Source organism: Mycobacterium sp. ITM-2016-00316 (assembly GCF_002968335.2).
Lineage (GTDB): Bacteria > Actinomycetota > Actinomycetes > Mycobacteriales > Mycobacteriaceae > Mycobacterium.
Genome location: NZ_CP134398.1, coordinates 3,478,017 through 3,533,674, shown reverse-complemented (window position 1 = coordinate 3,533,674; position 55,658 = coordinate 3,478,017). Strand labels below are relative to the sequence as shown.

At 64.5% G+C, this 55,658-nt stretch carries 60 protein-coding genes and 3 tRNA genes (1 of these 63 only partly in view); 37 read left to right on the top strand and 26 right to left on the bottom strand.

The window, feature by feature from the left end:
* Positions 1-577: 577 nt before the first annotated feature.
* From C6A86_RS17065 to C6A86_RS17035, 7 genes are all read left to right on the top strand, one after another.
* On the top strand, positions 578-2,440 hold the full coding sequence (locus C6A86_RS17065; protein ID WP_199196338.1) for a hypothetical protein: 1,863 nt from the start codon (positions 578-580) through the stop codon (positions 2,438-2,440).
* Between the two features lie 216 nt (positions 2,441-2,656).
* A complete protein-coding gene (locus C6A86_RS17060) occupies positions 2,657-3,112 on the top strand; it encodes a hypothetical protein (RefSeq protein WP_233213155.1) in 456 nt (151 codons plus the stop codon).
* A gap of 26 nt (positions 3,113-3,138) precedes the next feature.
* Positions 3,139-3,747 carry a hypothetical protein gene (locus C6A86_RS17055; RefSeq protein WP_105365159.1) on the top strand — a complete coding sequence of 203 codons (609 nt, stop codon included), beginning with the start codon at positions 3,139-3,141 and terminating at the stop codon, positions 3,745-3,747.
* The gene (locus tag C6A86_RS17050) at positions 3,747-3,884 is read left to right on the top strand and encodes a hypothetical protein (RefSeq protein ID WP_199196339.1); all 138 of its coding nucleotides are present in this window, start codon (positions 3,747-3,749) and stop codon (positions 3,882-3,884) included. Before C6A86_RS17055 ends, C6A86_RS17050 begins: the two co-directional genes overlap by 1 nt.
* 64 nt (positions 3,885-3,948) lie before the next feature.
* Complete coding sequence (locus tag C6A86_RS17045; protein WP_142407048.1) at positions 3,949-4,269, top strand: hypothetical protein; 321 nt, start codon at positions 3,949-3,951, stop codon at positions 4,267-4,269.
* Between the two features lie 60 nt (positions 4,270-4,329).
* Positions 4,330-5,070, top strand: a complete 741-nt coding sequence (locus tag C6A86_RS17040) for a DUF4253 domain-containing protein (RefSeq protein ID WP_105365161.1) — start codon at positions 4,330-4,332, stop codon at positions 5,068-5,070.
* A 191-nt stretch (positions 5,071-5,261) separates the two neighbouring features.
* Positions 5,262-6,224, top strand: coding sequence for a hypothetical protein (locus tag C6A86_RS17035; protein ID WP_105365162.1), 963 nt, complete (start codon positions 5,262-5,264; stop codon positions 6,222-6,224).
* A gap of 108 nt (positions 6,225-6,332) precedes the next feature.
* Here C6A86_RS17035 and C6A86_RS29205 read toward each other — a convergent pair whose 3' ends face one another.
* A complete protein-coding gene (locus tag C6A86_RS29205; RefSeq protein WP_396835343.1) occupies positions 6,333-6,761 on the bottom strand; it encodes a hypothetical protein in 429 nt (142 codons plus the stop codon).
* 143 nt (positions 6,762-6,904) lie between these two features.
* On the opposite strand from C6A86_RS29205, the gene C6A86_RS17025 reads away from it, so the two are divergent.
* Entirely contained in the window at positions 6,905-7,339 is a 435-nt protein-coding gene (locus tag C6A86_RS17025) for a hypothetical protein (protein ID WP_105365163.1), read from the top strand.
* Between the two features lie 19 nt (positions 7,340-7,358).
* Here C6A86_RS17025 and C6A86_RS17020 read toward each other — a convergent pair whose 3' ends face one another.
* The 3 genes from C6A86_RS17020 to C6A86_RS17010 all read right to left on the bottom strand — a co-directional run bounded on the left by C6A86_RS17020 (position 7,359) and on the right by C6A86_RS17010 (position 9,920).
* A complete protein-coding gene (locus tag C6A86_RS17020; protein ID WP_311100800.1) occupies positions 7,359-8,183 on the bottom strand; it encodes a hypothetical protein in 825 nt (274 codons plus the stop codon).
* A 182-nt stretch (positions 8,184-8,365) separates the two neighbouring features.
* On the bottom strand, positions 8,366-8,965 hold the full coding sequence (locus C6A86_RS17015) for a recombinase family protein (protein WP_105365165.1): 600 nt from the start codon (positions 8,963-8,965) through the stop codon (positions 8,366-8,368).
* A 184-nt stretch (positions 8,966-9,149) separates the two neighbouring features.
* Positions 9,150-9,920, bottom strand: a complete 771-nt coding sequence (locus tag C6A86_RS17010) for an HNH endonuclease (RefSeq protein WP_158263308.1) — start codon at positions 9,918-9,920, stop codon at positions 9,150-9,152.
* A gap of 386 nt (positions 9,921-10,306) precedes the next feature.
* Here C6A86_RS17010 and C6A86_RS17005 point away from each other — a divergent pair, with 386 nt between their 5' ends.
* Positions 10,307-11,356 carry a hypothetical protein gene (locus C6A86_RS17005; RefSeq protein WP_142407050.1) on the top strand — a complete coding sequence of 350 codons (1,050 nt, stop codon included), beginning with the start codon at positions 10,307-10,309 and terminating at the stop codon, positions 11,354-11,356.
* Positions 11,357-11,492: 136 nt separating this feature from the next.
* On the opposite strand, the gene C6A86_RS17000 is transcribed toward C6A86_RS17005, so the two are convergent.
* The 3 genes from C6A86_RS17000 to C6A86_RS16990 form a co-directional block, all read right to left on the bottom strand.
* Positions 11,493-13,025 (bottom strand): serine/threonine-protein kinase, encoded by a 1,533-nt coding sequence (locus C6A86_RS17000; protein WP_105365168.1) that lies wholly within the window; start codon positions 13,023-13,025, stop codon positions 11,493-11,495.
* 193 nt (positions 13,026-13,218) lie between these two features.
* Positions 13,219-13,806, bottom strand: coding sequence for a DUF732 domain-containing protein (locus C6A86_RS16995; protein ID WP_158263309.1), 588 nt, complete (start codon positions 13,804-13,806; stop codon positions 13,219-13,221).
* A gap of 17 nt (positions 13,807-13,823) precedes the next feature.
* Positions 13,824-14,198: a DUF2510 domain-containing protein gene (locus C6A86_RS16990; protein ID WP_158263310.1), complete on the bottom strand. Its 375-nt coding sequence runs from the start codon at positions 14,196-14,198 to the stop codon at positions 13,824-13,826.
* Positions 14,199-14,501: 303 nt separating this feature from the next.
* Between C6A86_RS16990 and C6A86_RS16985 the strand changes: the two genes are divergently transcribed.
* Positions 14,502-14,726 (top strand): helix-turn-helix domain-containing protein, encoded by a 225-nt coding sequence (locus C6A86_RS16985; protein WP_105365171.1) that lies wholly within the window; start codon positions 14,502-14,504, stop codon positions 14,724-14,726.
* Positions 14,727-15,040: 314 nt separating this feature from the next.
* Here the strand turns inward: C6A86_RS16985 and C6A86_RS16980 are convergent, their stop codons facing one another.
* The 8 genes from C6A86_RS16980 to C6A86_RS16945 all read right to left on the bottom strand — a co-directional run bounded on the left by C6A86_RS16980 (position 15,041) and on the right by C6A86_RS16945 (position 21,578).
* Positions 15,041-15,235, bottom strand: coding sequence for a hypothetical protein (locus C6A86_RS16980; protein ID WP_105365172.1), 195 nt, complete (start codon positions 15,233-15,235; stop codon positions 15,041-15,043).
* A gap of 522 nt (positions 15,236-15,757) precedes the next feature.
* Positions 15,758-15,901 (bottom strand): hypothetical protein, encoded by a 144-nt coding sequence (locus tag C6A86_RS16975; protein WP_158263311.1) that lies wholly within the window; start codon positions 15,899-15,901, stop codon positions 15,758-15,760.
* Positions 15,902-16,135: 234 nt separating this feature from the next.
* Positions 16,136-18,478 (bottom strand): phage/plasmid primase, P4 family, encoded by a 2,343-nt coding sequence (locus C6A86_RS16970; RefSeq protein ID WP_158263312.1) that lies wholly within the window; start codon positions 18,476-18,478, stop codon positions 16,136-16,138.
* Positions 18,479-18,546: 68 nt separating this feature from the next.
* Positions 18,547-19,002 (bottom strand): hypothetical protein, encoded by a 456-nt coding sequence (locus C6A86_RS16965; RefSeq protein ID WP_105365174.1) that lies wholly within the window; start codon positions 19,000-19,002, stop codon positions 18,547-18,549.
* On the bottom strand, positions 18,999-19,619 hold the full coding sequence (locus C6A86_RS16960; RefSeq protein WP_142407051.1) for a hypothetical protein: 621 nt from the start codon (positions 19,617-19,619) through the stop codon (positions 18,999-19,001). The genes C6A86_RS16965 and C6A86_RS16960 overlap by 4 nt, the downstream gene beginning before the upstream one ends.
* The gene (locus tag C6A86_RS16955) at positions 19,616-19,831 is read right to left on the bottom strand and encodes an AlpA family transcriptional regulator (protein ID WP_105365176.1); all 216 of its coding nucleotides are present in this window, start codon (positions 19,829-19,831) and stop codon (positions 19,616-19,618) included. Before C6A86_RS16955 ends, C6A86_RS16960 begins: the two co-directional genes overlap by 4 nt.
* A gap of 225 nt (positions 19,832-20,056) precedes the next feature.
* Positions 20,057-21,409, bottom strand: a complete 1,353-nt coding sequence (locus C6A86_RS16950) for a site-specific integrase (RefSeq protein WP_105365177.1) — start codon at positions 21,407-21,409, stop codon at positions 20,057-20,059.
* 92 nt (positions 21,410-21,501) lie between these two features.
* A tRNA-Leu gene (locus C6A86_RS16945) sits at positions 21,502-21,578 on the bottom strand.
* Positions 21,579-21,678: 100 nt separating this feature from the next.
* Here C6A86_RS16945 and C6A86_RS16940 point away from each other — a divergent pair.
* The 6 genes from C6A86_RS16940 to C6A86_RS16915 all read left to right on the top strand — a co-directional run bounded on the left by C6A86_RS16940 (position 21,679) and on the right by C6A86_RS16915 (position 27,577).
* The gene (locus tag C6A86_RS16940) at positions 21,679-22,296 is read left to right on the top strand and encodes an ANTAR domain-containing response regulator (protein ID WP_264056987.1); all 618 of its coding nucleotides are present in this window, start codon (positions 21,679-21,681) and stop codon (positions 22,294-22,296) included.
* Positions 22,297-22,498: 202 nt separating this feature from the next.
* Positions 22,499-23,710 (top strand): branched-chain amino acid ABC transporter substrate-binding protein, encoded by a 1,212-nt coding sequence (locus tag C6A86_RS16935; RefSeq protein ID WP_105365179.1) that lies wholly within the window; start codon positions 22,499-22,501, stop codon positions 23,708-23,710.
* Between the two features lie 106 nt (positions 23,711-23,816).
* Positions 23,817-24,827 carry a branched-chain amino acid ABC transporter permease gene (locus C6A86_RS16930; RefSeq protein ID WP_311100799.1) on the top strand — a complete coding sequence of 337 codons (1,011 nt, stop codon included), beginning with the start codon at positions 23,817-23,819 and terminating at the stop codon, positions 24,825-24,827.
* Positions 24,824-25,999 (top strand): ABC transporter permease subunit, encoded by a 1,176-nt coding sequence (locus C6A86_RS16925; RefSeq protein ID WP_105361542.1) that lies wholly within the window; start codon positions 24,824-24,826, stop codon positions 25,997-25,999. The genes C6A86_RS16930 and C6A86_RS16925 overlap by 4 nt, the downstream gene beginning before the upstream one ends.
* The gene (locus C6A86_RS16920) at positions 25,996-26,844 is read left to right on the top strand and encodes an ABC transporter ATP-binding protein (RefSeq protein WP_105361541.1); all 849 of its coding nucleotides are present in this window, start codon (positions 25,996-25,998) and stop codon (positions 26,842-26,844) included. Before C6A86_RS16925 ends, C6A86_RS16920 begins: the two co-directional genes overlap by 4 nt.
* Positions 26,828-27,577, top strand: a complete 750-nt coding sequence (locus C6A86_RS16915) for an ABC transporter ATP-binding protein (RefSeq protein WP_105361540.1) — start codon at positions 26,828-26,830, stop codon at positions 27,575-27,577. The genes C6A86_RS16920 and C6A86_RS16915 overlap by 17 nt, the downstream gene beginning before the upstream one ends.
* Positions 27,578-27,655: 78 nt before the next feature.
* On the opposite strand, the gene C6A86_RS16910 is transcribed toward C6A86_RS16915, so the two are convergent.
* The 3 genes from C6A86_RS16910 to C6A86_RS16900 are packed head-to-tail and all read right to left on the bottom strand — an operon-like array spanning position 27,656 to position 29,546.
* Positions 27,656-27,883, bottom strand: a complete 228-nt coding sequence (locus tag C6A86_RS16910; RefSeq protein ID WP_105361539.1) for a DUF167 domain-containing protein — start codon at positions 27,881-27,883, stop codon at positions 27,656-27,658.
* Positions 27,884-27,909: 26 nt separating this feature from the next.
* Positions 27,910-29,109, bottom strand: a complete 1,200-nt coding sequence (locus C6A86_RS16905; RefSeq protein ID WP_311100798.1) for a lipid-transfer protein — start codon at positions 29,107-29,109, stop codon at positions 27,910-27,912.
* Positions 29,109-29,546 carry an OB-fold domain-containing protein gene (locus tag C6A86_RS16900; protein WP_311100797.1) on the bottom strand — a complete coding sequence of 146 codons (438 nt, stop codon included), beginning with the start codon at positions 29,544-29,546 and terminating at the stop codon, positions 29,109-29,111. The genes C6A86_RS16905 and C6A86_RS16900 overlap by 1 nt, the downstream gene beginning before the upstream one ends.
* Positions 29,547-29,825: 279 nt before the next feature.
* Here C6A86_RS16900 and polA point away from each other — a divergent pair, with 279 nt between their 5' ends.
* The 5 genes from polA to C6A86_RS16875 all read left to right on the top strand — a co-directional run bounded on the left by polA (position 29,826) and on the right by C6A86_RS16875 (position 35,740).
* On the top strand, positions 29,826-32,486 hold the full coding sequence (polA, locus tag C6A86_RS16895; protein WP_199196078.1) for a DNA polymerase I: 2,661 nt from the start codon (positions 29,826-29,828) through the stop codon (positions 32,484-32,486).
* A gap of 30 nt (positions 32,487-32,516) precedes the next feature.
* Positions 32,517-33,734, top strand: coding sequence for a threonine/serine exporter ThrE family protein (locus tag C6A86_RS16890; protein WP_105362072.1), 1,218 nt, complete (start codon positions 32,517-32,519; stop codon positions 33,732-33,734).
* A 103-nt stretch (positions 33,735-33,837) separates the two neighbouring features.
* Positions 33,838-34,305 carry a nuclear transport factor 2 family protein gene (locus tag C6A86_RS16885; protein ID WP_105362071.1) on the top strand — a complete coding sequence of 156 codons (468 nt, stop codon included), beginning with the start codon at positions 33,838-33,840 and terminating at the stop codon, positions 34,303-34,305.
* A gap of 47 nt (positions 34,306-34,352) precedes the next feature.
* Entirely contained in the window at positions 34,353-35,150 is a 798-nt protein-coding gene (locus C6A86_RS16880; RefSeq protein WP_233212895.1) for an ergot alkaloid biosynthesis protein, read from the top strand.
* Positions 35,147-35,740 carry a TetR/AcrR family transcriptional regulator gene (locus tag C6A86_RS16875; protein WP_105362069.1) on the top strand — a complete coding sequence of 198 codons (594 nt, stop codon included), beginning with the start codon at positions 35,147-35,149 and terminating at the stop codon, positions 35,738-35,740. Before C6A86_RS16880 ends, C6A86_RS16875 begins: the two co-directional genes overlap by 4 nt.
* On the opposite strand, the gene C6A86_RS16870 is transcribed toward C6A86_RS16875, so the two are convergent.
* Positions 35,722-36,882: a PrsW family intramembrane metalloprotease gene (locus tag C6A86_RS16870; protein ID WP_311100796.1), complete on the bottom strand. Its 1,161-nt coding sequence runs from the start codon at positions 36,880-36,882 to the stop codon at positions 35,722-35,724. The genes C6A86_RS16875 and C6A86_RS16870 overlap by 19 nt on opposite strands.
* A gap of 211 nt (positions 36,883-37,093) precedes the next feature.
* On the opposite strand from C6A86_RS16870, the gene rpsA reads away from it, so the two are divergent.
* Together rpsA and coaE are read left to right on the top strand one after the other, a co-directional pair.
* Positions 37,094-38,539, top strand: a complete 1,446-nt coding sequence (rpsA, locus tag C6A86_RS16865; protein WP_105362067.1) for a 30S ribosomal protein S1 — start codon at positions 37,094-37,096, stop codon at positions 38,537-38,539.
* A gap of 87 nt (positions 38,540-38,626) precedes the next feature.
* On the top strand, positions 38,627-39,790 hold the full coding sequence (gene coaE, locus C6A86_RS16860; protein WP_105362066.1) for a dephospho-CoA kinase: 1,164 nt from the start codon (positions 38,627-38,629) through the stop codon (positions 39,788-39,790).
* A 10-nt stretch (positions 39,791-39,800) separates the two neighbouring features.
* Here the strand turns inward: coaE and C6A86_RS16855 are convergent, their stop codons facing one another.
* Genes C6A86_RS16855 through C6A86_RS16845 form a run of 3 tightly spaced genes read right to left on the bottom strand, consistent with a single transcriptional unit; the run spans position 39,801 to position 41,165 of the window.
* Positions 39,801-40,355 carry a hypothetical protein gene (locus C6A86_RS16855; protein WP_105362065.1) on the bottom strand — a complete coding sequence of 185 codons (555 nt, stop codon included), beginning with the start codon at positions 40,353-40,355 and terminating at the stop codon, positions 39,801-39,803.
* Positions 40,352-40,870, bottom strand: coding sequence for a DUF402 domain-containing protein (locus tag C6A86_RS16850; protein WP_105362773.1), 519 nt, complete (start codon positions 40,868-40,870; stop codon positions 40,352-40,354). The genes C6A86_RS16855 and C6A86_RS16850 overlap by 4 nt, the downstream gene beginning before the upstream one ends.
* A gap of 1 nt (position 40,871) precedes the next feature.
* Positions 40,872-41,165, bottom strand: coding sequence for a hypothetical protein (locus tag C6A86_RS16845; RefSeq protein WP_105362772.1), 294 nt, complete (start codon positions 41,163-41,165; stop codon positions 40,872-40,874).
* Between the two features lie 72 nt (positions 41,166-41,237).
* Between C6A86_RS16845 and uvrB the strand changes: the two genes are divergently transcribed.
* The 8 genes from uvrB to C6A86_RS16805 all read left to right on the top strand — a co-directional run bounded on the left by uvrB (position 41,238) and on the right by C6A86_RS16805 (position 50,492).
* Entirely contained in the window at positions 41,238-43,412 is a 2,175-nt protein-coding gene (uvrB, locus tag C6A86_RS16840; protein ID WP_199196139.1) for an excinuclease ABC subunit UvrB, read from the top strand.
* A 40-nt stretch (positions 43,413-43,452) separates the two neighbouring features.
* Complete coding sequence (locus C6A86_RS16835; RefSeq protein ID WP_105362770.1) at positions 43,453-44,856, top strand: MFS transporter; 1,404 nt, start codon at positions 43,453-43,455, stop codon at positions 44,854-44,856.
* Positions 44,857-44,917: 61 nt separating this feature from the next.
* Positions 44,918-45,670 carry a DUF899 domain-containing protein gene (locus tag C6A86_RS16830; protein ID WP_105362769.1) on the top strand — a complete coding sequence of 251 codons (753 nt, stop codon included), beginning with the start codon at positions 44,918-44,920 and terminating at the stop codon, positions 45,668-45,670.
* A gap of 343 nt (positions 45,671-46,013) precedes the next feature.
* Positions 46,014-48,119, top strand: coding sequence for a cellulase family glycosylhydrolase (locus C6A86_RS16825; protein ID WP_311100795.1), 2,106 nt, complete (start codon positions 46,014-46,016; stop codon positions 48,117-48,119).
* An 83-nt stretch (positions 48,120-48,202) separates the two neighbouring features.
* On the top strand, positions 48,203-49,303 hold the full coding sequence (locus tag C6A86_RS16820) for a ferritin-like domain-containing protein (protein ID WP_105362767.1): 1,101 nt from the start codon (positions 48,203-48,205) through the stop codon (positions 49,301-49,303).
* 76 nt (positions 49,304-49,379) lie between these two features.
* A tRNA-Cys gene (locus tag C6A86_RS16815) sits at positions 49,380-49,453 on the top strand.
* A 164-nt stretch (positions 49,454-49,617) separates the two neighbouring features.
* A complete protein-coding gene (locus C6A86_RS16810; protein ID WP_311100794.1) occupies positions 49,618-49,863 on the top strand; it encodes a hypothetical protein in 246 nt (81 codons plus the stop codon).
* Complete coding sequence (locus tag C6A86_RS16805) at positions 49,860-50,492, top strand: hypothetical protein (RefSeq protein WP_311100793.1); 633 nt, start codon at positions 49,860-49,862, stop codon at positions 50,490-50,492. The genes C6A86_RS16810 and C6A86_RS16805 overlap by 4 nt, the downstream gene beginning before the upstream one ends.
* 24 nt (positions 50,493-50,516) lie before the next feature.
* Here C6A86_RS16805 and C6A86_RS16800 read toward each other — a convergent pair whose 3' ends face one another.
* Both C6A86_RS16800 and C6A86_RS16795 read right to left on the bottom strand, forming a co-directional pair.
* Entirely contained in the window at positions 50,517-50,918 is a 402-nt protein-coding gene (locus C6A86_RS16800; RefSeq protein WP_158263251.1) for a tyrosine-type recombinase/integrase, read from the bottom strand.
* A 193-nt stretch (positions 50,919-51,111) separates the two neighbouring features.
* A complete protein-coding gene (locus C6A86_RS16795; protein WP_142406944.1) occupies positions 51,112-52,092 on the bottom strand; it encodes a DUF6602 domain-containing protein in 981 nt (326 codons plus the stop codon).
* Positions 52,093-52,295: 203 nt separating this feature from the next.
* On the opposite strand from C6A86_RS16795, the gene C6A86_RS16790 reads away from it, so the two are divergent.
* A tRNA-OTHER gene (locus C6A86_RS16790) sits at positions 52,296-52,401 on the top strand.
* Positions 52,402-52,409: 8 nt separating this feature from the next.
* Here the strand turns inward: C6A86_RS16790 and C6A86_RS16785 are convergent.
* Entirely contained in the window at positions 52,410-52,922 is a 513-nt protein-coding gene (locus tag C6A86_RS16785) for a hypothetical protein (RefSeq protein WP_105362763.1), read from the bottom strand.
* 50 nt (positions 52,923-52,972) lie between these two features.
* Positions 52,973-53,518 carry an RNA polymerase sigma factor gene (locus tag C6A86_RS16780; protein WP_105362762.1) on the bottom strand — a complete coding sequence of 182 codons (546 nt, stop codon included), beginning with the start codon at positions 53,516-53,518 and terminating at the stop codon, positions 52,973-52,975.
* A gap of 143 nt (positions 53,519-53,661) precedes the next feature.
* Between C6A86_RS16780 and C6A86_RS16775 the strand changes: the two genes are divergently transcribed.
* The 5 genes in view from C6A86_RS16775 to C6A86_RS16755 are tightly spaced (at most 1 nt apart) and all read left to right on the top strand, a layout consistent with a single transcriptional unit that may run on beyond the window.
* Positions 53,662-54,138: an Asp23/Gls24 family envelope stress response protein gene (locus C6A86_RS16775; protein WP_105362761.1), complete on the top strand. Its 477-nt coding sequence runs from the start codon at positions 53,662-53,664 to the stop codon at positions 54,136-54,138.
* Positions 54,135-54,464, top strand: a complete 330-nt coding sequence (locus tag C6A86_RS16770; RefSeq protein ID WP_105362760.1) for a hypothetical protein — start codon at positions 54,135-54,137, stop codon at positions 54,462-54,464. Before C6A86_RS16775 ends, C6A86_RS16770 begins: the two co-directional genes overlap by 4 nt.
* On the top strand, positions 54,461-54,643 hold the full coding sequence (locus C6A86_RS16765) for a DUF2273 domain-containing protein (RefSeq protein ID WP_105362759.1): 183 nt from the start codon (positions 54,461-54,463) through the stop codon (positions 54,641-54,643). The genes C6A86_RS16770 and C6A86_RS16765 overlap by 4 nt, the downstream gene beginning before the upstream one ends.
* 1 nt (position 54,644) lies before the next feature.
* Positions 54,645-55,394, top strand: coding sequence for a hypothetical protein (locus C6A86_RS16760; RefSeq protein WP_105362758.1), 750 nt, complete (start codon positions 54,645-54,647; stop codon positions 55,392-55,394).
* Positions 55,391-55,658 carry the start of a hypothetical protein gene (locus C6A86_RS16755; protein WP_105362757.1) on the top strand. The gene runs 290 nt beyond the window's last position, so the window shows 268 of its 558 coding nt (coding positions 1-268); it begins with the start codon at positions 55,391-55,393; its stop codon lies beyond the right edge, outside the window. The genes C6A86_RS16760 and C6A86_RS16755 overlap by 4 nt, the downstream gene beginning before the upstream one ends.

Here is a 55,658-nt window from a genome sequence, read left to right as displayed (position 1 = left end):
GGTCCGACTCGAGTACTTCGCGGACGTACGCATGAGCCTTGTCTTGTGCCGCGGCACTGTGTTTGGTGTAGCTCACGGTGATTCCTCCTTTAGGTTGGGAGCCCGACCGCTACGTGACCCCGGCGACACACATCCCCGTCGCATATCACCCACGCGCTCGGCGGTGGTGTGTCGGCGCCGGCCCGCACCGCTGGCCGTACTGATCCTGCTCCGAACCCGTCCGCCACCTGAAACTCCCGTCGGGACCCTCGAAATCCTGCGTTAGGCTCACAAATGGGGTGTTGCGCCGAGTGGGGGATGGCATGGCAGACGAACTAGAGGTTGACACGGCTGGGCTGCGGACGGCCGCTGCGAACAGCGAGGCCACAGCTACGGGCCTGACCGGCGCGGGGTTCAGCGGCGCGACGTCAGCGCAGCCCAGCGGCGGTGGTGTGGCAGCTGTGAACGCCGCGCTCACGTCCCTGCGCACACGCCAGTCCGCACGCATCACCGGCCAGGCAGGCGACCTGTCCACGGCTAGTGCCCGCTACGACACGACAGACGAAGGCGGGGCCGGAGCGATCACTGCGGTGTCTGTGTGACCGCTCCGGCGCCCACAGTCGTTCCAACCCGTTCCGCGATCGAGGGCTGGAGCACCGCCCACCTCGCCGACGCCGCGACAAGCTGGCGGACCGCGGCTGGCGCTTCGGAGGATGCGTTCGATCAGCATCGGCAGAACATCTCCGCGCCCGGCGGCACGAGCTGGGAAGGAGACGCGAAAGACGCCGCCCTCAACCGCGTGACGGCCGACATCGGCGTCGTCGACAGGCAGAGCGCTGCGCTGCGTGAGGCCGCGGGAATCGCCGAAGATGCTGTCACCGACATCAACTCGGCCAAACGTGAAGTACTCGCGGCGATCAGGGCCGCGGAGGACGACGGGTTCAGCGTCGGCGAAGACCTGTCGGTGACCGACACCCGTGCCTACGACGAAGCCACAGCCGCGGCGCGTGTCACCGCGGCTGTGGAACACGCTGAAGACATCCGCTGGACAGCCGAGCGCCTGGCCCAGGCCGATGCGCACGTCGGGCAGCGCCTGCAGACCGCCTCCACAGAGCTGGAGGGGATCCGGTTCGACGGCGAAGGCGAGACCGGCGGTGACCCGACAATCCAACTGGTCGACAGCAAGACCGAGGCCGCTGGTCCGGACGGCGACGAGTCCCGTCCTCCCGCGGAGCAGGCCACAGGTCAGATCGGCCCCTTCCCAGTGCCTAAGTCCGTCGAAGACGCTGCGAAAGACGCGGAGGGGAAGCCGGGCGGTGAGCCGCCCGCCGAGAGCGACGCCAATGGAGACCTCGGAGACCTACTCGGCGTCCCCGAAGAAACCTCGGAGGGTGAGCCGGCCGATGCCGGTGAAGCCCAGCCCGCGGGCCTGCCGCCCGCACTCAGCCAGGTTCCACCGCCGCCCGACCGCGCGGCCATAGACCGACAAGCAGCGAAAGTCGATGTCGCGCGCCAAAACCTCAACGCGGCCCAAGCGAAGCTGGACGCTGCAGCGGGGGAGGCGTACACGCAAGGCGCCGGAGCCGGCCCGGGCCGCGACGTCACCAACCCGCTGAGCCAGTCGGTGTTCGACGCCCGAGCTGAGCTGACCGAACAGACCAGGGTCCTGAACGAGCTCAACTACGCGTCGGCGGCGTCCGGGGGAGAGACTGCGCCCGTCGCGCCGCTCCCGCCGAACGCCGATGTGCAGGCGTTCCCGCCGCCGCCCAGCTTCGGCGAACAAGCCGCGGAAGGGCTCACCGACGCCAGCCACGACATCAATAAGGCGACCTTCGGCCTGGTGCCCGACGTCGCTCACGACGCCCAGGTCTTCAGCAACTGGGGCGAGTACTCCGGAGCCGAACAGGCCGGGGCCGTCGCGGACCTCGCCGGCTCGGTGCCGGTGCCGGGTGCCAAACCCCTCGCCGAAGCGTTCCAGCATGGATTCGATGCCCTGGCCGGTTCCCGCCATCTCGATGACATACCTACCCCGAATCTCGATCCGCCCGCGCCGATCGACGCTCCATCGATACCGATCGATTACAGCCCGGTGGGCGACATGCCCCACGTCGACATCAACATGAAGGACGGCTGGTCGGAGTTCCAGCAGTCGCAGATGCAGCAGAAGATCGAGGCATTCAACAACTCGGTCGGCGATCAGGGGTTCAACCAGGTGCCGCCCGTTCCGCGAGATCCGGCGATCCGGCAGGAGTTCCTCAACTCCCTTGGCCTGGATCGCGTTCCGCCCGGATTCCACGTCGATCACACCCGCGACCTGCAGGCAGGCGGCCTCGACGCCCTGGAGAACATGGGACTACTCGACGGCAGCGTGAATTCGAGCTTCGGATCGCAGCTCAACAAGGGGATGAACCAGTTCCCGCCAGGCACCACGTTCGGCGGTGTCCGCCTGCCGGACCCCTGACATAGGCTGTGAAGTGACGTTATCCGCAACGACAACAGGAACGCAGGAATGGAATTCTCATTCGATCCGCCGACACGGTCAGGGGCTCAGTGGCGGCCCGGCTTGGTCGGTGGCGTGTTCGCTGACCGCGGGATGTGCGGGCGTTCCATGAATCGCGGACTGCTGCGATTCCACGACGCGGCCTCCGCCCCAGCGGCACAGGGGACTGTCGATGCGATGTTCCGCACGCGGGGGCTCGACGCCGAGGTGTTCGCGTTCGACTGGCTGGCCCGACAGTTCGCGGTGACGACTCGGCTCACGGTCGAGGGGGCGCCCGACGCCAGCGGGGAGTTGCACACCGTGGTGGTTCTCGATCCGTTCGACGGATCGGTCACACCCTGGGTGGACGTTCAGTCATTCGAGGGTGCGCTGAGTGTGCCGCTTGCGCAGGACTTCTTGCTGCCTGACTTGTTCTCGGGCTGGATGAACGCCGCCGATATCGACCAACTGGAGTTCGACGCCTGCGCAGGCGCCAGCGTGCCAGGCTTCTACGGCGGCAAGCGCGAGATCGGCAACCTCACCCTCGACTCCACCGAGGTGTATTTGGCGTTCGTTCGGCAGCTCTGGGAACACGGACAGAAGAACGGGCCGGGTTCACCCCCGCCGCACCTGGCAACGGCCAAGGGGCAGTAGACATCACACAGTTCTCAACGGACCAGATGGTCGAGCTGAACGGTGCGATAAAACCGCGCCTCTCAGCGCTGTACGACCAATGCGCACCTCTGCTCAGCAAGCGCGGACAGCAGATCGTCGACCGGGCGATGAAGAAGGGCACCGTCGGCGGAGACGTCGGCATGCAGCTGCTCTTCGAGCCGGCGATGCTCCTGAGCCTCGTCGCGGGCAGCGACGTCCTGTACGAGCTGGCGGCCGTGGCCAAGGACATTCCGTTCATCGGGAACCACAACCAGTGGCTGCCCGCGGGCGCCACCATCGCCGCCGCGTACCGCGCGCTTTCCCTCGCCGGTGACCCGCGCGCCCCCGATGTCGAGCTGTGGCTGTCACTGCCAGAGAACGAGAGCGCGCCGGGGCCGCCGGTTATCCATGACGCGATGAGGAATCGGCTCAATGGCGTCCTCGTGGAACAGATTCGGTCCGATACGTACGTGGCGCCGTTGAAGCTGCCGCAGTTCTCCTACGTGATAGGGAAGTTGCGGGAGCTGTCGGTCATGTGGGCGTTCGGTGGCTCTGAGAAGTGGCCCCGGGAACGGATCGACGAGGAGATCGCCGCTGTGAGGAATCAGGTCGCCGACTTCCTTCCTCCTCGGTGATGGCCTATATGGCGGGACATCTCGTCTTCTTTGCGGTCGTCGCAGCGCTGATCGCTGGCGTGGTGTGGGCGGTGATTGTGATCGGCAAGCCGCGCCCGCCGGTAGGGGATGACGACGACGATGACGACGAGTGGTGACGCGGTTCTCCTCGGCACCGTCACGAGGCGAGACGTGTACCTGGACTGACGGATAGGGGGACGGGTGATGGTCGTGTACGTGCTCGCACAAGGGGACGGCGCGCAGTGGGTAGGCCCCGCGATCCGCGCAGTACTGTTCACCGCCGCGGGTGTGGCGCTGCTCGTCGTCGGTGTCCGTCGCCGTGTGGCCCGTGCCCGCTGGGACCGTGAAGACGACCGTCGCCTGCTGCATTCGGACGGGTCGGCAGCAGCCGATGAACATCGGCCCTCGATACCGTCGCCGGGCGGAACCTGGCTCATCGCTGCCGGTGCGGTGCTGGTGCTCCTCGGGATCCTGCACATCCTCGACCTCGTCGCGACCCTCCATGTGTCGGGAGTGATCTGACCAAGAGGATCTGCGGCCGGACGACATGCCATCCCTATTGAATTGCCAAGGAGCCCGACAATGTTCCGTGCCACGCCAGGGCTGCTGCCCGAGGCCGACACTCGCGACTTCGCAGGGGTCGTCCTGCCTCCGGGCCGCATCGTGACCGGCGAGGAGGGCCGCGGCTCGCCCGTCGCCTGGATCAGCAGCGAGATGCTCTCTGAGGACCGGTTGACCGAGCTGGTCCGTTCGCTCGCCGAGGTGTTCCCGCAGACCGGTCTCTGGCCATTGCAGGCGTTAGGGCTCGACAGCGGGAACATCGAACGGCCTTGGGGCAGCGGTGAAATGGACGGCCCCAAGGGCGGGATTCCCGACGCGCAGGCTGTGCTCACCCGCGAACGTTTCGAGAACCCCACCGTGCCGGCCGTCAACGCGTTGGCACCCGCGAGTCCCGGACCGGACTTGCGACCCGATCAGCTCGAAGTCGAGGCCGGCGGACTGCTCCTGGTGCCCGTCGCCCGTCCCGCGGACGTGCCCGCGGCGTTGGGTTGGTGGGGCGGCACGAACTACAGTATGTCGGGAGCTGACTTCTCCGCAGTGCTGCGGTCGTGGGAGGACCGTTTCGGCACGATCCTGGTGAGCATCGGGTTCGACACGATGACGGTGCAGGTGGGCCGCCGCCCTGCGTCGGAGGATCGGGTCGAAGCCCTTCTGCGCGAGCATTACGCTTTCTGCCCAGACAACATCGACCAGGGCATGCAACCGGATGCGTTCCGCCTCGGCCTGCCGCAGTGGCCCTACTGGAACTTCTGGTGGGACTGACCCCTCAGCTCAACCGCAAGGCGGAGTCGACCGTCTGACTCTGACTGCTGCTGCCTCCTGCGGGACCGCGCCTTCACCGCCTCGGCGGTGGGCAGCGATCGCTCGTGCCGCGGGTGGCGGACTGACACCCGCACACATTCGCAACACGACACGGTCGACACTCGTCGAGTAAGATCCTGACACTGTTCGCAGTGCCGGGGGAAGGCCAAGCTTTGGAGAAGTTCTTCTTATTCTGCCTGGTAATCATTGCAAGCTTCTCTGGTTACGGCATCAACTGGCTATTCATCGGAGATCACGACGCGAGTTTCTGGGATTTCGTCACAGGAGTCGTATTCTTTATCGCCATTTCGGCAGTCTACGTCGGTTTTGCTTATCAGAAAGACAAGAAGGAAAAGGCTGAGGCGGAGCGCATTGCGGCGGCGAAGGCGAAAAAAGAACGATTGGCGCAACTTAAATCAGAGCAAGCGAGAATCGCGCAACGGTTACAAACCACTAATCAAGCTGCTGTTGATGCGTTCGACAAATTACCTGGCCACCTAGAAAACGCTCATCAGTACTTGGATTCAGCCATAGAGGAGTTCGATGAGTCGGCATACATACCGTTCTGGACCGCGATTGAGAACGCGGCTACAGAACTTGCATCGTTCATAGAACTCGTAGACAGGATCAACGTGTACTCGATCGAGTACACGAGTCTGGCCGGCAAATACAAAGGTGAAGTCGATCCCTTCGCGGTTTCGCTGGCGGCGGCATCAAAACTGCGGGTCAGCGAAGGTGTCTCCCACCGGATTGCCCAAGTGATACGGCCTGCACACAAGGATCCGCACTTTGCACAGATATTTCTGCAGATGCGGACCAATGCAATATTGGTCGCTGGATTCGAAAATCTCGCCGACGCTCTCGGTCGGATGACCGTCGTCCTTTCCAACGCGATATCTAAGGTGAATTCATCCATTGACGAGGTCGGTTCCAAGTTGAACCGGATCGATAGTGGAATAAATTCACTGAACGTCTCTACCCAATCACTGAATGGCGCCGTCACCCAAAGCTCAAACCAACTGAGCTCGCACTACAGAGGACTGGAACGTCAACAGGCCCGCTCGGTACATATGCTGGACAACATCCAGCATCATCGTCGCCCGCTCCTCGGGTAACTCGATCAGGGATCTGACCTATTGATGGTCCGCGTACGTCTACCCGACTGCGCTAGCCGGCCGCGGAGCGCTGTGGTTCGTGCGGCTCGGGGAAGGTCTCCTAAAGGGTCACCACTCGGCTCGGTTGGATCCCGAACCGTTGTAGACCTCAGCAACTGATCGCCTTGGGCATGGGTCATGCGGCCGTTGCTTTAGCGGCGTCGCAGTGTCTGGCGAGGATCCGCGTGACGGTGGCCGACTGCCACCGACCGCCTCGCTTCGTCGGTCGGTTCTCGGCCGTGAGGATCGCCGCGATCTGCCGCGAACACTTCCCTTCCGGGACAACTCCAGCATCCGGGCCAGCGTCTCCTGCTCCGCCGGCACTTCGACCAACTTCCCGTTCGGGTTGTCGCGACCTCGCTCGTTCTTCTTCTCGCTGCGGTATCCGTACGGGGTTCGGCCGGCGGCCCATCCGCCCTTCGCGGCCTTGGCCTTTCGGCCGTCCCGCAACCGCTTCGCGATCATCCGCCGCTCCAGACCGGAGAACACGGCGGTCATCTCGCGGTAGGCGGTGCGCATCGGGTCGTCGGGATCGTCGCGCGGCACCTGGCCGGTCGACGTGCGATACGCCTGGAGCGTCGTGCATATGTCCTACCGTGCTAAGTGGAGACAGTCACTCAACCGAAAGGCCCCACACCCCGATGGCTCAACCCCAGGAAAACGAACAAAATACGTCATGGCTGGAGGAGCCGATTCGCGTCATCATGGTGCGATTGCTCCAGGAGTCGCGCAAGACGTGGCGCGTTCTCAACAATGGAAATCCAGATCTGTACCCGGTGAAACTCGGACTGAGCCGCCCGCTAAACCAATACGAGTTGTTGGAGCTTGCAGACTTTGAGATAGAGCAGGATGACAAGAACAGCATGTTCGTGGTCGTACGGGACAAAACGCTGGAGCACATCCGCGACAACATCGATGAGTATCACGCGACCTTCGACTCAGCTGCGGCGAAAGCCCGCGTGACCCGAGCGCAGGCCGAGGCCGAAGACGAACACATCGCCAACCTGTGCAAGGAATTGACCTGGCAGCTCCGGCGCGCACATGGCCTCGACGCGCCGCCGGAGAAGGGGGCGTAAACAACACGTAGGTGACAGATCAGTCGTCCCAGGGAGTCAGCTTCTCGCACAACCACAACAGATTGTTTTCGTCGATGGCCGCGACCAATCCCCGGTGGCACCGATTGACGGGCACATCGCCGCGCAGATCGCCGCAAGGCTCAGGCAGGTAGTCGACGGGCCGGTTGAAGACGACCGCTGAGAGACACCAGCCGAGTGAGTTCTTGATGTACCCGATCCCGGACTCAGTCTCTCGCACCGTGGCCTCATCAGGCCAGTACGGCTGCCCGTTGTCGCTGAGGTAGATGTCGACCTGCGTGACACGGCCCTCGGTGGGCACGGGGGCAATCCCTTTCATGGTCGCCTTCTTCTTCGGCCAGTCCGATCCGCCCGCTGCAGGTGCTCCAGGCAGAAAGGTATCCGCTCCGGTGCTGAACCGCGTGATCAACTTGACGTGGTCGTTGATCGGCTGGCCAGTGAAGTGGTGCGGCAACAGGCTGGCGTCGGACAGCCACCGTCCACCGTCGCGGCGTGAACGTTCGACTGCACGCTGGTCGACTTCCATATCGGCGGTCCTGATGACGTCGAACCGGAAATGATCCATGCCAGGGTGCCGGTCGTCGGGTCCGTGGATGCTGACCTTCATGGCCTGTAAGGCCCGGTTCATCGACTTGAGATAGAAGGACGTCGTGGAGAACTCGATCAGCCAGTGCCAGCTATCGATTGCGGTGCCATCGTTGGTCGCCATGAACCATTCAATGGCTGTCTGCTGATCCATCCCCGGATAGTGGTAGGCACCCGTATTTGGTACGGCGTCAGGCATTTGGTAGACCCCCGGTCTGCTCTGTACGACCGAGGATCGCATTAGAGGCGGTCTCTGTCACGGGAGAAACGGCGGAACCCTGACGGTGCAGGGTTACGGATGGCGTGACGGCCACAGCATGCAGGTGCACGTGGGGTCGGTGCAGTCGACGAACTTGCCGGTGCTCCAATGCCGTTGCTGCCACCCACGAAGATCACCTCACGCCGACCCAGTACGTCTACCAGCTACCCGACATCGACCAAGTCGACTGACCCCAAGTATCGATAGAGCGTCGCCCGGCTCACCCCTAGGTACTTCGCGATGTCCTTGGCGGTGTGTCCGTCGGCCTTCATCCGCCGGGCGGTGGCGATGTGCTCGGCGTCGTCAACCTTGCGGGGCCGTCCGAACTTGGTGCCGTTGGTCCGAGACACCGCGCGCTTAAGTGCGGTCCGCTCCTTGATCAGTTCGCGCTCGTACTCGGCAAGGGAACCGAGGACGCCGATCATCATCCGGCCAGCCGGGGTTGAGGAGTCGATGCCGTCGGTGACCGAGACCAGGGTGATGCCTCGTGCGGTCAGCTCACGGACGGTCTGCAGGATGTGCAGCATGTTGCGCCCGAGTCGGTCGAGCTTCCAGACGACAACCGTGTCGCCGTGGCGCACATAGGCCATCAGATCAGCCAGGCCGGGCCGGTCGTCACGAGCACCGGACATCACGTCCGAGAAAACCTTCGAGACTCCGGCGGCGTGGAGTGCCTCGTTCTGTTGATCGAGAGTCTGGGCGACGGTCGAGACACGGGTGTAGCCGATGCGGGTTCCGGTAGTCGTGGTGGGGGCTGTCACCATCCAAGTGTCTCATAAATGCTCTAATCGCTACTATTGAAACACTCGATTTCGAGACGAACTTTCGAGACATGGCGACCTGCCCGATCTACGCGCCGATGAGATCGTCGCGAGGCGTCTCAGATGTGATCAATTGTGAGACGCTCACTATCAACCCTATGAGAACGGCTGTTCGCTATAGGGGCAACTAGTTAGCGCGTTTGGACCGCCGGCCTTCCGCATTGTCGGCGACTAATCCGCGATAGTGCTGAACCCCCGCACGAAAATCGTCGCCTATGCCCTCGAATACCGATGGATGGATGATGCCGTCGGGGACCTTTTCAAGAAGGCGGATCTCGAAGTGCGGATCCAGCCCTGTGTGGCACGTACTGCACAGCGTCAGTAAATTACTCCGCTCGGTCATGCCGCCTTGGCCCCATGGGAGTACATGGTGAACGTGAAGTTCGATATCGACGTAGTTATCTGGGCTTCGGCCGCACGCTCGGCAGCGGAAGTTGTCGCGCCGTAAAACATCCATCCGCAGCTTTTTTGTTGGCGCATGCTTCACCATCGCGTGGCCCTCGACAGACTCTCGGCTACGCACGCCTTCTCCGACTCGGCTCGGAACGCACTCCTCAGGCTCCATCAGCCGGCCGAACCAGTTGCTGAAGATAGATTTCTCGATGATTGCGTTACCGCCGATGCGCAAGAACACCGCCAACGACGCTTCCGAATTAACGACCACGGCGCTTTCGCCCATGTCGTGCCACAAGCCGAGCATGTTTCGAGCATCAACTTCGGATGCGCGCCGCATCTCCCACATGGGCTTTGAGCCCGGTCCGGCGAACTCTGTCTGCGTCGTCATCCGAAGCTCGCCGGTCGGCGTCGCTGTCAACGTCAGTGCGAAGTAACTGAAAGTGGGGTCGATGCGAGACAGCTCGGCCGCGAGTTCGTTCAAGGGGCCGGCGTTCCCAGTCACCCGCCCATTATGTAGCAATCTAGCGGCGCCGATCATGCGTCCCAATAGCGCAAGGTCTGATCTACCACCAGCCGCGGCCTCTGTGCCGAACCCAGTGATCGCCCTGTCGCACGAGGGAACATTGTTTTCGAGACGATGGCGTCGATTTGTTCGGCATGGTTACATCACGGCAATGATGTGGGCCGGTTGGGAGGTAACTGTTGCCACGCACCGATGAAACCCAATACCGCCTGTTGGCGTGGTCTTCCGACTCGGCTGCGGCAGAACGGCTCGCCGTGCAGGTTCTACTCGCCTGCGGGTTTCAAGACGCTGATCCGTCGCACCCGCTCGGCGGCCCGGACGGAGGACGCGACGCTACTCTCACAAGAGGCGGTGAGTTATGGCTGATGGCAGTGTATTTCCCGCGCCACAAGCACCCGTTCTCCGAAATTAGGGCGAAGTTCAGGTCCGATCTCGAAAGTGCCGAACGGCACATGCCGAGGGGGTTCGCCTTCGTCACCAACCAAGAGGTCACGCTCAGCGAGCGCAAAGAACTCAGTGAACTCGCGTCGGGGATCGAGGTGGAGATTTTTCACATGGAACGAATCGCTGCGGTTCTTGATCAGCCGTTGATGGCGGAGCTTCGTCAGCAGTTCCTCGGTATCGACCCCGGCCTCGTACCGCTGAACATCAGAATGGAAGTCCTTGGCAGCGGGAGGCGCTTCACGGGCGGCACGGAACTGCGTGAGGCATTGTTGGAAGGCGAGGATGGAGACCTGCGAGAGAGAGCGGAGCGCCAGCGCAAACTGTCGTCCACGGAGCGCGAACAGCACGCGCTTATGGCGAAGGTACTGCACCAGGAAGCGCCCGCCGAACCGCCCACTGTCGAAGAGGTTGAGGCGTTTATAGACGGGCGCAAAACACGTGTAGAACGGGACTGGACTCGGATTGAAGACTACGTGGCAGGGATGGCATGGCCGGGGTTGCGCTTCGCCGTAACAAACATCGCTCCGTCCTTCTTGTACGACGTGAAGCTCGTCGTTACTTTCAACGGTGCCTACGGCGTTCAAAAGGACTACCCGTTCAACTTCGAGGACGAGAAGCTGCTCGACCCCGACTACGAAAAGCCCTGGGACCCGTTTGGTATCCATCTGCCTACCGTGGATCTCGCACCAGCTGCAGACTATCCAGTCGACTGGAAGAACGTTGGCTCTGCACTGGAGGTGAGGATCTCCCTCGCGGAACTCCCGCCAGGAGAAGCTTTTCGCTGGGCCAGCGAAGAGGACGGAGATGTCGTTCTTGTCGCTCATCCTGCGACTCGGTCCGTGTGCGCCTCGTGGGTGGCTGTGGCCCGTGGGCACGGCACAATCTTCACTGGCCCAGAAATCGAACTTGAGGTCGAGCAAGTCGTTCTTGCGGATGCCGTCTCCGAAATTGTTCGCGTGCGAGAAGAATGACTCTCGCCGAGCGTCCCAGAAGTCCTCGGCCACGGCCTGTTCGCGTGCACCGGCGCTCTCGGTCGAAGAAGCAGCAGAGCAGAGCGCTCGATGAAGCGATCGGCCTGTCCAAGAAACCCTCCCATCGGGTTGCGTACTAGATCTGGCCCGTCTTATCGCTGTGCTGAGGGCACAACCTATGGGTGGCGTATCCGATCACGATCGCACCGTAGTAATCGAACATGTCCACCGAGTGATCGTTGAATGGTTCCAGGACTCGTTGCCGAGCAGCGGAGGAATCCAGGCCGTCGTCCAGTGCGGCGCACAACTGATATCCGCGCTGCACCAGGGCGTGGTCCTGCTGATCCTTGCTCGCAGCGCCACCGCCGATAGCGCGGAGGTACGTCGGTGCGCTGGTGTACCCGTTAGCCGCGTTAAGCGAGGCGACGGCGTTTAGGAACTCCTGTTCGCTTGCCGAAAACCCAACATCCGCTGGCGTCGTCGGCCTTGCTGTAACGGTCACCGTGGGAGCCCCAACCGTACTTTGAGGCCACGGCGCAGCAGACGTTGGGGCGGGCAGCGGTGCGACTGCCGTCGAGGTCGGGGCTGAGGTGGCTGGTTCGGCACTCCTTGAAGTGGCGCCGTTCAATTCCGGCTGCTGCCACGGCTGCCAGAACACACCGATACATGCCAGCAGTAGCAGTACTGCGGCAAATGAACCACCGACGAGCCACCGCGTCCGCGTGTCCGAACTAGCGGAGTCTTTCCGAGTGGCTGAACTATCGGGATCGGGCGTCTTGCGGGTTGCTGGGGCGAGGACCGTTGCCGCTCCGGCGTGGCCAACAGTCGTCCGGTCAGCGGCTTTGACAAGGGAACGGGCGAAGTCCGAAGTGCAGCCGAACCGATCATCAGGGCTCTTGGCCAACGCTGTAGATACAACTGGGTCAACCGATGCGAGTTCGGGTCGTACGGCGGCAAGGAATGGCGGTGGAGTATTGAGATGGCGACTGATGACGACTGCCGGGTTCGAGTTTGGGAAGAGGTGCGAACCAGTCAGTAAATGGTAGGTCGTCGCAGCCAGGGCGTACTGATCGGCGCATCCGCTCATCGGCTCGCCCATGAGCTGCTCGGGTGCCGCGTAAGCCACCGTGCCGACGGTCATGTTGGTGGTGGTAATGCCGGCGGTCTCGTCGAGGGGTCGGGCGATGCCGAAGTCGGCAAGGAAGATCTTGGGGTCGTCGGTGTCAAGGTCGGCGACGAGGATGTTGGCGGGCTTGACGTCGCGGTGCAACAAGCCCTTCTTGTGGGCGTAGTCCAGCGCACTGGCCACAGCGGTGATGACCGTCAAGACATGCCCAACCGGGAGGCCCTGCTGGTACCTCCCGTCCAGGAGCTGGCCGAGGTCAGTGCCCTCGATGTAGTCCATCGCGATCCACAGGAGGCCGTCGTGCTCGCCCCGGTCGTGGATGCCGACGATGTGAGGGTGTCGCAACCCCGATGCGAGATCTGCTTCACGGATGAACCGGTCACGGAACGATTTATCATGGGAGAACTCCGGGCGCAGGACCTTCAAGGCTTCCTGACGGGGAAGCCTTGGGTGCTGCACCAAGTACACCTCGCCCATGCCCCCAGAACCGAGCAGCCGCAGCACGCGATACCCGGAAAAGGCGTCACCGATCCTCAGTGGCATGGCCGGATGCTAGCGGCAGACTGCGACACTTTGTACGGCTTCCGAGGCGGTCGACCGAGCTGACCTGATGTCATTCGTTCTCGGACACCGTCCGATTCCTGGACGGTGACGCTAGGCGGCGCGGATCAAGCGCGCCCCGGTGGTCGGAATAGGAGTTAGCCAACCATGCTGAGCCCAGGCGGCGATCCACCTCCTATCCGGCGTACTGCGGGCAGTACTTGGCGATAAGAGCGTCGATAAAGTGCGCGCCTTCGGCGGTCCCGTTGAAATCACCGATGCCGTACCTGACGGCCCAGTCACGACCATTCACCCGAGCCATGAGGCACGTCGATTCACCCATGGTTGGCGTATCCCACCATGGGCCGTTGGTGCGTGGGTTCGGGGCAGGCGCGCCTGTATCCATGTCTGCTATCGCGGCCCGACGCTGAGGGCAATAGACCGACACGGCTTTGGAGATCAGCGTTGACGAATCCAATGCCGAATATCCCTTGCCCATGAGCACGGATCGAATCTCCTGCCACGAAACGCCATGCGCCAAACCCTCGACGCAAACCATTCGACCCTCGGTAACTAGACCGCTGGCGTTGTTGATCGACCAACCTGCAGACGTGAGTGCGGACAAGAACTGGCGGTCCTGGTCGTTGTCGGCGTATGCCGGTGCGCTCAGCACCAGCGCCGCACACATCGCGGCGATGCCAACCAAGCACCTTCCCCCCATGAAGCTCATGTTGGCATGCCAATGACGGAGGAAACGGGAAACTGTCCACTCGGGGGCGTCCATCATCGCATCCTCGGCCCTTAGTTTTCGGCGTAGGGCGAGAGGGTATCAACGCAGTGCTGGACTATGGGCGCATCGCTGTCGAGGCCGTAAGCCGCAGCTGACTCTTTGCAATTCTTGTATGTTTCGCTTTCCCACGGTCGGATCAAGATGAGGGCGACTACCACCAGAACCAGAGCGAAGGCAGCCAGGACGCCACCAACGACGATATTGCGTGCGGTATTGCTCAGCGCCGCCCATTTCTCGGAGTAGCTGGGTAAATCGGTAAGCCTGGAATCGGTCGACGCACCGTCGGTGACCCGTGCCCGACGGCCATGCCAGCGGGCACCGTCCCAGTAGACCTCCGCGTTCGGGTCGTTCTGATCGGGGTACCACCCAGGCCGAACTGTCGTCACTACGTTTCCTATCTGTCTGTTCAGAGCTGCGGGTGAGAACTAGATTCGACTTCGATAGATAGCTGCGAGTGCATTGAGGACCTTCCGGCGTCGTCCGGGATTTGGTATGCCAGGTCGGTGAGTCGTGTGTCTGCTGACCGCTCATGCGCGGCCCCTTTCCCTCGGCCAGACGCCACCCGGAGGGGCTGGTCTTCATCGATGGGCTGCTGGACAACGGCTCAGGCCAATCCAGGCAGACCCGGTGAATGCTACTTATAAGTATGTAGACCTTCAAGTAGCGGCGCGGCAACGTCGCATTCCGTTATGGAAGGCGAGCTGCAGCGCATAGTCGGGCGCAATCTGCGCCGGTATCGCCACGATCGCGGCTTTAGCCAAGAAGCATTCGCCGATCACATGGGGGTGCACCGGACCTACATGGGCAGCGTCGAACGCGGCGAGCGCAACCTCACCTTGCAGACCCTCGAGAAGATCGCCGCTTTTCTGGAGGTAGATCCCCGAGATCTACTCGTCGAGGCCGAACATACGTAGGCGGCAACCGCAACGAGGGATGACTCCTCGGCGCCCAGTCTGTGACGGTGGTCCGCCGTGCGACAGATTGGCCGGCCACGCCTTGCCGGCGTGCCTGCTGATCGCAAAGTTGGGCGGCCACTCTGAACGCAATTCGCCGTGCGTTCGAACCGCCGCGCGGGAGGCATGCCTGGCGAGATCCGCTTCAGGGTCTTGCTGAAGCTCGTCGCGGAGCGAAAAACAGTGGCATCGACACGCCCGCCATCCGCGCCCCCCGCGAGTAGGGCCGCAGCTGGCGGCATCTCGCGACGGAGGGGTGTCGCCACAACTCGCTGCTACGAGTCGTCGTCACCTGTAAACACGAGGTCGATGACCCCGGTGTTGACTGCCTCAATGAGGTAGTCGTGGGCATTCCAACCGCCTTCCCAACGATCCGGGTCGAGTGTCGCGGCTTCTGCGTCCAGCGCGGCAATGGCGTCGCCGTATGAGTGTTTCTGACCGCCAAAGACATAGAGAATCTCAGCGTCCACAGGCAGTCCCGCCCGTTGCTCGGGCATTAGTTGACGAAGACCATTCTTTGGCAAGTGATTCCACCGAGGGCTCGGTGCGGGCTGACCAACCTTGGTCAAACGTAACAAGTAAATGCCGCTCTGAGGCAGAGGATTTCATCATCGGTGTTTGTATTTTACCAGTTCAGCGGTCTATCGCGTAGGCATTTCTTGGCGCTTGGGGTGGCAGATTCTTTGGTGGTTCTTGGCGATCGCTGTAGTCCCGCTACAGGGTTTGGCCACAGCACCTTTAGAAAGCCGCGTGCGCGCTACGCAGCCCTCAGGTGGTGTGGGGAGGTCATCGCAAAGTTCCGAATCCCAATTCTATGAATGATGTTTGACGTTGCCGAGGAACTTCCGGCTAACGACGTGTCTGGGCGCTCGAAGATCCGCTGCCGCTTGGTGGTCACCCGCATGTCGATCCGCTGGCGTGCCGCTTGACGGGTTCAGCATAGCCGAGTCGGTCGACAGGTCATCCTGTACGACAACGGTTTACGCAACTGCCTAGAACTGTTGGCGGTATCGATCCAGAGAATCTATGGGGATCTCGTCGACCAGGGCGGTGGCGTGGTGCCATGCCCAGGAAACTGCATAGGACATGGCGAAGAGTGCCAGGGTGGCAGTCCAGGATGTTGCAGTAGCGCTCATCTGCTGTGCTGCTCCTCTTGCTCAGTTCGGTTGGGTTCGAAGGATTTTTCCTAGCGCGGGCCGACCCCAGGGTCGGGGCGGTAGCTGGGTGAAGGTCTGTGACGGGGTGTGACGGGGTTGTCAGTCGCTCCCAAGATTGAATCTCTTACGTGAGGCCGGCTAGAGACCCCGTCACACCTAGTCACAAAGTTCCATAACCCCTGGTGGGGATTTCGGCGGAGCATCACCGCCGGATCAACCCCCTGCTCCATCGTCGGAGCAAAACCGCAGGCCAGCCCAAGCGGCGAACTGCTTGGGAGGAGCCTGGAGACGACTACTCAAGTCGCCTTGCCTGTGTTTGCAGCGGGACAGTCCGGGCAAGGTTGAACGGACCTTGGTCTTCTTCTCGACCTCGCGGGCGACTACTCGGGGGTGATCCCCGAACCGCGACGCAAACGTCTGGTCCGACCACTCGCGGTGACCGCTGGCCTTCAGCCATGAGTTGAAGTCCCACAACAGCTCACTGCTCATGACGTGGCTATGAGGGTCGAACTCCACCCGGTCATCACCGAGATACCGGACCACAACATCGGACACCTCGCGCCACTGCTCGGTGGCCGCCACGACCGACTCCGGGAACGGCGAGCAGACCCGCTCGGCCTGGTACCACCGCGTGGCGCCTTCGGCCAGCCACGCCAGTACAGCCTCGCGCTGGGCCTGACCAGACTTGAGCCGGTCCCGCAGGCCGGCGTCGCCGAGGAGATCGAAAGGACCGGCTATCGCTGCCCGGGAGCTGCGGAATGTGAACGGAAACGACACCCGCGCTAGCCGTCGCCACGTCCCATGGTCGGTCTCGTCGACCCTGGGCAAGTAGTTCGACGTCAAGAACGCGGTATGAGTCGGTTCCCAGGTGACGTTGTCCTTGCCGATCAACCGTGCAGTGATCTCACCACCACTGAGCAGTGTTTTCAGCCGCTTGATGTTCAGGTGGGCAAGCTCTGGAGTCTCCTCGGCGACAGCCAGCCGCGCGTCTCGCAGAGTCATCATCTCGGTTGGGTGATCGCTCTGCTGGCCCAACAGAACCCGCTCGGGCAGCGCGACGGCATAGTCACCCCCTACCGCTTTTTTGCAGGCTTCCAGCAAGGTGGTCTTGCCGTTCTGGCCGCCACCGTGCAAGAACACCAGCACGTCATCGGGCGGCGAATGACCGGTCAACGCCTGTCCTAGGCGTTCCTGCATCCACGTGCATGTCGCCTCGTCGGGCAGCGCCCTGAGTGCAGCAGTCCAGTCGTCGTGCCCGGCGCCGGGGACGTACCGGGTCCCGCACAGCTTGGTTAGCCGCAGTTCCGGGTTGTGGTCGAGCAGCTCGCCCGTGCGCAGGTCGATCACCCCGTTGGCGACGTTGAGCAGATCAGGGTGCGCATCGAACGGCTCGGTCGTCGTACGGCGACCCTTGGCGACCTGCAGCACGGCACGCACCTTGCTGGCCGCCAGGAGCGCGGTCAACGCCCTAATTCGGTTGGTCCGCGCGCTCTCGTCGCCGATCTCCCGTGCTGCCGCATGCCGCTGGTCATAGATCGCATTGAGCGCCTGTCGGACCGCCTCGAACACCATCGGCTCAGGAACGCTCTCCCAGCGCCGACCGTCCCAGCGCAGCCACCCGAGCGCAGGGGACCAGAAATACGAGCCCATGTGCTCATCGCCGACCAGCTCGCCGAGATCGGAGTCGGTGAGGTCTGGGCGAGGTCGTGACCCGTCCCGGCGACCGGCGGAATCGACGGCCGCACGCCACCACAGCTCATGGGACACCTTGGTGTAGGGCTTGGCCAGCTTCTCCAGGTCGCTCTCGGTGTGCCCCTGGGCGAGGTAGTCATCGAGGCCAACCTTCTCGCCGTTGGAACCGGCGGGCAGGAACAGGATGTGCACATCGGCCTTCTTGTACTTCAGCCACCGTGCGAACCGGTCAGCTGCTGCCATTACCGCTTTGTTGGTCCGAATGTCGGAGTCGTAGGCGATGACCACCTTGCGGTCACTCAGGGCGATGTTCTTCCAGTCAGGCAGCGCCACGCTCTTGCCGCCGGTCAGCTCATCGGTCCCGGTCCAGCAGTCCACCCCGAGCATGGCGACCGTTTGGATCAGCCGCGACCACGCCGAGTCAGCCTTCTTGGACCCTTCAGTGACATACAACGGCTCGGTGGGATAGCGCAGATCACTCCCCATGCCAGGAGGCACGTCGATATGCATGGTCTGCCCCTGCGGGCTGGCGTACTTCGGCACCACCGAGTCGACACCGTTGTCGATGTCGAAGTGCCGCAGCTGCCAACCCCACCGTTGGCCGTCGGCGTCGAGCAGCGGAATCAGCAGTCCTGGAATGCCCGCCACGCGAGCGCGCTGCCGATTGGTGAAACCCTGGTACTCCAGCCACTTGTCGTGGCCATAGCCGGGGTTGCTGGCCCACACCGACACGTAGCCCCGAGACTCGATGACCTCCTCAGAGATACCGGCGTCAATCAGGATCTTTCGATGCTCATCACGGAGATGAACGGGTGCATCGACATCTGGGTAGCGGGTACCCTCGTTGGTAGCTCCGTTGGTCACGTGAGTGCTTCGATGGCCCGTCCTGGTGGTGAAAATGCCGCCGGGGCGGCCTTCTTTTGTCGGTGGACTCATTCGGCGGCGCCCATCACTGCGCGCACGTGCACGGACTGGGCGAACGGGTCGATCGTGATCTCGTAGGTGCCTGGCGACGGCAAGTCAGGGTCAAACGATGGAAGCTCGCCGCTCCTCGTGCGCGGCCCATCCTGCGCCGGGTCTGGGTGCCAGATATGCGAGCTGCGGAGTCCTTTGATGATCGGGATCTCGGACTCGATCAGCCGACCGTCGGAGTAGTACCGCTGATCGCCGAACAGCATTGCCATTCCTCCGATTTCGCACAGTGCGCCATCCAGGTAGCTGACGTCATGCTCGGTGTCCCCGTCGCACGCGCCGAAGTCACTGCGCGCCCACTCGGTGCGGTCCCCGAAGATCGCGAGTGCGTACTTGAGCGCATCCTCGGCGCGCACGACCGTCGGCGGCTGGGCATCGGATCTGTGGCGCGCCAGGCGCTGCTGCAGGCTGCTCATCCGACCACCGACTCGACGAGATTCAGTGAGTGCCAACAGTGGCCCTCCGAATCGACAGCATGATCGTCAAGAGCCTCGCGATCCACTGTGGATCTGCACTGCGCGTTCGAGCACATCACTTGGACAGGGGCATCGTCGAGATACTCGGGGTAGAGGACGAACTCGTCTTCGTCGCGGCCCTCAGCAATTTGGGCCAGTACATCCTGCGGATCGACATCGACGATCCTGTATACCGTCCCGGTGCACTCGTACCTGTTCGCAAACCAGCGGACGGACTCAAGGGAGCTGGTCCACGACATCCGGCGCGCCCATTCAGCATCGCGGACACCGCGATACAACGTGATCGACGCACTGGGAAACGTCAAATGTGGGTACGCGCTGCCGAACAGTTCTACCCAAAAGAAGCCATCTAGTGCGCCTTCCGAGTACTCGGCGCTGCTCCACGCATCTTGGACCGCGACCGCCAACAGTTCGGTGTCGAAGATCCTGTACCCGTTGCACTCACCGACCGTGAAAGCGTCGTCTTCGTACAACCTCCACACGATCTCGGGGAGTTTATTCCGCCCGCATCGACCACCCATCTCGTTCCAGCGGCGACGGACGTCTGCGGGCGTCATTCGACACCCCCGCGCACGGTTGCGGCTTTCTGTGCGTCGAGCCAAGAGTCGAGGTCAACCCGGTCGTAAACGACCCGGCTGCCCACCTTGTAGGACGCCGGCCCAACTTCGATGTGTCGGTAGTAGCGCAGTGTGCTGGCCGGGATTCCGGCGTAGTCGGCAGCTTCGTCGGTCGACAATCTGCTCTTGGCAGGTTGTGGCGATGTGGACATGTAACAACTCCTTGCGTGCGGTAAACGACACGAACGCCGAACGGCGAACGTGCTTCCCGTGGGTGTGGGTGTCTACAGCGGGCATAAGGAGTGGTGCGTGTGAATTCGGCCCGTGCACCGCCAAGACTAACTGCTTATGATCGGCAATAGCAAACGTGATTATGTGAGTGGCCTTGTGCTCCAGTTGATTTCGCACAAGCGGCTACAGAAAACGACTAGAGCTTTCTAGCCCGATTGACCAGCCCTCGAGGCTTTGATCGCTGCAGCATCCATTGCCGCCGCGAGGTTGTCGAAGTCGTCAGGCAACATGTGGCTGTAGACGTTCAGCGTCGTGGTGGCATTGCGGTGGCCCAGCAGTTTCTGCACGGTCGCCACCGAGGCGCCGGACTGCAGGGCCAGGGACCCAGCGGAGTGGCGCAGTGTGTGAGGGGTGACTCCTGGAACGCCCAGGACCTCCACGGCCTTTATGAACCGTGCGTTAAACCAGCCGATTGGCATGGCGCTGCCATTGGGGCCGGGGAATAGATACTCGTCGGGATCGCGGCCGGCAACGAGCTTGGACAGTTCCTCGGCCAGGCTTGTAATGAGGATCGGCACCGAACGGGCTTGGTGAGTCTTGGTGTCGCCCTCGACCAAGCCTTGGCCGCGCACGTGGGTCACCGACTTGCTGACCAGTACGCGGCGCTTCTTGGTGTCGATGTCGCCGACTCGCAGCGCGATGCACTCGCCATAGCGCAGGCCCGAGGAAGCCAGGAATCGCACCATGGTGCCCAGGGCCTCCGGGGATGTCAGGGCTGGAGTGGTGTCGCTGCGGTAGCGGACAGCCTTCTCTGCATTGACCATTGCCTGAGCCAGACGGTGCACCTGGTCGTGCGTGAGCGCCAGGCCCTTGTTTTGTGGCTTGCTCGGCAGCTCGATGTGGTCGGCGGCGTTGGTGGCGACGTGCTTGGCCCGTAGGGCGAACCCGAGGACCTGCGAGACAACCTGATGTATCTGGATCACGCGCGCGGGGGAGAGGCCGGTCTGTATGGCCTTGCCGTCCTTGTCGCGCTTGGCATGTGCGCGTGCCGCCGGGTCGGTGGCCAGGAACGTGATCCACTCCTGCAGGCGCTGGTGGGTGATGTCCCGTAGCCGTTCGTCGCCCCACTTGGGCAGGATCACGGCGTCGAGCAGACCCCGGTACCCGGCAATGGTTTTCGGTGCTCGGTTGGCGGCCTGTTTTGTCCTCAGCCAGGACTCGGCGACGGTGCTGAACGTGACGGCGGACCGCTGCGGGTCGGCATAGGTGCCGGTTTCCAGGTCGGCGACCACTCCTCGCAGATGGCGTTCAGCATCAACCTTCTTGGTGAAGCTTTTGGACCTCTCCTGACCCTCGCCGACCCACCGGGCCTGCCAGCGGTGACCCCGTCCGTGTCGACCGCTGCACACTTGGGTGCCGGGTGTGCCGTGCTTGGTGTCCACGCACCAGACCGCGTCGCCGTCGCCGGCGTCAGCGGGGTAGCTGACCTGCTCATCCTTGCGGGCAGGCCGGTGCCAGCGGTCCTCTACTCCCGCACGTGCTCCACGCCTGGTCGCCACGTTCGCATCTTAGGCGCTGCGGGCTGTCTGCGGGCTGAACCGTCCTATGTGGTCGAACGGCTGGGTCAATACCAGCTCTGGACTGGCCTTACTGGTGCCCTCGGTGAGATTCGAACTCACACTGCACGGGTTTTGAATCCGTTTCCTCTGCCAGTTGGGATACGAGGGCGCGAGGTACCACCTTAATGGATGCGTGCAGGCACCCTTCCCGGCAGGCACTGTTAACCCCAAGCTCGCCCCTGCGCCCCAAAGGCGCGACAATGTGCGTCATGACCGACGCTCCTGCACCCCGCCGCGTGCTCATCGCCGAAGATGAGGCGCTCATCCGTATGGACCTGGCCGAGATGCTGGGTGAGGAAGGTTATGAGGTCGTCGGGCAGGCCGGAGACGGTCAGGAAGCGGTCGATCTCGCGGAAAGCCTGAAACCGGATCTGGTGATCATGGACGTCAAGATGCCCCGCCGGGACGGGATCGACGCGGCATCGGAGATCGCGACCAAGCGCATCGCGCCGATCGTCATTCTGACCGCCTTCAGCCAGCGCGAACTTGTCGAACGCGCCCGCGATGCGGGTGCGATGGCCTACCTGGTCAAGCCGTTCTCCATCACCGATCTGATCCCGGCCATCGAGGTCGCAGTCAGCCGGTTCGGGGAGATCGCCGCCCTGGAGCACGAGGTCGCGAACCTGTCGGACCGCCTGGAGACGCGCAAGCTCGTCGAGCGCGCGAAGGGTTTGCTGCAGGCGAACCAGGGGATGACCGAGCCTGAGGCGTTCAAGTGGATCCAGCGGGCCGCGATGGATCGCCGCACCACGATGAAGCGGGTGGCCGAAGTGGTGCTCGAGACCCTCGACACGCCGACCGAGGATGCCTCCGGCGCCGAGAAATGAGCGTCCTGACCGACTCTGCCGGTTAAGACTGCGTTTCCGGCGGCTTCGTTTGACCGGCTAACCCGGCTGATCTGCGCAACGCGTCGCTCAACATGACGCGACGGAGCCCGGGAATGGTTATGGTTTTCGGCGAAGCATCCCCGTCCCGGTCGTCCCGACCGGAACGAAGGTGCCGACCTGAAAACGGAACCGGAGGTGAGACGTGCGCGGTCACGTGGCACGCAAGGCATTTGCTCTCGGAAGCGCGGGCCTGATGGCCCTGGCGATTGCCGGCTGCAGTCAGAGCACGCCCGAAGAAGAGGCGTCCCAGACGAACCTCAAGATCGTGGAAAAGGTGCAGATCGACGAGAACGGCGCCGAGGTTGCGGCCGCCGAGGGCGCTGCACCCGCCAATCCGGCCGGTGACGGCAAGGCCACCTGCCCGCCGGTCTCGATTGCCATGGCCGGTGCCCTCAACGGACCGGACGCCGCGCTCGGCATCAACATCAAGAACGGTGTGCAGCTGGCCATCGATCAGCACAACGAGGCCAATCCGGGTTGCCAGGTGCAGCTCAAGCCGTTCGACACCGAGGGTGATCCGCAGAAGGCCTCCAACATCGCCCCGCGGATCGTCGAGGATCAGTACACGATCGGCCTGGTCGGCCCGGCTTTCTCCGGTGAGACCAAGGCCACCGGCGGTGTGTTCGATCAGGCCGGCCTCGTTGCCGCCACGGCCTCGGCCACCAACGTGACGCTGTCGGAGAACGGCTGGAAGACCTTCTTCCGCGGACTTGCCAACGACGGCGTGCAGGGCCCGTCCGTCGCCAACTATCTGAAGAACAATCTGGGCCATAAGAAGATCTGCGTCGTCGACGACAGCACCGATTACGGTCTCGGGCTGGCCACCGCGGTGCGTGACACCCTGGGCCCCGTGGCCGATCCGGCCTGCAACATCTCGGTGAAGAAGGGCGACAAGGACTTCTCCGCTGCGGTCACCCAGATCAATGGTGCGGCACCGGAATCGGTCTTCTTCAGTGGCTACTACGCCGAGGCTGCGCCGCTGGTCCAGCAGCTCCGTGACGGTGGATTCGAGGGCGTGTTCGCCAGCGCCGACGGCACGAAGGATCCCGAGTTCGTCAAGCAGGCGGGCGAATCGTCCAAGGGCGCGGTGCTGGCCTGCCCGTGCGGCCCGGCCACCGGGTCGTTCGCCGAGGAGTACACCGCGAAGTTCAATACCGAACCCGGCACGTACAGCGCCGAGGGTTATGACCTGGGCACCATCCTGCTCAAGGGCATCGACTCCGGCGCGATCACGCGCCCCGCGCTGCTGGATTTCGTTCGCAACTACCAGGGCCAGGGCGTGGCCCGTGAGTACCAGTGGACTCCGGAAGGTGAGCTCACCACCACGCTCATCTGGATCTACGACGTTCAGTAACAGCTGAGACGAAAGCGCGTCCGAGAGCGCATGCCTCGGACGCGCTTTCGTCTTCACACCCCTGCCGCAGTAACCGTCATCGCGTCAGCGAGGAGCTCACCACCGGATGAACCTGGCCGCCAACATCAACTTCAATGTCGGAGCGTTGTTCGACAGCTTCTGGCAGTTGACGATCGACGGCCTGTCCTGGGGCGCGATCTACGCCCTGGTCGCAGTCGGTTACACCCTGGTCTTCGGCGTGCTGAGGCTGATCAACTTCGCGCACTCGGAGATCTTCATGCTCGGCATGTTCGGCGCCTACTTCGCGCTGGACATCCTGATGGGCTTCACGCCGAGCGGCAACGCCTACAACAAGGGCGTCGCGCTGACCATCCTCTACCTGGGCATCGCGATGCTGTTCGCGATGCTGGTCTCCGGCGGCGCCGCGGTCGGCCTGGAGTTCATCGCCTACCGCCCGCTGCGCAAACGCAACGCCAAGGCGCTCACCTTCCTGATCACCGCGATCGGCATGTCCTTCGTGCTGCAGCAGTTCGTGCTGTTCATCCTGCCCAAGCTGATACCGGGCTACGGCGGCCCGAACGCCCAGCAGCCCATCGTGTTGGTGCAACCCAAGACCCAGTTCGAACTGTTCGGCGTCGCGATCTCCAACACCACGATCGTCATCATCGGGTCGGCACTGGTGCTGGCGCTGCTCACCGACGTGGCGCTCAACCGCACCAAGCTCGGCCGCGGTGTCCGCGCGGTCGCCCAGGACGCGAACACCGCGACGCTGATGGGGGTGTCCCGCGAGCGCGTCATCATGACGACCTTCCTCATCGGCGGCCTGCTCGCCGGTGCCGCGGCGCTGCTGTACACCCTGAAGGTGCCCCAGGGCATCATCTACTCGGGCGGATTTCTCTTGGGTATCAAGGCCTTCTCGGCCGCGGTGCTCGGCGGTATCGGCAACCTGCGCGGCGCGCTGCTCGGTGGCCTGCTGCTCGGCGTCATGGAGAACTACGGTCAGGCGGTATTCGGCACCCAGTGGCGTGACGTCGTCGCGTTCGTCCTGCTGGTCTTGGTGCTGTTGATCAGACCGACGGGCATCTTGGGCGAGAGCCTCGGGAAGGCGCGAGCATGACCACTTCTACCGGCCCGGGCACCCGCTGGGCGAAGATCATGGACTGGTGGGACGGTCTGACCCGAGCCCAGAAATGGGTGTTCGGTATCGTGCTGTTCGCCGGGATCGCGCTCTCGCCGCTGTTCACGCCGGCCTTTCTGGACACCCCGGGAATCAGCTTCGGTGGCACCATGGCCCAGTTCGCGATGGTCGCCATCATCGCGATCGGGCTCAATGTCGTTGTCGGCCAAGCCGGTCTGCTCGACTTGGGTTATGTCGGCTTCTACGCCGTCGGCGCCTACACGGTCGCGTTGCTGACCAGCCCGGAGAGCCCGTGGAATCAGATGGGTGCATCGGGTTTCTTCAGCACCCCGTGGGCCTGGCTGTCCTGCGTGCCGATCGCGATGGCGGTCACCGCGTTGAGCGGTCTGATCCTCGGCACGCCGACGCTGCGCCTGCGTGGTGATTATCTGGCCATCGTCACATTGGGGTTCGGCGAGATCATCCGGCTGCTCGCCGACAACCTGGCCGATGTCACCAACGGCCCGCGTGGCCTCAATGAGGTTGCCTTCCCACACTTTCTGGAGAGCGAGCAGCATCCCGAGGGCGTGTTCTCGGTGTCCAACTCCGCCGGGGACGCCAACTACGGAACCTGGTGGTTCTGGCTGGGCCTCATTCTGATCGTCGGTATCCTGCTGCTGGTCGGCAACCTGGAACGCAGCCGGGTGGGGCGGGCCTGGATAGCTGTCCGCGAGGACGAGGACGCCGCGGAAGTGATGGGCGTCAACGCGTTCAAGTTCAAACTGTGGGCATTCACCATCGGCGCGGCCATCGGCGGTCTGTCCGGTGCGCTGTACGCCGGTCAGGTGCAATACGTTGCGCCGCCGACCTTCAACATCATCAACTCGATGCTGTTCCTGTGCGCGGTGGTGCTCGGAGGTCAGGGCAACAAGCTCGGTGTGATCCTCGGCGCGTTCATCATCGTGTACCTGCCCAACCGGCTGCTCGGTGTGCACTTCGCCGGCATCGACATGGGTAACCTGAAGTATCTGTTCTTCGGGCTCGCCCTGGTGGTGCTGATGATCTTCCGGCCCCAGGGCCTGTTCCCGGCCCGTCAGCATCTGCTCACCTATGCCAAGGCCGCGCGTGAGCTGTTGCGGAGCAAGCCGACGGATACGGAGCCGGTGAAATGACCGACGCCGAGAGTTTCGAGAATGTCGCCGAGATCGCCAGTGTGCACCGCGAGATCAAGGCCGATGAGGGCGAAGTCCTGCTGCAGACCAACGATCTCACTGTCCAGTTCGGCGGTCTGACGGCCCTGGATGCGGTGTCGTTCAACATCAAGCGCGGGGAGATCCTCGGGCTGATCGGGCCCAACGGGGCCGGCAAGACCACCTGCTTCAACGCGATCACCGGTGTGTACCGGCCCAGTTCGGGTTCCGTCACGTTCGACGGATCACCGATCGGGCGCATCAAACGACATCAGATCACCCGGCTGGGGATTGCCCGCACCTTCCAGAACATCCGACTGTTCGGTGAGATGACCGCCTTGGAGAACGTCATGGTGGGCACCGATGCGCGGCATCACACCTCGGTGCCGGGCGCGCTGTTCCGGTCATCGCGGCATCGTCGTGAAGAGAAGTCGGCCATCGAGAGGTCAGCTGCGTTACTGCATTTCGTCGGTATCGCCCACCGTGGCGAGGAGAAGGCCAAGAACCTGCCCTATGGTGACCAGCGCCGCCTGGAGATCGCGCGGGCGCTGGCCACCGAACCCAAGCTGCTGTGCCTGGACGAGCCCGCGGCCGGATTCAACCCGAGCGAGAAGTCGGCGCTGATCGACCTGATCCGCAAGATCCGCGATGACGGTTACACGGTGCTGCTCATCGAACACGACATGCGCCTGGTGATGGGGGTGACCGACCGGATCGTGGTACTGGAGTTCGGTCGCAAGATCGCCGACGGTCTGCCTGCCGAAATCCGCGAGGACCCCAAGGTCATCGCCGCCTATCTGGGGGTCCCCGATGACGAACTCGCCTGAGGCCGCCGAGCGTCCGGTCCTGTTGGAGGTGCGTGACATCGTCGTGCACTACGGCAGAATCCGCGCACTGCATGGTGTTTCGCTGGTGGTTCACGAAGGTGAGCTGGTCACTCTGCTGGGCTCCAACGGCGCCGGCAAGACCACCATGATGCGGGCCATCTCGGGACTGCTGCCGCTCACGTCGGGTTCGGTATGGTTCGACGGCAAGGACATCGGCAAGGTCAAGGCGCATCGGCGGGTATCCGACGGACTGATCCAGGCTCCCGAGGGGCGCGGCGTCTTTCCCGGCATGACCATCATCGAGAACCTCGAAATGGGTTGCTATGGAAGGAAATTCCCGTCGAAGTCCGAGCATGACGAGAAGCTCGACTGGGTGCTCACCACCTTCCCGAGGCTGGCCGAGCGCCGCAACCAGGTCGGTGGCACCTTGTCCGGTGGCGAGCAGCAGATGCTGGCCATCGGCCGCGCCCTGATGGCGCGGCCGAAGGTGCTGCTGCTCGATGAACCCTCGATGGGTCTTGCGCCGATGGTGATATCGCAGATCTTCCGCATCATCTCCGAGATCAACAGCCAGGGCACCACGGTGCTGCTGGTGGAACAGAACGCGCAGCAGGCACTCAGCAGATCCGACCGGGCCTACATCCTGGAGACCGGCGAAGTCACCCGCACCGGCGTGGCAGCCGACCTGCTCAAGGACGACAGCATTCGGGCCGCCTACCTCGGCGTGGCCTGACCGGGCCGCCCTGCCCGCGAGCGTGCGTGTCTGCTCCCCGACACGCCGTCGCCCAGAAGGAGTTCACGCACGATCACTTCACGAGATGCGGAAGCGCTTCATCCGCGACGTCGCCCCCGACGCCAACTCGACGCGACTGCGCGGCACGCCTAGATGCTTGGCGAGCAGGGCGACGACCGCGTCGTTGGCCTTGCCCTCGACCGCCCGCTCGCGTACGTAGATCGTCAACGCGCCGTCCGGTCCCGCCTCGACCAACGGGCCCTTCTTGCTGCCGGGCTTGACCCGCACCGAGACGACCTCTGTCATCGGCCCATTGAACCGAAAGGTCCGCGCTACCGGGCGACGATGACTGAGGAGCCGTGGCCGAAGAGGCCTTGGTTGGCGGTGACGCCGACGGTGGCGTTTTCGACTTGGCGGCCGGTGGCTTGGCCTTTGAGTTGCCAGGACAGTTCGCATACTTGGGCGATGGCTTGGGCGGGGATGGCTTCGCCGAAGCTGGCGAGTCCGCCGGAGGCGTTGACCGGGATGCGGCCGCCGATGGTGGTGGCACCGGAGCGCAGCAGCTGTTCGGCTTCGCCTTTGGCGCATAGTCCGAGGTGTTCGTACCAGTCGAGTTCCAGGGCGGTGGACAGGTCGTAGACCTCGGCCAGGGACAGGTCTTCGGGTCCGATGCCGGCTTCGGCGTAGGCGGCGTCGAGGATCTGGTCTTTGAAGACGCGTTCGGGTCCGGGGATGACGGCGGTGGAGTCGGTGGCGATATCGGGCAGTTCGGGTAGGTGTTGGGGGTATTGCGGTGATTGCAGGCTGACCGCGCGCACCGAGGGGACCCCGGCGACGCTGCCGAGGTGCTTTTCGGCGAAGGCTTTGGAGGCGACGATGAGGGCGGCGGCGCCGTCGGAGGTGGCGCAGATGTCGAGCAGTCGTAGTGGGTCGGAGACCACGGGGGAGGCCAGGACGTCTTCGACGGTGGCTTCTTTGCGGTAGCGGGCGTTGGGGTTGGACAGGCCGTGGCGGGCGTTTTTGACTTTGACGTGGGCGAAGTCGTCGACGGTGGCGCCGTAGAGGTCCATGCGGCGGCGTGCCAGGAGGGCGAAGTAGACGGTGTTGGTGGCGCCGATGAGGTGGAAGCGTTGCCAGTCGGGGTCGTTTTTGCGTTCTCCGCCGACGGGGGCGAAGAAGCCTTTGGGGGTGGTGTCGGCGCCGATGACGAGGGCGACGTCGCAGAATCCGGCCAGGATTTGGGCGCGTGCGCTTTGGAGGGCTTGGCTGCCGGAGGCGCAGGCGGCGTAGCTGGAGGTGACGGGTACGCCGTTCCAGCCGAGTTTTTGGGCGAAGGTGGCTCCGGCGACGAAGCCGGGGTAGCCGTTGCGGATGGTGTCGGCGCCGGCGACGAGTTGGATTTGGCGCCAGTGCAGGCCGGCTTCGGCCAGGGCGGCGCGGGCGGCGACGACGCCGTATTCGGTGAAGTCGCGGCCCCATTTGCCCCAGGGGTGCATCCCGGCGCCGAGAATGTAAACGGGTTCCGGCGACATCAGGGGATCCTCCAGGCGTGGGTGGTGCGGGTGACACCGTCGTCGTCGGTGTAGAGGGCCATGGTGGTCAGTTCCATTTCCATGCCGACGGTCAGGTCGGCGGCCAGGGTGCCTTCGACGACTTTGCCGAGCACGATGAGGCCCTCTTCTTCGAGTGCGACCGCGGCCACGGCGAACGGTTCGAAGGGGTCCGGTGAGGGATAGGGCGGGGGTGGGGCGTAGCGGTTTTCGGTGTAGCTCCACACGGTGCCGCGCCGCGACAGGGGGACCAATGCGAGGGTGTCGCTGTCACAGGCCGGGTTGGGGCAGTTGGTTTCCCGGGGCGGGAAGACATAGGTGGCACACGCGGTGCACTTGCCGCCGATCAGATGGGTGTCGCCGTCGTCATCGGTGGCGAACCACCCTTCGAACGCGGGCTGTGTGGTTGCTGCTGGCACGGGGGTCAGACTACCCATTGCGAGGGCAAAACTGAAACGTGTTGCAGTTTGGCCGCGCGGCGCGAATCGAGTATCGGCCCGCGGGCCCCATTCTTCGGCGATCGCGCACACGAGGAGACACTCACTCGGACCAGATGACTGGACGGCAGGCGGGATGAACACCCCGACAGCGTCGCCCGCCTGTCGGGGTGGGTGCCTAGAGTTGGGTGCGTGAGCCCCGCCAAGACTGCCGCCGAGGCATCCGAGAAGAAGCCCGGCACTGACGAGAAACCCACGTTGATGCTGCTGGATGGCAATTCGCTGGCCTTCCGCGCGTTCTACGCGCTCCCCGCGGAGAACTTCAAGACCCAGGGCGGTCTGACCACCAACGCCGTGTACGGGTTCACCGCCATGCTGATCAACCTGTTGCGCGACGAGCAGCCCAGTCACATCGCGGCCGCCTTCGACGTGTCCCGGCAGACCTTCCGCAAGGAGAAATACCCCGAATACAAGGAGGGCCGGTCGGCCACCCCGGATGAGTTCCGCGGCCAGATCGACATCACCAAGGAGGTGCTGGGTGCGCTCGGCATCACGGTGCTCGCCGAGCAGGGTTTCGAGGCCGATGACATCATCGCCACGCTCGCGACCCAGGCCGAGGCCGGCGGCTACCGGGTGCTGGTGGTGAGCGGTGACCGGGATTCGCTGCAGTTGGTCAGCAGCGATGTCACCGTGCTGTACCCGGTCAAGGGAGTCAGCGAGCTGACCCGCTTCACCCCGGATGCCGTGCAGGCCAAGTACGGCCTCACGCCGGAGCAGTACCCGGATTTCGCCGCGCTGCGCGGCGACCCGAGCGACAACCTGCCGGGCATCCCGGGCGTGGGGGAGAAGACCGCGACCAAGTGGATCGTCGAGCACGGCTCGCTGCAGGCTCTGGTCGACAACGTCGACACCGTCAAGGGCAAGGTCGGGGATGCGTTGCGCGCCAACCTGTCGTCGGTGGTGCTCAACCGTGAGCTCACCGAGTTGGTGAAGAATGTGCCGCTGCCGCAGACTCCCGACACGCTGCGCATGCTGCCGTGGGACCGGGACCACATCCACCGGCTGTTCGACGACCTTGAGTTCCGGGTGCTGCGCGACCGGCTGTTCGACACCCTGGCCTCGGCCGACCCGGAGGTGGATCAGGGTTTCGATGTGCGCGGCGGCGCGCTGCAACCCGGCGAACTCGCGGCGTGGCTGTCCGAACACAGCCTGGGTAACCGGTTCGGCGTCGCGGTCGTCGGCACCCACCTGGCCTTCGACGGCGACGCGACGGCACTGGCCATCGTGGCCAACGACGGCGACGGCCGGTACATCGACACCGCGACCCTGCAGCCCGACGACGAGGCCGCGCTGGCGTCCTGGCTGGCCGATCCCGGCCCGCCCAAGGCCCTGCACGAAGCCAAACTGGCCATGCACGATCTGGAGGGCCGCGGCTGGAAGCTCGCCGGGGTCACGTCGGACACCGCGCTGGCGGCCTACCTGGTGCGGCCGGGGCAGCGCAGCTTCGCCCTCGACGACCTGTCGCTGCGTTACCTCAAGCGTGAGCTGAGGGCGGATAACCCTGAGCAGCAGCAGCTTTCACTGTTGGATGACAACGACGGCGTAGATGAGCAGGCCGTGCAGGCGGTGTTGCTGCGGGCCGGAGCGGTCATGGATCTCGCTGACGCGCTAGACGAGGAGCTGGCCCGCATCGACTCGTCCTCGCTGCTGGGCCGGATGGAACTTCCGGTGCAGCGGGTGCTCGCCGAGCTCGAAAGCACGGGCATCGCAGTCGATGTGGCGTTCCTGAAGGAGCTGCAGAGCGAATTCGGGGATCTGATCCGCGATGCCGCCGAGGCCGCCTACGGGGTCATCGGCAAGCAGATCAATCTCGGCTCGCCCAAGCAGCTCCAGGTGGTGCTCTTCGACGAGTTGGAGATGCCGAAAACCAAGAAGACCAAGACCGGGTACACCACCGATGCCGATGCGCTGCAGGGCCTTTTCGACAAGACCGGGCACCCGTTCCTGCAGCATCTGCTGGCACATCGGGATGCCACCCGGCTCAAGGTCACCGTTGACGGTCTGCTGAACTCGGTGGCCTCCGACGGCCGTATCCACACCACCTTCAACCAGACCATCGCCGCCACCGGGCGGCTGTCGTCGACCGAGCCCAACCTGCAGAACATCCCGATCCGCACCGAGGCAGGCCGGCGCATCCGCGATGGGTTTGTAGTGGGTGCGGGTTACGCCGAATTGATGACCGCGGACTACAGCCAGATCGAGATGCGCATCATGGCGCACCTGTCCCGCGACGAGGGCCTCATCGAGGCCTTCAACACCGGCGAGGACCTGCACTCGTTCGTGGCGTCGCGGGCGTTCGGTGTGCCCATCGACGGGGTCGACGCCGAACTGCGTCGCCGGGTGAAGGCGATGTCCTACGGCTTGGCCTACGGCTTGAGTGCCTACGGGCTGTCGGCTCAGCTGAAGATCAGCACCGAAGAGGCCAAGAATCAGATGGAGCAGTACTTCGACCGTTTCGGCGGCATCCGCGACTACCTGCGCGATGTGGTCGACCAGGCCCGCAAGGACGGTTACACCTCAACGGTTCTCGGTCGCCGCCGCTATCTGCCCGAGCTGGACAGCAGCAACCGCAATGTCCGTGAGGCCGCCGAACGCGCGGCGCTCAATGCCCCCATCCAGGGCAGTGCCGCCGACATCATCAAGGTCGCGATGATCAACGTCGACGAGGCGATCAAGGCCGCCGGCCTGCAGTCACGCATGCTGCTGCAGGTGCACGACGAACTGCTGTTCGAGGTGGCCGAGGGGGAGCGCGACACCCTCGAAGCCCTGGTACGCGAGCACATGGGCAACGCCTACCCGCTCGATGTGCCGCTGGAGGTGTCGGTCGGCTACGGACGCAGCTGGGACGCCGCGGCGCACTAGCGTCGCGCACGATCCGGGCGCACAGGCCTGATGACCGACACCAGCGATCAGCAGATCCGGTTTCTGGCACGCCTCGGTGCCGCCATGTGCGCGGCCAACTACCCGGTGACCCTGGTGCGGCAGATGCTGGACCGGACCGCGGCGCACTACGGCGTCCGAAACGACGGCATAGCCCTGCCGAACCACGTGCAGGTGGTGGGGCCGGCCACCGCAGGGGGCACCGTGGTGCGTGGCGAGCGCGTGGAGGGCGACCTGCGCTTCGACCAGATATTTCCGCTCGCGCGGCTGGTGTCCTCGGCGATGGCCGGGCGGATCTCGGCGCGGGAGGGTGAAACCAGACTCGACGAGATCCAGGGTGTTGCCCGCCGTTACCCCGCCTGGGTCACGGTGATCGGCTACGGCATCCAAAGCGCCGGACTGTCCCTCGTGTTGGAGCCGACGCTGTTGAACGTGTTGGCCGCCCTGCTGCTGGGGGCGATGGTCGGCGGGTTCCTGGTCGCGAGTCAGCGCGTCCCGGCGCTTGCCCAGCTGGTGCCCGCGATCAGTGCGTTCGCGGTCGCCTCGATCTGCATCGTGGCGGCATTGCGGCTGGACCTCGATCATGTCGGCCTGCGTGCGCTCATACCGCCACTGGCAGTCTTCCTGCCCGGCGCGGCGATCACCCTGGCCGTCATCGAACTGACCTCCCGCGATGTCATCGCTGGAACCAGCCGCCTGATCGCCGGTTTCGTGCAGATCATCCAGCTTGCCTTCGGCATCCTGATCGCCACCCAGCTCCTCGGCATGCGTGAGGATCAACTCAGCTCGGAGGCGGTCAACCACATCGGTCCGTGGGCACCGTGGCTCGGTGTCTTCGTGTACGGGCTGGGAGTGATGCTCTTCCTGGCGCCGCCGGTGTCGTTTCTGCCGTGGCTGGTGCTCATCACCTACACCGCGTACACGGCTCAATACCTCGGCGATCTGGTGCTGGGCAGCTACGCCAGCGGATTCTGCGGTGGGCTGACGCTGACGCTGGTGGCGCTGGCGGTATCGCGCCGGCGCAGCGCCCCGCCGGCCATCACCATGATCCTGCCGGGGTTCTGGCTATTGGTACCCGGATCGATGGGTCTGATCGGTGTTACCGAATTGTTCGGTGCCGATGGTGATTCGGCGCTGCCGGCCACCTTGATCTCGATGATTTCGGTCGCCTTCGGACTGCAGGCCGGACTGGTGCTGTGGCAGGTGGCCAGGCGTAGCCGAGCGCGCTGACGTCGACGGCGGCACATCAGCGAATAGTCGAGCTGAAATACATCGGCCGTCTGCACTGTTCCCTAGATAAGATACGGAACTGTTCCGTATTGGAGAGGGTTTCATGACAGACCAGAAGACGGCGGATGACCGCAGGCAGCGCGCGCATCGCGCGTTCGACCGGTTGACGGCCGCGCTGCTCGCACATGACATGGTGGCTTTCGCCGACGAGTGGGCGCCCACGGGCTCGATGGAGTTTCCGTTCGCGCCACCGGGCTGGCCCGTGGTGTCCGGAAAGGACGCCGTGCGCGCATATCTCGCCGGCTTTCCCGACAACATCGATATCCGCGGCATCCGCCACCAGACCCGGCACGACACCGGCGACCCCGACACGATCATCGTGGAGTGGGGGGTGTCCGGTATCGCCAGGACGACCGGGAGTCCCTACGACATCGACTACGTCGCCGTCGTCACCGTGGGGGAGCAGGGCATCACCGTCTACCGCGACTACTGGAACCCGCTCGCCGCGGCGGCAGCGATGGGTGGCCTGGATGAGGCAGTGTCCGCTTTCAATCGTGGTCGACACTCGTGACGGGCACGGTATTGGTGCTCGGCGCGACCGGTAGTACCGGTTCGGCAGTGATCGACGGGTTGCGCGGCGAGCGCGAGCTTTCCGTGCGCACCGCAACACGCGCCGCGGCAGCGCCGACGGACTTCGAGCACGTGCGCTTCGACTGGTCGGACCCCGCGACCCACCGTGCCGCGCTGGACGGCGTCGAACGTATCTACCTGGTGGCCCCTGTCGGGGTGGCCGATCCGATCAACATCGTCGGTCCGTTTCTGGAGCGCGCGCGCATAGGTGGCGTCCGGCGCGTGGTCGTGCTGAGCTCATCGGCTGTGGAAGCGGGCGATCCCGGTCTCGGCGAGGTTGTCGCCGCGGCCCGGGATGGGTTGCCCGAGTGGGAGATTCTGCGGCCGTCATGGTTCATGCAGAACTTCGTCGGGCAGCATCCCATAGCCGATGCGATCCGTGACGGCGGCGAGTTCTACACGTCCGCGGGAGCCGGCCGCCTGCCCTTCATCGATGCCCGCGACATCGGCAACGTCGCCGCACATCTGCTGGCGGCGCCGCGCGCGCACAATGCCGAGCACCGGCTTACCGGCCCCGAAGCGCTGAGCTACGACGCCGCCGCCACGATCCTCGCGGCCGTCACCGGTCGGCCCGTGCGGCATCACGCTGTGAGCACCGATCAGCACATTCGTGTTCTGGTGGACGCCGGATATGCCCCCGAATTCGCGGCAATGCTCGCCAATCTGGACGCGCGGGTGCGTGCCGGTGCGGAGTCCGCCGTCGCGGACACCGTCGAGAAGCTCACGGGGCGGAAACCGCGATCGTTCCGGGACTTCGTCGCCGCGCAGGACGGCGTGCGGAGATGACCGGCGCGCCGGGCAGGCCGCGGGATGCGCGGGTCACCGGCGCCATCCTCGACGCTGCGCTGACCGAACTGGCAGAAAACGGGTTTCGCGGATCGTCGATGGACGGAATCGCGCGGCGCGCGGGGGTCGGAAAGGCGGCGCTGTACCGCAGGTGGACGTCCAAGGCTGAGGTGGTCGCCGCTGCCATGAAGACCGTGAGCGGCACCGATGCACCTGTGCCGGACACCGGTTCGCTACGCGGTGATGTCCGGGAGCTGCTCGACGGCGTCGTTGCCTGGCTGAGTGACCCCCGGACCCGGCGGGTGTATCCGGACCTACTCGCCGAGGGTCAGCGCGACCCGGCCCTGGCGCACGCCCTGATGGAGTACATCGGCACGCCGCGGCGTCGACGGGGGCACGCCGTGTTGGAGCAGGCCGCCGCGCGTGGCGAAGTGTCCCGGGCGGCGGACCGGGAACTGCTGCTGGACGCCCTTGGGGCGCTGGTCTTCTGGCGCCTGATCGCACTGAACCGACCGGTGTCCGCCGAGCATCTGGACCAGATCGCCGATGCCGTTGTTCTGCTGGCCGACGGTCAGCCGGAAATCCGGTAGCCGGCCAGGTACTGCAGGGTGGGCGCGGCGGCCGCCCGCGCCGCGTGCACGCGGTAGGACTCCTCGGTCAGCAGCGCGTGCACCCGATCGTCACCGAAGCCACGGTCGATGCGGTCACGGATGAAGGCCAGCTCGACCACCTGGGTCGCGAAGGCCTTCACGTCCTTGCCGGCAGCTTTGCCGCCGTGCCGGGTCGCTGCACCGATGGCCAGCTTGCGGTTGCGGATACTGCCCAGCCAGCTCGCCTCGTTGGCGGTGATCAGGTTCGCGGCCACCATGTTCGGCAGTTTGGCGGCGACCACCAGCTGCTCGCGACGCCGGCTGCGCACCGCCAGCCAGATCGCCAGCCCGAAGATGGGCATCATCCACAACAGGTAGACCAGGAAGTAGGCCTCGATTCCGATCACCGAAGACCCGTTCCACAGCGCGTGCATGACCACCGCGGCGATGTAGCCGGCGCCGATGCAGGCGACCTTGCCGATCAGATGGCGCTGTTTGAGCGCGAAGTAGACGCCGATCGCGAGCATCGACAGGAACAGGGAGTGCGCGAAGGGCGCCATGATCAGTCGCAGCGCGGCGGTCACCAGGGATGCGGCCAGGTCCTCTCCGTTGGCGATGTAGAGAACGTCCTCGAACCAGGCGAACCCGGCGCCGATCAGGCCCGCGTAGACCAGGCAGTCGGTCAGCGAGTTCAGCTCGTGGCGGCGCCGGCCGGTCATCATGATCAGCAGGAACAGGCCCTTGGCGGCTTCTTCGATGATCGGTGCGCGCAGCGCGGTCGATTCGAAGCCCTCCGGCAGCCCCGGGGTGGGCAGGAAGACCGCGTCGGCCCACAACTTGAGGGCCAGCGACAAGATGATCGCCACCGACGCACCCCACAGGAACGCCAGGATCAGCAGCCGCGGCGGCTCGGGTTCCCAACGGTCCAGCCACAGATAGCAGGCCACGACCACCGCGATCGCGATGCTGGAGAGCACGAACCCGATGGTCGTGCCGACCGGATTCGTCGCGGTCAGCAGGATCATCAGCAGGCCGACGATGACGCTGAGCCCGATGATCACCGCCAGCGGCGCCCCGACCTTGCGGACGGTCGGCGGCCAGGTCGGCAGATGGGGGTGCGGAGGCTGGGGCGTCACGGACACGTTCAGGAGGGTAACCAGGCCGGGGCTTCGGGGTCCGGGTTTGTCCAGCGTGTACCGGTTCTAGTACCCTTGACCAGTACCTGTGTGCCCGGTCATGTCTTGGGCCCCGCGGGCACACCGCATATCGGGGCGACGATGCTGAACTGCCCTGTGTGCAGCACAAATGCAGACACTGTCCCTACGATTAAACCTGTCCGGAGCAACCCACCACATGCCAAGTCCCTCCATCACCTCGCCGCAAGTAGCCATCAACGACATTGGCTCGGCTGAGGACTTTCTCGCCGCTATCGACAAGACCATCAAGTACTTCAACGATGGCGACATCGTCGAAGGCACCATCGTCAAGGTCGACCGCGACGAGGTTCTTCTCGATATCGGTTACAAGACCGAAGGTGTCATTCCTTCGCGCGAACTCTCGATCAAGCACGATGTCGACCCCAATGAGGTCGTTTCCGTGGGCGATGAGGTCGAGGCCCTCGTTCTCACCAAGGAGGACAAAGAAGGCCGCTTGATCCTGTCCAAGAAGCGCGCTCAGTACGAGCGTGCCTGGGGCACCATCGAGGAACTCAAGGAGAAGGACGAGGCCGTCAAGGGCACCGTCATCGAGGTCGTCAAGGGCGGCCTGATCCTCGACATCGGCCTGCGCGGCTTCCTGCCCGCATCGCTGGTCGAGATGCGCCGGGTCCGCGATCTGCAGCCGTACATCGGCAAGGAGATCGAGGCCAAGATCATCGAGCTCGACAAGAACCGCAACAACGTGGTGCTCTCGCGCCGCGCGTGGCTGGAGCAGACCCAGTCCGAGGTGCGCAGCGAGTTCCTCAACCAGCTCACCAAGGGCGCCATCCGCAAGGGTGTCGTGTCCTCGATCGTCAACTTCGGCGCCTTCGTCGATCTCGGCGGCGTCGACGGCCTGGTGCACGTCTCCGAGCTGTCCTGGAAGCACATCGATCACCCGTCCGAGGTCGTCACCGTCGGCGACGAGGTCACCGTCGAGGTGCTCGACGTCGATATGGACCGCGAGCGGGTTTCGCTGTCGCTCAAGGCGACTCAGGAAGATCCGTGGCGTCACTTCGCCCGCACCCACGCCATCGGCCAGATCGTGCCGGGCAAGGTCACCAAGCTGGTGCCGTTCGGTGCGTTCGTCCGCGTCGAAGAGGGCATCGAGGGTCTGGTGCACATCTCGGAGCTGTCCGAGCGCCACGTCGAGGTCCCGGACCAGGTGGTCCAGGTCGGCGACGACGCCATGGTCAAGGTCATCGACATCGACCTGGAGCGCCGCCGCATCTCGCTGAGCCTCAAGCAGGCCAACGAGGACTACACCGAGGAGTTCGACCCCTCGAAGTACGGCATGGCCGACAGCTACGACGAGGCCGGGAACTACATCTTCCCGGAGGGCTTCGACGCTGACACCAACGAATGGCTCGAGGGCTTCGACAAGCAGCGCACCGAATGGGAGGCCCGGTACGCCGAGGCCGAGCGTCGGCACAAGATGCACACCGCGCAAATGGAGAAGTTCGCCGCAGCCGAGGCGGAGGAAGCGGCTCGTCCGTCGACCTCCAGCAGCTCGTCTCGCCCGGAGGGTGAGTCCGGTGGTGGCTCGCTCGCCAGCGACGCTCAGCTCGCCGCGCTGCGCGAGAAGCTCGCGGGCAACGCGTAACAAAGACACTCTTCGCCGAGTGAAGCCGCGCAGCACGTCCTCACGGATGTGCTGCGCGGTTCTTTTTGCACCTGTTAGGGGAGCATCATGCTGAGGATCGGACTGACCGGTGGAATCGGTGCCGGCAAGTCGACGGTGTCGTCCACGTTCAGTGAGCTCGGCGGCATTGTCGTCGACGGCGACATCATCGCCCGCGAGGTGGTCGAGCCCGGGACGGAAGGCCTGGCCAAACTCGTCGACGCGTTCGGCCGGGACATCCTGCACGACAGCGGGGAGTTGAATCGCCCCGCGCTGGCGGCCGTCGCGTTCAGCGATGACGAGAAGCGTCAGACGCTGAACGGCATCGTGCACCCGCTGGTGGCGCATCGGCGCTCCGAACTGATCGAAGCCGCCTCCGAGGATGCCGTGATCATCGAGGACATCCCGCTGCTGGTGGAGTCCCAGATGGCGCCGATGTTCCCACTGGTCATCGTGGTCAATGCCGATGCCGAACTGCGCGTCAAGCGACTCATCGAATACCGCGGGTTCACCGAGCAGGATGCCCGGGCCCGCATCGCGGCTCAGGCCACCGAGGAGCAGCGCCGCGCCGTCGCCGATGTCTGGCTGGACAACTCGGGCAGCGCCGGCGCGTTGGTGGAACAGGCCCGTGGCCTGTGGCACGGCCGCATCGTGCCGTTCGCGCACAATCTGCGGCTCGGACGACCCGCTCACGTCGAGCCGGCCGTGGTGCCGTCCGACCCCACCTGGCCCGATCAGGCGCGCAGGATCGTGGCGCGGTTACAGACCAGCTGCGGGCACCGGGCCGTCCGCGTCGACCACATCGGTTCGACCGCGGTGCCTGGCCTCGACGCCAAGGACATCATCGACGTCCAGGTGACCGTTGCCTCGCTGGAGATTGCCGACGAGCTCGCCGAGGGGCTGCTGGCCGCGGGGTATCCGCGGGTGGCCGCCATCACCGCGGACAATCCGCACACGGCGGATACTGCCCTGTGGCACAAGAGGTTTCACGCCTCGGCCGATCCGGGTCGGCCGACACACGTGCACATCCGGGTCGACGGCTGGCCGAATCAGCGCTTCGCGTTGTTGTGTGTCGACTGGCTGAAGGCCAATCCCGGTGTGCAGCAAGACTATGTGGTGGCCAAGCAGGAGGCGCTGCGTGCGCCCGACTACGCGGAGGCCAAGGAGCCGTGGTTCCTCGACGCGTATCACCGCGCCTGGGAATGGGCCGAGACCACCGGCTGGCGCCCCTGACGCTGGTGCGTCACTCCGCGGGAACGGCCTCCGAGGCAGGCTGCGGCGGATAGTCCGGGATGCCGGCCTCCGGCGCGGGCAGGCCGCTCGCCGGATTGTCCAGCGGTGCACCACACTTCATCACCCCGTACAGCGGATCGTCCTTGGCGCGGAACAGTCGCGGCGCGATGAACTGGTCGGCCTGCGCAACGATCTGGTCGTCGACCAGGATCTCGCAGTGCAGGTTCGAACCGTACGGCCACTGGATGGACAGCTCCATCCCGGCCAGATTGGGATCGGACAGCACCGTGTTCACCTCGAACGTCTGACCCGGCAGCATGGTCGGCTGTTCGCTGTTGACGTTCTGATCGTCGGCTTTGTAGGCGACGACGGCGCCGCGCGAGGTGCCGTCCGCGCGGGCCCGGTAGGTGACGTTGTGCAGCAAGCCGGGTGCCGGCTCGGTCACTTCGGGCTGAGTGGGTTCGACATCGGGTTCGGCATAAGCAGGTGCGGCAACCAGTTGGGCCGCGAACAGCAACGTGGCTGCCGCGGCAGCCGTCACTCCTGAACGCCTGGTGACACTCATGATCTTGACTTTACCGCTCGCCAGGTCAGCGTCACATCGTGTCCGTGCAACCACCTATCCAGGTCATAGTCGTGCCGGGCCAGTCCGTCCACCGTGGCAACGGCCGTCGCAACGGCCTGCTCGGCGCTGGTGGCGTCCAGCAGACCCTCAGAGACCGCGGCGAACAATTCGTCGATATCCGTCAGTTCGACGTCACGGCCGGTGCGCAGCACCAGATCCAGGTAGTGATCCTCGGCCTGCCAGCGTTCGGCACCCGGGGTGTATCTGCCGATGTCGAGGTAGAAGTCCTGGTCACGCTCGTAACCGGGGTTGAAGTGGAAAACGGTGGCCCGCAGATTGAGCGCCGGCAGCAGCCAGGTCTCCAGATAGTGGAACTGTGCGCGCCCCGGTGCAGGCCGGGCCATGTACAGGCCCCATGGGCGCACGACGAATTCCTCGACATCGCGCACGATGCCCTTGGGGTCGGTGTTGGTGCGGCCGCTGAGGTCGAACGTCTCACGTTTCGGTGGGTGCACGTCACCGCCGCCGGCGCAGGTCCAGCACGCGCGGGCCCCTACCGGCCGGACGCGTCATCAATCGCAGCACGGCGCCGATCACGATGGCCAGCCAACAACCGGTCCACAGCAGGTCTGCGGCTTCCAGCCAGCTGCACTGGCGCGACGGTCGCAGTCCGCCGTCGCCGCACGTGGAGCCCAACCGTGCGGCGATCTCGCCGGGGCCCGGCCATACCAGCAGTACCGCGCAGGCCAGGCCTGCGACCAGCAGGATCAGCCCCAGCAGGCGCACTGCAACACGCACGGGTTCGGCCACGGCGTCACCGTAACGCGCACGCCGCGCCGGCGGGGAATGAACTTGTCGGACCGCACGCTTAACCTGGAGACCATGGCTTTCGCGACCGAACACCCCGTGCTGGCGCAGTCGGAGTATCGACCTGCTGCCGACGCCGTCGACGGCGTGGTGCGTGCCGGTGGACACTTCGAGGTGGTCAGTGAGTACGAGCCGGCGGGGGACCAGCCGGCCGCCATCGCCGACCTGGAGCGCCGGGTGCGTGCCGGTGAGCGCGACATCGTGTTGCTGGGTGCCACCGGAACCGGTAAGTCGGCGACCACCGCGTGGCTCATCGAGAAGTTGCAGCGCCCCACGCTCGTGATGGCCCCCAACAAGACACTGGCCGCGCAGCTGGCCAACGAACTGCGGGAGATGTTGCCGCACAACGCCGTCGAATACTTCGTGTCCTACTACGACTACTATCAGCCGGAAGCGTACATCGCGCAGACCGATACCTACATCGAGAAGGACAGCTCGATCAACGACGATGTCGAGCGGCTGCGGCACTCGGCCACCTCGAGTCTGTTGTCCCGCCGCGACGTCGTGGTGGTCGCCTCGGTGTCCTGCATCTACGGCCTCGGCACCCCACAGTCATACCTGGACCGGTCGGTTGAGCTGAAGGTCGGCGACGATGTGCCCCGCGACGGGCTGTTGCGCCTACTGGTGGACGTGCAGTACGACCGCAATGACATCGCGTTCACCCGGGGGTCCTTCCGGGTGCGCGGCGACACGGTCGAGATCATCCCGGCCTACGAGGAATTGGCGATACGCATCGAGTTCTTCGGTGACGAGGTCGAGGCGCTGTACTACCTGCACCCGCTGACCGGCGATGTGGTGCGCAAGGTGGACTCGGTGCGGATCTTCCCGGCCACCCACTATGTGGCGGGGCCGGACCGGATGGCCACGGCGATCTCCAGCATCGAAGCCGAACTGGAGGGCCGACTGGCCGAGCTGGAGGGCCAGGGCAAGCTACTGGAGGCCCAGCGGCTGCGGATGCGCACCAACTACGACCTGGAGATGATGAAGCAGGTCGGGTTCTGCTCGGGCATCGAGAACTACTCCCGTCACATCGACGGCCGCGGCGCCGGAACGGCGCCCGCCACGCTGATCGACTACTTCCCGGAGGACTTCCTACTCGTCATCGACGAGTCACACGTCACGGTGCCGCAGATCGGCGGCATGTACGAGGGCGATATGTCCCGCAAGCGCAACCTGGTGGACTTCGGCTTCCGGTTGCCGTCGGCGGTCGACAACCGCCCGCTGACCTGGGAGGAGTTCGCGTCCAGGATCGGTCAGACGGTGTATCTGTCGGCGACGCCGGGAAACTACGAGATGGCCCAGGCCGGCGGCGAGTTCGTCGAACAGGTGATCCGCCCGACCGGACTGGTCGACCCGCAGGTGCACGTCAAACCCACCAAGGGCCAGATCGACGACCTGATCGGCGAGATCCGCCTGCGCACCGAACGTGATGAGCGGGTGCTGGTCACCACGCTGACCAAGAAGATGGCCGAGGACCTCACCGACTACCTGTTGGAGATGGGCATCCGGGTGCGCTACCTGCACTCGGAGGTCGACACACTGCGCCGCGTGGAGCTGCTCCGGCAGCTGCGGCTGGGTGAATACGACGTGCTGGTCGGCATCAACCTGCTCCGCGAGGGCCTGGACCTGCCCGAGGTATCGCTGGTGGCCATCCTGGACGCCGACAAGGAGGGTTTCCTGCGGTCGGCTCGCAGCCTGATCCAGACCATCGGCCGCGCGGCCCGCAACGTGTCGGGTGAGGTGCACCTGTACGCCGACAAGATCACCGACTCGATGAGACAAGCCATCGACGAGACGGATCGCCGCCGCGCCAAGCAGATCGCCTACAACGAAGCGCACGGCGTCGACCCGCAGCCGTTGCGCAAGAAGATCAACGACATCCTCGATCAGGTGTACCGCGAAGCCGATGACACCGAGGCCACCGTCGACGTCGGCGGGTCGGGACGCAACTCTTCCCGCGGTCGCCGCGCCCAGGGCGAGCCCGGCCGTGCGGTCAGCGCCGGGATCGTTGAGGGACGCGATACCGCGAACATGCCACGGGCCGAGCTGGCCGACCTGATCAAGGATCTCACCGAGCAGATGATGACTGCCGCGCGCGATCTCCAGTTCGAGCTCGCCGCGCGCATCCGCGACGAGATCCAGGATCTGAAGAAGGAGCTGCGCGGTATGGATGCGGCCGGCCTGAAGTAGCACTTGAACTCAACAGCGGTTGAGCTTCTAGGTTGAGGGTGTGACCGACACTCAAGCGTTGACCGGCGGCAGCTGGCGTGACCTTCTCGGGCCGAAAAACCTTGGCGCCGCGACGGTTCTTGCCGGTGGCGTGGCGCTCTACGCCACCAACGAGTTCCTGACGATCAGCCTGATGCCCAGCGCGGTGGCCGAGATCGGTGGCCACCGCTATTACGCATGGGTGACGACCGTCTATCTGGTCGCCTCGGTGGCCGCCGCGACCACCGTGAGCGCCACGCTGGCGCGGGTGGGCCCGAGATCGGCCTACCTCGGTGCGCTGACGGTGTTCGGCCTGGGCAGCGTGCTGTGTGCCGTTGCACCGACCATGGAACTACTGCTGGCGGGCCGCACGGTGCAGGGTGCCGCCGGGGGGTTGCTCGCCGGTCTGGGCTACGCCGTGATCAACGCCGCGCTGCCCCGCGCCCTGTGGACCAGGGCGTCCGCCCTGGTGTCGGCAATGTGGGGTGTGGGCACCCTGCTGGGCCCGGCAGCCGGCGGGCTGTTCGCCCAGTTCGCCTCGTGGCGTTGGGCATTCGGGGCGCTGTTCATCCTGACCGTTGCGATGACCGTGTTGGTTCCGCTGGCGCTGCCCGGCCGGGTCCGGGCGGACAGCACGGCGGTGACCCGTATTCCGGTGTGGTCGCTGATCCTGCTCGGCGCGGCTGCGCTATCGGTCAGTGTGGCGGGAATCCTGCCCGACCTGTTGTCCACCGCCGCGCTGCTGGCCGGGGCATTGGCCCTCATCATGGTGTTCCTGGCGGTCGACCGTCGGCGGGTGGCCGGGGCGAGCGTGTTACCTCCCACGGCGTTCCGGCCCGGGCCGCTCAAATGGGTGTACCTGACGCTCGGTCTGCTGATGGCGGCGACGATGGTCGACATGTATGTGCCGCTGTTCGGGCAGCAGCTGGCCCACCTGGCGCCGCTGACGGCCGGATTCCTGGGTGTCGCCCTGGCCGTCGGTTGGACGGCCAGTGAGATCGTCAGCGCCTCGGTGGACCGACGGAGCTCGGTGGTGCGCATCGTGCTCGTGGCACCGCTGGTGATGGCGATCGGGCTGGGTGCCGGCGCTCTGCTGGTGCGCGACGGAATGCCGGGGTGGCTGGCGCTGCTCTGGGCGCTCACCCTGGCGGTGACCGGAATTGGGATCGGGATGGCGTGGCCGCACCTGTCGGTCTGGGCGATGACCGGTGTCGACGACCCCACCGAGGGGCCGGTGGCGGCCGCGGCGATCAACACCGTTCAGCTGATCTGCGGCGCTTTCGGCGCTGGGGTGGCCGGCGTCATCGTCAACCGCGCCGCCGGGGCCGAGGCTGCGGCCGCGCGCTGGCTGTTCGCCGGTTTCGCGGCGCTGGCGGTGGTCGGTGTCATCGCCTCCTGGCGCGCGGGTGGTCGAACGCCGAGATGAGTCTCGGGGCGTCGCGGAGTCTGCACACCAGGGTCCCCTACGACTTCCGCGAGGAGCATCTATGTCGCACAGCGCCGGTTATCCCGACGTCGTATCCCGAGAACGATGGTTGGAAGCTCGCCTGGAGCTGCTGGCCGCTGAACGGGCGGCCACCCATCTGCGTGACGCCGTCAACGCACAGCGCCGGCGGCTTCCCATGGTCAGGGTCGACAAGGACTATGTCTTCGAGGGGCCGTGCGGCCCGGCTCGGCTCATCGACATGTTCGAGGGCCGCCGACAGCTCTACGTCCATCACTTCATGTGGCTCGACGAGATCGATCAGGGGTGCCCCAGCTGCACTGCCGCCGCCGATCTGACGTTCACCGAATCCGACCGGGCCCTGCTCCATGCGAAAGGTGTGACCTTCGCCTGTATTTCGCGCGCTCCATACCCCAGCATCGCGCGTTACCGGGATGCACACGGTTGGACGTTTCCCTGGTACTCGACCTGTGATGGTGACTTCAGCTATGACTTTCACGTCACCTTGGATCCGGCACGTGCTGCGGTGCAGTACAACTACACGTCGCACGATGAACTGCGCCGCGATGGATGGACCGAGCGCGACCTCCGCGGTGACTGGCCCGGCGCCAGCGTGTTCCTGCGCCGCGGGCGTGAGGTGTTTCACACCTACTCCACCTACGCGCGCGGCCTCGACCATACGGCGGTCGGCTACCCGTTCCTGGACTTGACGCCCTATGGGCGCCAGGAGCCCTGGGAGGACTCACCGGCGGGTTGGCCACAGGCCGGGATCGCGGTCGGTATGCCGCATCAATAGTGACCTCAGCGAACCTTTCCCACATTCCAGGATGGTGCCCCGGTGGGGGCACTGAGGCCCGTACTTGACACGTGTTTCCTACGTTCCGTAGTAGCACGGGTGTCCGTTGATCGTACGACGCGCGAGAAATTTGCTGAGCCGTCACTCGGTTGGGTGTTATCGGGCTGCTGTGGTCCAGGTGAACCCATGATGCACATGGGGGCAATGGCCTCTAACTGGGCTGTTGAGCAGGCAGGGGCGGGCGAGGGGGCCCGTGTGTCGCCGCGTTGCGCTCTCGATCGGTTTGCTAGAAATACAATTTCAGGTACACGTATGGATATTGCGGACCAGTAAATTATTTGCCGTGAAATCGGCTGTTATTGCGTGCTCGGAAATGGCGATATTACTTGCAGGTAAGTTGCGCAAATATGCCGCGCTTCGGCTAATTTCCGAGCAGTGTCAAGTCTGGCATTGGTTGGTGTCGCGTCCTGGGAATTGGGTGGTCAATATGTGGAAATGCGTCCCACCGTCGGTGCGGGGTATCGCGAACAGAGCGGTCATCGGGGTGACCACGGCGGCGCTGGTCGCGGCCACCGGCAGCCATTTCGTGATGCCCGAGGCGAAGCAGCTCGTTTCGTACGAGGTGATGAATGTGGCGGCGATCGACGAGTCGCCGACCACCGTCGGCATTGCCGACTCGAACATCTACTTCACCGACAGCCTCGAAGAGGTGATGGAGCACCTCGACCTGATCGAGTCCCTGGGTGTCAAGAATGTCCGGCTCCTGGTGCCGTGGGTCTTCATCCAGCAGCAGGATCCGATGGGCGGGCCCGTGGACTGGGATCAGGACCTCGACTGGGCGAAACTCGACCAGATCGTCCAGGAAGTCGACCGTCGGGGCCTGGGCATCCTGGGCGTGCTGCAATGGTCACCCGACTGGGCCACCGAAGGAACGGTCGGCAGCGGGCATCCCACCGATGTACAGGATTTCGCCGATTTCGCGGCCGCGGTCGCGGAACGCTACCGCGATGAGATCACCGCCTACGAGGTGTGGAACGAACCGAACGCCTCGTTCTTCTGGAATCCGATCGACCCGGCTGAGTACACCAATCTGCTGAAGGCGGCCTACACCTCGTTGAAGGCCGTAAATCCGGATATCACGGTGGTCGGCGCGGTGGTGAGCGCCACGCTGACCTGGGGCGACACCACTATGAACCCGGTCGATTTCGTCGCAGCCATGTACGAGGCCGGCGCCGACGGCTTTTTCGACGCCATCTCGTTTCACCCGTACAACTTCGACACCAAGTTCTCCGAGCAGGATGACCTCGACTGGCGGGAGTTGATGCCGCTGTTCCAGGTGCAGAAGATCCGTGAGTTGATGGATCAGCACCTTGCGCCCGGGGAAGAACAGCTCAAGATCTGGATCAGTGAGTACGGCTTGCCCACCAGCGTGGTGACACCGGAGAAGCAGCTCGCTTTCATGACCGATCTGCTGAATGCCTGGCAATCATTCTCCGGTGGCGGCCCTGTCTTTCTGTACACCACCAAAGACGATATGAGTGCCATCGGAGATGAACGATTCTTCGGGCTCTTCGACGAGAACGGGAATTTCAAAGGCGGTGACGCGGCATTCCAGGAATTCAAGCGGCTTATCGACTGCCTCGGTGGTTGCTCGCCGACGAACCCGTCCAACCCCGTGGGGTCGCTGCTGCAGTTCCTTCAACAGGTCATCACCCAAGTCCTGAGCTTCGTGCCCAACCTGGTAGCTGGAGTCGTTTCTGCGGTATCGAACCTGATCAGCTCGATCTTGAACGGACTCTCCGGGCTTGCGGGAGGATCGGCCGCGCCGTCCGGGGTCGTGGGCGCTTCGCTGCGTACCGCCATGGCAACCACCGATGCGGACGTGGCCACCGATGCCCCGGTGACCGGTGATCTTGAATCGATCGGGGCCGGCGCTGAGGCAATTGGCGCAGAGGCGGCGGTGGAAGAGGTCGCGGTCGCCGAGGATCTGGTCGCCGTTGAGGAAGTGGTGACGGAAGAGGTTGTCGCGGAGGTTCCGGTGGTTGAGGAAGTGGTGACCGAAGAGGTCGTCGCGGAGGTTCCGGTGGTTGAGGAAGTGGTGACCGAAGAGGTTGTCGCGGAGGTTCCGGTGGTTGACGAAGTGGTGACCGAAGAGGTCGTCACGGAGGTGCCGGTGGCCGAAGAGGTGGTCGATGAGGAGATCGCCGTCGAGGTCCCGGTGACCGAAGAGCCCGTCGCCGAAGCTCCCGGAACCGGAGACGTCGTGGTCGAGTCGCCCGTCACGGACCCGACCGCCACCGACGACGGGACGGGCACGTCCGTGGATGCAGCGGCGGACACCGAGGAGCCGGCCGCCGAGACGAAGGTGACCCGGTCGGCGCCCAAGGTCGGCGTGGGCAGCACGGCGCCCAAGCAGCGGGCGGTGCGCAGCGTCCGGTCGAGCGCCTAGGAGCGGCATTCAAGCTTGACGACCGGACCTCTCGAGCGCACTGTGATACCCATCACGGTCGAGGTGTCGGGAGGACGTGTCAGATGTCGACCAGAGACAAATACACCGAGATCCCCGAGCCGTACTCGTGGCAGGTGCCGAGCGTCGGCGACGCGCGCTTCACGTGGGAATACGACGACGGACGTGCCCGTCTGCTGTCCCTGTACCAGAAGGGCAAGGACAAGCAGTGGGATGCCCAGTCCCGCATCGACTGGAGCCAGGACGTCGATCCGCTGAACCCGATCGGACTACCCGACGAGTTCCACCCGCTGTTCGGCAGCCCGATGTGGGACGCCGCCGATGACGCCCGTCGCGCGGAGTTCCGCCGGCACTCGCAGTCCTGGCAGTTCTCGCAATTCCTGCACGGCGAGCAGGGGGCCATGGTGTGCGCGGCCAAGATCGTCGAGGTGGTGCCCGATATGGACGCCAAGTTCTATGCGGCCACCCAGACCATGGACGAGGCACGGCACGTCGAGGCGTTCGCAAAGTTCCTCCAGGACAAGGTCGGGATGGTCTACCCGGTCAACACCAACTTGACCGCGCTGCTCGAGGACACCTTGCGCGACTCCCGTTGGGACATGCCGTATCTGGGTATGCAGGTTCTCATCGAAGGGCTCGCGCTGGCCGCTTTCGGGGTGCTGCGTGATCTGACACCGCCGTCGTCGCTGGCCAAACAACTGCTCGCCTACGTCATGCAGGACGAAGCCCGGCACGTGGCATTCGGTCGAATCTCGCTGAAGGACTACTACGCCGCGCTCACCACCGCCGAACGTGACGAGCGTGAAGAGTTCGTCGTGCAGGCCTGCTACCTGATGCGCGACAGGTTCCGCGGCGAGGAGGTGTTCGAAACGCTCGGGCTCGATGTCAAGGAATGTTCCGAATGGGTCGAGCACTCGCCGCTGATGATCCAGTTCCGCTCGCACCTGTTCAGTCGAATCGTGCCGATCGTCAAGGACATTGGCCTCTGGGGTGACAAGGTGCAGAAGGCGTTCGCGGACATGGGAGTGCTCGATATGGCCGCCTTCGACATCGACGCGCTGATGAAGGCCGACGAGGACCAGGCCGACGCGCTGGAAAAGGCCCACGCCGAGATGACGGTCCGGGTCGATGAGGTGAACCAGGCGATCGCGGCGGGCGCGGACTGAGTCTCGCGACGAATAGGAATCAGCGCGATCGCAACGATGTGCCCGCAGTCTCGTCGATGGCAGGGTGATGTGTGCTGCGGGTGTGGCTGAGTGGCTAGGCACCGGCCTGCAAAGCCGTTTACACGGGTTCGATTCCCGTCACTCGCTCCAGCATATGCACCGATAGGCACCGTTTCGGCGGTGCCTATCGGTGCGTTCGTAGACGCATCGGTCCCGCGTAGGTGCGTGCTGCTTACGTCGTGTGCCGGACCGTTGCATTTGCTGCGATCGGCGTGTCTCAGTCCGAAACAATGGCCGACTCATACCCTGACGAAATGAGCGACGACCGCCCACCGATTCCGGACCCGATGAAGAGGGAAGTACGTCAGCGGTGTGGCTTCGGCTGCGTGATCTGCGGTCACCCGATTTACGAATACGAGCACATGGATGACTACGCCGTAGTGAAGCGGCACGGAGTTGCAAACATCACCTTGCTCTGCGACGGTCATCATCGACTGAAAACCGGGGTCTCTTACCGGTCGATAGAGTTAGAGTTGCTGACGCAGATCCGCACAACTTGAGACAAGGGGCATCGAAACCCTTCGAACTCTTTTACGCAGGCGACGAGGCTTCGGTTCTAGTCGGCACCATCGAGACCCGTACTCAGCGGGCTGACGTTGCAGCCATCGTTATTGACGGTCAGCCGATCATCGGCTACAGGTTTGAGGACGGCCAATGCCTACTTCAGATGAATCTGTACAACGAGTCCAACCAGCTCGTACTACAGGTAGTCGACAACGAGTTGATCTACGGCACTACAAGCTGGGACATTGAGTTCGTCGGAAACACGCTGACGGTGCGAAATGGACTGGGCGACATATACGTAGAAATAAGGTTCCGAGTTCCCCGGCAGGTATATATCCCCCGTGGTCGACTTTTCTACAACGGCGTCGAGCTAGAAATTTGGTCAGACGGCGTTGCGATCGTGAACAACGGAACCGTCTTGAGTCGCGTCAGCGTGGTCGGCATGCAGGCCGCTCTCCTCATCGGTGAAGATGCGGGTCAACTAACCACCGCCATATGGATTTCCGATGTGCCGCGTGAGTTTGATCGAGCAGTAGCTCGTGCATCTATCGCGAAGAAGAAACTGGAAACAAAGCAGGTGCGCACCACGCTGGGGACGGCTATTTCTAGCGACGCATCGGGATAACATTCGGGGCTGTCGCGGGCGCAGTCATCGCACCGAGTGTGGCAATTCCTCAGTGGGCTCGCGCTCGAACAGGTCCGCGTAAATTCCCAGTGGCGTAGTAACTTTCGAGTGCCCGACCCATCGTCTGATCTTCATCGGTTCGATCCCGGCGGCGATGCAGGTGCTTGTGTACCGGTGCCGCAGGTTGTGGAATCGGAGGTCGGGGGAGAGCCCCGCACACAGGACTGCCGGGCGGAACAGGGACTTGTAGAACGCCAGGTGTCGCAGCGGCTCCGCCCAGTCCAGTGTTAGGCGGGCTTCGTGCTCGACGATGGTCAGGCCGGCCAGGGCGGTCGACTGCCGCAGCGCGACGTACTTCGGATCGCCTTTGTCCGGAACCGCCGCGCTACGCGGCGTTGACCGGCTAGCGGCAGGAATCAGACCCACCCGAAACGTGCCGGCCCGGCGAGTTCTCGCTTGGTGCGGGCACACCGCCGCTGTTTCGCGGGTTCAGCCCGCCGACGCTGCAGCAATAGACACCTCCGAGGCAATCGTGAGGAGCCGAGGCGGCTCGTCAGCGGTCCCACCTTCCCGCTGGCCGGTCGCTTCGGTGCACCGTGGCGGCTCCATCGTTCGCGTTCTAGAAGTTGAAACCCATCGACCAATCGGTCTCTGGCAGTCCGCTGGTTAGAGCATGAGGCAGCCTGTTCGCGATAGCTTCAGGCATCTGGCTGGTGAGCGGAAAGTTCCGACCGGCTACTCCGCTTCCCATGCCTTGCATCCCAGCGGCTAGGAAGTAATTTGCGAGTGGGCTCAGTGAATCGTCCGAGAACGCGAGTCTCCCGACAACTGTAGATACCAGAACGCCGAGTGGATTCGAGGGAACAAACTCATCCCAGCTCGTCGAGGAGTTCATGTAACTGAGCGAGCAAAGTGGGTCGTCGGAGGACGCGCCGAGCAGCTTCTTTCGCGCTTCCCAGATGTCGGGCGGCATCAGTCCCGGCCCGTCATAGGTCATACGTAACGCCGTCCACGATGCAAGATTCGCAACGCAAAGCAAGCTCAATGCATCACGCATCAGTGGCGTCTTGTCCAGCAGCCTTTGTAGATGCCCGACAATGATCCCTACCGGGTCGCTGCCCCCTGAGTCCCAACTATGTCCGTGCGCGAGTAAGCCGTAGTAGATGTCTGGAACCAACGCACTACGCGGGTTAGTCGCTTCGCGGCCAATAGTGAGTGCGTTCACCTTGGCGACGTTCGCCCAGGTCGTTTCGATATGCCCTGCCTTAAGGGTGTTTTTGCACTCAAAGACCGCCGCCACCCCGCCCGCGAGATAAAGCTTCTTATCGAGTAGTCGCTTGGGGTAGCCGGGGCGCAAAACCAGAATATCGACCTGCGGGCCTGCTGTGCCGTCAGCTCCGAGGACTCTGCCTTTGGTGCGGATCTCGTAGCTACCCGGAAGCCAGTCGCGCAACAACGCCGCCCAGACTTCCTCGCCCTCGTCCCCGGCTGTCCCAGGGTCTTCCGTTGACCGCTTGTAGATCCGCTCGTACTCGGACGCCATTTCGGCCAGATCCTGGGCAAGAAACGTCTCCAGCTCGTGTTCTGGCTGTTGGGTCACGGCTCGATCTTCCACGACGGCAGCGGCAACCCACTCGCATTAATGTCGAACGTTCGGCCGAATCTGATCGGTTACCGTGGACATTCGTTCGATGGACCCGCAATGGTCCCGCATCCGAGGAATATCGGAGCGAGCCGGATCGAAGCCGATGCGCACCGCCGCACACCCAACGCGCACCTGTTTGTGCAGTTCAGGATCATGGAGCCGAGTTGTAGGCGGCCGCGACCTGCGCAACCGCAAGAATTCGATGTGCCTCGGCACCGGCCTGCAAAGCCGTTTACACGGGTTCGAATCCCGTCACTCGCTCCAGCACAGCCCTACGGGCCGACGACCACCAGGTCGTCCCAGATGGCCGTGATCTCGGCGGAACTATCGCCGATGGCCTCGCGCAGCACCAGTGCGGCACCCGCTCGCAGCGCGTCCCCGTCCTGCAGGTAGGTCCGGTCGCGCTCGTCGGCGCCGATGCCGATGAGGTGAATGTGCACCGCCGCCAGCGCACGATCCTTCACCGTCAACTCCACGTCGGCGACCGCGGCCGCCACCGAGGCGGCCGGCTCGGCCAGCGCCCATGTCAACAGCTTGGCGAGCGCGATATGGCTGACGCCGATCCCCGGCTTCGAGGTCCGGATCAACTTGCCCTGACGCGGCAGCGCCGAAATGCGTTGCGCGATACCGGCGCGCAGCTGGCTCAGCGCGGAACCCGTTTCGGCCCAACGCGGATCGGCATCGACGTCGGCTTCGGCGAGTCCGGCGAAACGGCGCGTGGCATCGGCGATCCACGCCGTCGACTCGGCGGTCGCTTCGTAATCGTCCTCGGCTGCCATGCTCATGTGTCCTCCAGTCTTACCCACGTGGCTGCTGCTGTACAGCCGAGCGGTTCTCATGGACGAAACTCCTCGAGTGTTGTGGCCAGGCGTTTTCGGGTGCGCTGCAACAGGCCGCGTACCGAACCCTCCGTCGTGTGCAGCACCGTGGCGATCTCGGCCAACGGCAGGTCGTAGACCTCACGTAGCCACCATGCGGCGCGGGCCGGATACGGCAGAGTGGCCAGTTCGCGGTGCAGCGCCGCCAAGAAGTCCGCATGCTCGGCCCGCTGTCCCGGGCCCGGCCGAACATCCACGGTCTCTGGAGCCGAATCCAGATCACTCTGTGGTCGCCGCCGGCGCAGGGCGTCGATCGTCTTTCGTGACGCCAAGGAGTACAGCCAGGTCCGGAACTTGGACCGGAATGCGAACGTCGGCAGCGCCTTCCACGCCGCAATGAACGTCTCCTGGACGATGTCATCGCAGTCGCTCGGCTCAGGATAGGTTTGCCTGACAAATTTCAGCAACGCGGGTGCATGTCGCACGACCAGCACATCGAACGCTGCCGAGTCGCCCCGTTGAGCCCGTCGGGCAAGCGTCTCGTCGGGCAGTGAGTCCAGCACCCCGGCATGTTGTCCACAAAACGAAGACCTCAAACACAGTGTGTTCTACATCTCGTGCGCGTGCGCATCCCGCATCCCGCCGCGTCTAACCCAGTGAGCCGGATGAAGGCATCCGAGCTGGAAAGCAATCGAAGGAGACAACGATGACCGCCGCAACCCAGTCCCGTGAGGTCAGCTCTGCCGCCCAGGCCGACACCGCAGGCAAGGAACTGGAGAAGCTCGCATCCGACCACGGCGTGACCACCATCGCCGACGTCGTGGTGTCCAAGATCGCCGGTATCGCGACTCGCGAGGTGGACGGCGTGCATGATCTGGGCGGGCAGGCCGCTCGGGTCGTCGGGAAACTCCGCGAGACTTTGCCGGGAACCACCAGCCTCACCCAGGGTGTCAGCGTCGAGGTCGGCGAGCGGCAGGCGGCCGTGGACATCGGCATCGTCGCCGAGTACGGCGTGGCCATCCACGATCTCGCCGACGGGATCCGCAACAACGTCATCTCCGCGGTCGAGAACATGACCGGTCTGGAAGTGACCGAGGTCAACATCACCGTCCATGACGTCCATTTCGCCGAAGACGAGGACGGCGCGGCGCTCGTGGCCGATGCACAGCCCCGGGTCCAGTGACCTCGAGTGAGCGGATCGATCGCGTCATCGCGGCGATATCTGCCGTCGATGGTGTGATCGGTCTGCACTCCGGGCCCGGCGTGCCCGCGACGTATCTGCCCGGACGCATCGTCGGGGGGGTCCGGCTGGACGGCGCCGGAGGCAAAGTGCATGTGGTCCTCGAACTTCGATCGCCGCTGCTGGAAACCGCTGAGCGGGTGCGGCACGCCGCCAGCGCCGCCGCGGGGGTGCCCGTCGATGTCGTCGTGGGCGATGTCTCGGCCCCCGAATCAACCTCACCCCCAAGCGAACACGTAAACCCTCTCAACACACAGGAGAAGCAATGACCGAAAAGTTTCTGCTGCCAGGACTTTTCGCCGGGCTGCTGCTGGCCATCGCCGCCGTCGCGGGCGGATTGATCGGCTTCCTGCTGGCTCTCGTACTGGGCGCCGCCGGCGCGGCGATCGGTGCCCACTTGGACGGAACGATCGACCTGACCGCACTCGGTCGCGGGTCCGGGCGCTGACGTGACCAGCGATGTGGCGGCGCAGCCGCACGCCGCGCGCGGGCGCACCGTCATCGATGACCGCGTACGCCGGCAACTGATCGAGCGAGCCGCACTCTCGGTGCCCGGTGTGGTGGCCCGACGCGCGATGGTTCCCGGCCGCACCCTGCCCTCCGTCGGCATCGGCGGGGGACAAGGAGCCCAGACCGTCGACGTACAGGTGGCCGTCACCTGGCCGGTGGACGGTGCGGCGGTCCTGGACTCGGTGCGCGCGGCAGTGGTCGACGAGATGGAGGCGACCCTGGCCGAACGCCCGGACCGTGTCGACATCACCATCACAGCCGTCGAGTCCGATCGCACGCCGGCGCAGGTGGCCGATGCATACGACGCCGACCCGGCCGGTGAGCCGATCGGCGTCGCGCACCGACGCTTCGCGCCGCGGCGTGCCGCCACGGCCACCTACGGCGGGGTGCTCGTCGCCGCCGTCATGATCGCTGCGGGAGGGGTGGCGATCCGGGATGCCCTCAACTCCGCCGACCCGTGGATCGCGCCCGCTCTCCGGTGGGCGGCCGATGCGCAGTGGCAGTGGTGGGTCTGGCCGATCGCCGCCGTGACCGCCCTTGTCGGGCTGCTGCTGCTCGTGGCCTCGGTGACCCCCCGGCGCCGGACGCACGTCTCGGTGGGCGACCACGTCTGGGTGCCCAGGAACAAGGTCCGGGACTGGACGGTCCCCGACGCTGACAACCCCGACAACGGAGGAGAACCCCGATGACGCCCTTCCTGCGGGTGACGGACCGGTTGCTCACCGCGGTGGCCGCTCTGCTGCTGCTGGCCGGGTCGGCGTGGGTGATCGGCTACGGCCTCGATGTGGCATTCGCCCGCGAGGCCGCGGCCCGGATCGACGCGGCCTCGCTGGGGCGTGCCCCGGACTGGGCATGGTGGTCCCTGGCGCTCGGCGTGGGCGGCGCAATCGCCGTGCTCATCGGCCTCTGGCTGCTTCTGCTGCATCTGCGGCCCCGATCGGTGCGGGCGATGG

Excerpts from the sequence above, each read along its gene's own strand:
- C6A86_RS16775 (WP_105362761.1), top strand. The coding sequence starts at position 53,662 with ATGACCGCCGCAACCCAGTCCCGTGAGGTCAGCTCTGCCGCCCAGGCC.
- C6A86_RS16885 (WP_105362071.1), top strand. The coding sequence starts at position 33,838 with ATGACAGACCAGAAGACGGCGGATGACCGCAGGCAGCGCGCGCATCGC.
- C6A86_RS16955 (WP_105365176.1), bottom strand. The coding sequence starts at position 19,831 with ATGTCCACATCGCCACAACCTGCCAAGAGCAGATTGTCGACCGACGAA.
- C6A86_RS16930 (WP_311100799.1), top strand. The coding sequence starts at position 23,817 with ATGAACCTGGCCGCCAACATCAACTTCAATGTCGGAGCGTTGTTCGAC.
- C6A86_RS17020 (WP_311100800.1), bottom strand. The coding sequence starts at position 8,183 with ATGCGATCCTCGGTCGTACAGAGCAGACCGGGGGTCTACCAAATGCCT.
- rpsA (WP_105362067.1), top strand. The coding sequence starts at position 37,094 with ATGCCAAGTCCCTCCATCACCTCGCCGCAAGTAGCCATCAACGACATT.
- C6A86_RS16810 (WP_311100794.1), top strand. The coding sequence starts at position 49,618 with ATGAGCGACGACCGCCCACCGATTCCGGACCCGATGAAGAGGGAAGTA.
- C6A86_RS16975 (WP_158263311.1), bottom strand. The coding sequence starts at position 15,901 with ATGAGCGCTACTGCAACATCCTGGACTGCCACCCTGGCACTCTTCGCC.
- C6A86_RS17000 (WP_105365168.1), bottom strand. The coding sequence starts at position 13,025 with ATGCCACTGAGGATCGGTGACGCCTTTTCCGGGTATCGCGTGCTGCGG.
- C6A86_RS16920 (WP_105361541.1), top strand. The coding sequence starts at position 25,996 with ATGACCGACGCCGAGAGTTTCGAGAATGTCGCCGAGATCGCCAGTGTG.
- C6A86_RS16960 (WP_142407051.1), bottom strand. The coding sequence starts at position 19,619 with ATGACGCCCGCAGACGTCCGTCGCCGCTGGAACGAGATGGGTGGTCGA.
- C6A86_RS17040 (WP_105365161.1), top strand. The coding sequence starts at position 4,330 with ATGTTCCGTGCCACGCCAGGGCTGCTGCCCGAGGCCGACACTCGCGAC.
- C6A86_RS16915 (WP_105361540.1), top strand. The coding sequence starts at position 26,828 with ATGACGAACTCGCCTGAGGCCGCCGAGCGTCCGGTCCTGTTGGAGGTG.
- C6A86_RS17025 (WP_105365163.1), top strand. The coding sequence starts at position 6,905 with ATGGCTCAACCCCAGGAAAACGAACAAAATACGTCATGGCTGGAGGAG.
- C6A86_RS16785 (WP_105362763.1), bottom strand. The coding sequence starts at position 52,922 with ATGAGCATGGCAGCCGAGGACGATTACGAAGCGACCGCCGAGTCGACG.
- C6A86_RS16910 (WP_105361539.1), bottom strand. The coding sequence starts at position 27,883 with ATGACAGAGGTCGTCTCGGTGCGGGTCAAGCCCGGCAGCAAGAAGGGC.
- C6A86_RS16855 (WP_105362065.1), bottom strand. The coding sequence starts at position 40,355 with ATGAGTGTCACCAGGCGTTCAGGAGTGACGGCTGCCGCGGCAGCCACG.
- polA (WP_199196078.1), top strand. The coding sequence starts at position 29,826 with ATGCTGCTGGATGGCAATTCGCTGGCCTTCCGCGCGTTCTACGCGCTC.
- uvrB (WP_199196139.1), top strand. The coding sequence starts at position 41,238 with ATGGCTTTCGCGACCGAACACCCCGTGCTGGCGCAGTCGGAGTATCGA.
- coaE (WP_105362066.1), top strand. The coding sequence starts at position 38,627 with ATGCTGAGGATCGGACTGACCGGTGGAATCGGTGCCGGCAAGTCGACG.
- C6A86_RS16965 (WP_105365174.1), bottom strand. The coding sequence starts at position 19,002 with ATGAGCAGCCTGCAGCAGCGCCTGGCGCGCCACAGATCCGATGCCCAG.
- C6A86_RS17050 (WP_199196339.1), top strand. The coding sequence starts at position 3,747 with ATGGCCTATATGGCGGGACATCTCGTCTTCTTTGCGGTCGTCGCAGCG.
- C6A86_RS16905 (WP_311100798.1), bottom strand. The coding sequence starts at position 29,109 with ATGTCGCCGGAACCCGTTTACATTCTCGGCGCCGGGATGCACCCCTGG.
- C6A86_RS16985 (WP_105365171.1), top strand. The coding sequence starts at position 14,502 with ATGGAAGGCGAGCTGCAGCGCATAGTCGGGCGCAATCTGCGCCGGTAT.
- C6A86_RS16995 (WP_158263309.1), bottom strand. The coding sequence starts at position 13,806 with ATGGACGCCCCCGAGTGGACAGTTTCCCGTTTCCTCCGTCATTGGCAT.
- C6A86_RS17055 (WP_105365159.1), top strand. The coding sequence starts at position 3,139 with ATGGTCGAGCTGAACGGTGCGATAAAACCGCGCCTCTCAGCGCTGTAC.
- C6A86_RS16925 (WP_105361542.1), top strand. The coding sequence starts at position 24,824 with ATGACCACTTCTACCGGCCCGGGCACCCGCTGGGCGAAGATCATGGAC.
- C6A86_RS16890 (WP_105362072.1), top strand. The coding sequence starts at position 32,517 with ATGACCGACACCAGCGATCAGCAGATCCGGTTTCTGGCACGCCTCGGT.
- C6A86_RS17015 (WP_105365165.1), bottom strand. The coding sequence starts at position 8,965 with ATGGTGACAGCCCCCACCACGACTACCGGAACCCGCATCGGCTACACC.
- C6A86_RS16765 (WP_105362759.1), top strand. The coding sequence starts at position 54,461 with ATGACCGAAAAGTTTCTGCTGCCAGGACTTTTCGCCGGGCTGCTGCTG.
- C6A86_RS16830 (WP_105362769.1), top strand. The coding sequence starts at position 44,918 with ATGTCGCACAGCGCCGGTTATCCCGACGTCGTATCCCGAGAACGATGG.
- C6A86_RS17005 (WP_142407050.1), top strand. The coding sequence starts at position 10,307 with ATGGCAGTGTATTTCCCGCGCCACAAGCACCCGTTCTCCGAAATTAGG.
- C6A86_RS16875 (WP_105362069.1), top strand. The coding sequence starts at position 35,147 with ATGACCGGCGCGCCGGGCAGGCCGCGGGATGCGCGGGTCACCGGCGCC.
- C6A86_RS16820 (WP_105362767.1), top strand. The coding sequence starts at position 48,203 with ATGTCGACCAGAGACAAATACACCGAGATCCCCGAGCCGTACTCGTGG.
- C6A86_RS16940 (WP_264056987.1), top strand. The coding sequence starts at position 21,679 with ATGACCGACGCTCCTGCACCCCGCCGCGTGCTCATCGCCGAAGATGAG.
- C6A86_RS17060 (WP_233213155.1), top strand. The coding sequence starts at position 2,657 with ATGTTCCGCACGCGGGGGCTCGACGCCGAGGTGTTCGCGTTCGACTGG.
- C6A86_RS29205 (WP_396835343.1), bottom strand. The coding sequence starts at position 6,761 with ATGACCGCCGTGTTCTCCGGTCTGGAGCGGCGGATGATCGCGAAGCGG.